The sequence below is a fragment of the Nocardia sp. NPDC003979 genome (assembly GCF_053605015.1).
Window position 1 is genome coordinate 115,344 of record NZ_JBSGIJ010000005.1, and the last position, 54,858, is coordinate 170,201.

The 54,858-nt window shown below is 68.0% G+C and carries 53 protein-coding genes and 2 tRNA genes (2 of these 55 running past the window's edge); 31 read left to right on the plus strand and 24 right to left on the minus strand.

Annotated elements, in window-relative coordinates; all coding sequences use genetic code 11:
- Positions 1-860, plus strand: the 3' portion of a protein-coding gene (locus ACWEVR_RS12945) for an AAA family ATPase (RefSeq protein WP_357395490.1). 19 nt of this gene lie to the left of the window's left edge; only the last 860 of its 879 coding nucleotides appear in the window; its start codon lies beyond the left edge, outside the window; its stop codon occupies positions 858-860.
- A complete protein-coding gene (locus tag ACWEVR_RS12950; RefSeq protein ID WP_452467104.1) occupies positions 857-2,215 on the plus strand; it encodes a vWA domain-containing protein in 1,359 nt (452 codons plus the stop codon). Before ACWEVR_RS12945 ends, ACWEVR_RS12950 begins: the two co-directional genes overlap by 4 nt.
- Positions 2,216-2,279: 64 nt before the next feature.
- On the opposite strand, the gene ACWEVR_RS12955 is transcribed toward ACWEVR_RS12950, so the two are convergent.
- Both ACWEVR_RS12955 and ACWEVR_RS12960 read right to left on the minus strand, forming a co-directional pair.
- Positions 2,280-2,720: a nitroreductase family deazaflavin-dependent oxidoreductase gene (locus ACWEVR_RS12955; protein ID WP_452467105.1), complete on the minus strand. Its 441-nt coding sequence runs from the start codon at positions 2,718-2,720 to the stop codon at positions 2,280-2,282.
- 31 nt (positions 2,721-2,751) lie between these two features.
- Positions 2,752-3,207 (minus strand): carboxymuconolactone decarboxylase family protein, encoded by a 456-nt coding sequence (locus ACWEVR_RS12960; protein ID WP_067493277.1) that lies wholly within the window; start codon positions 3,205-3,207, stop codon positions 2,752-2,754.
- 176 nt (positions 3,208-3,383) lie between these two features.
- Here ACWEVR_RS12960 and ACWEVR_RS12965 point away from each other — a divergent pair, with 176 nt between their 5' ends.
- A complete protein-coding gene (locus tag ACWEVR_RS12965) occupies positions 3,384-5,855 on the plus strand; it encodes a tetratricopeptide repeat protein (protein ID WP_452467106.1) in 2,472 nt (823 codons plus the stop codon).
- Here the strand turns inward: ACWEVR_RS12965 and ACWEVR_RS12970 are convergent.
- On the minus strand, positions 5,839-6,363 hold the full coding sequence (locus ACWEVR_RS12970) for a DinB family protein (RefSeq protein ID WP_452467107.1): 525 nt from the start codon (positions 6,361-6,363) through the stop codon (positions 5,839-5,841). The two genes, ACWEVR_RS12965 and ACWEVR_RS12970, sit on opposite strands and share 17 nt — an antisense overlap.
- An 85-nt stretch (positions 6,364-6,448) precedes the next feature.
- On the opposite strand from ACWEVR_RS12970, the gene ACWEVR_RS12975 reads away from it, so the two are divergent.
- Positions 6,449-7,411 carry a helix-turn-helix transcriptional regulator gene (locus tag ACWEVR_RS12975; RefSeq protein ID WP_452467108.1) on the plus strand — a complete coding sequence of 321 codons (963 nt, stop codon included), beginning with the start codon at positions 6,449-6,451 and terminating at the stop codon, positions 7,409-7,411.
- A 19-nt stretch (positions 7,412-7,430) separates the two neighbouring features.
- Here ACWEVR_RS12975 and ACWEVR_RS12980 read toward each other — a convergent pair whose 3' ends face one another.
- From ACWEVR_RS12980 to ACWEVR_RS12995, 4 genes are all read right to left on the minus strand, one after another.
- Positions 7,431-8,087, minus strand: coding sequence for a hypothetical protein (locus tag ACWEVR_RS12980; protein WP_452467109.1), 657 nt, complete (start codon positions 8,085-8,087; stop codon positions 7,431-7,433).
- Positions 8,088-8,159: 72 nt separating this feature from the next.
- Positions 8,160-9,431: a hypothetical protein gene (locus ACWEVR_RS12985; RefSeq protein WP_067636842.1), complete on the minus strand. Its 1,272-nt coding sequence runs from the start codon at positions 9,429-9,431 to the stop codon at positions 8,160-8,162.
- Positions 9,428-9,643, minus strand: coding sequence for a hypothetical protein (locus ACWEVR_RS12990; protein ID WP_067636840.1), 216 nt, complete (start codon positions 9,641-9,643; stop codon positions 9,428-9,430). The genes ACWEVR_RS12985 and ACWEVR_RS12990 overlap by 4 nt, the downstream gene beginning before the upstream one ends.
- A 212-nt stretch (positions 9,644-9,855) precedes the next feature.
- The gene (locus tag ACWEVR_RS12995) at positions 9,856-10,875 is read right to left on the minus strand and encodes an HNH endonuclease (RefSeq protein ID WP_452467110.1); all 1,020 of its coding nucleotides are present in this window, start codon (positions 10,873-10,875) and stop codon (positions 9,856-9,858) included.
- A 162-nt stretch (positions 10,876-11,037) separates the two neighbouring features.
- Between ACWEVR_RS12995 and ACWEVR_RS13000 the strand changes: the two genes are divergently transcribed.
- The 3 genes from ACWEVR_RS13000 (at position 11,038) to ACWEVR_RS13010 (ending at position 12,505) form a co-directional block, all read left to right on the plus strand.
- Positions 11,038-11,664 carry a hypothetical protein gene (locus ACWEVR_RS13000; RefSeq protein ID WP_452467111.1) on the plus strand — a complete coding sequence of 209 codons (627 nt, stop codon included), beginning with the start codon at positions 11,038-11,040 and terminating at the stop codon, positions 11,662-11,664.
- 25 nt (positions 11,665-11,689) lie between these two features.
- A complete protein-coding gene (locus ACWEVR_RS13005; RefSeq protein ID WP_452467112.1) occupies positions 11,690-12,235 on the plus strand; it encodes a nucleotidyltransferase domain-containing protein in 546 nt (181 codons plus the stop codon).
- Positions 12,236-12,367: 132 nt separating this feature from the next.
- Positions 12,368-12,505 (plus strand): HepT-like ribonuclease domain-containing protein, encoded by a 138-nt coding sequence (locus ACWEVR_RS13010; RefSeq protein WP_452467113.1) that lies wholly within the window; start codon positions 12,368-12,370, stop codon positions 12,503-12,505.
- 7 nt (positions 12,506-12,512) lie between these two features.
- On the opposite strand, the gene ACWEVR_RS13015 is transcribed toward ACWEVR_RS13010, so the two are convergent.
- The 3 genes from ACWEVR_RS13015 to ACWEVR_RS13025 are packed head-to-tail and all read right to left on the minus strand — an operon-like array spanning position 12,513 to position 15,174.
- Positions 12,513-13,160 carry a GNAT family N-acetyltransferase gene (locus tag ACWEVR_RS13015; RefSeq protein ID WP_452467114.1) on the minus strand — a complete coding sequence of 216 codons (648 nt, stop codon included), beginning with the start codon at positions 13,158-13,160 and terminating at the stop codon, positions 12,513-12,515.
- 42 nt (positions 13,161-13,202) lie between these two features.
- Positions 13,203-13,835 carry a hypothetical protein gene (locus ACWEVR_RS13020; protein WP_452467115.1) on the minus strand — a complete coding sequence of 211 codons (633 nt, stop codon included), beginning with the start codon at positions 13,833-13,835 and terminating at the stop codon, positions 13,203-13,205.
- A gap of 40 nt (positions 13,836-13,875) precedes the next feature.
- Entirely contained in the window at positions 13,876-15,174 is a 1,299-nt protein-coding gene (locus tag ACWEVR_RS13025; RefSeq protein WP_452467116.1) for a hypothetical protein, read from the minus strand.
- 189 nt (positions 15,175-15,363) lie between these two features.
- Between ACWEVR_RS13025 and ACWEVR_RS13030 the strand changes: the two genes are divergently transcribed.
- Positions 15,364-15,570 carry a cold-shock protein gene (locus ACWEVR_RS13030; protein WP_452467117.1) on the plus strand — a complete coding sequence of 69 codons (207 nt, stop codon included), beginning with the start codon at positions 15,364-15,366 and terminating at the stop codon, positions 15,568-15,570.
- Here the strand turns inward: ACWEVR_RS13030 and ACWEVR_RS13035 are convergent.
- Positions 15,567-16,349 (minus strand): MHYT domain-containing protein, encoded by a 783-nt coding sequence (locus ACWEVR_RS13035; protein WP_067636832.1) that lies wholly within the window; start codon positions 16,347-16,349, stop codon positions 15,567-15,569. The genes ACWEVR_RS13030 and ACWEVR_RS13035 overlap by 4 nt on opposite strands.
- Before the next feature lie 399 nt (positions 16,350-16,748).
- Here ACWEVR_RS13035 and ACWEVR_RS13040 point away from each other — a divergent pair, with 399 nt between their 5' ends.
- On the plus strand, positions 16,749-16,952 hold the full coding sequence (locus ACWEVR_RS13040) for a cold-shock protein (protein ID WP_014987157.1): 204 nt from the start codon (positions 16,749-16,751) through the stop codon (positions 16,950-16,952).
- 58 nt (positions 16,953-17,010) lie between these two features.
- Here ACWEVR_RS13040 and ACWEVR_RS13045 read toward each other — a convergent pair whose 3' ends face one another.
- On the minus strand, positions 17,011-17,814 hold the full coding sequence (locus ACWEVR_RS13045) for a nucleotidyltransferase domain-containing protein (RefSeq protein WP_452467118.1): 804 nt from the start codon (positions 17,812-17,814) through the stop codon (positions 17,011-17,013).
- Positions 17,815-17,947: 133 nt separating this feature from the next.
- Between ACWEVR_RS13045 and serA the strand changes: the two genes are divergently transcribed.
- Entirely contained in the window at positions 17,948-19,546 is a 1,599-nt protein-coding gene (serA, locus tag ACWEVR_RS13050) for a phosphoglycerate dehydrogenase (protein WP_357150460.1), read from the plus strand.
- 117 nt (positions 19,547-19,663) lie between these two features.
- Positions 19,664-20,671, plus strand: coding sequence for a 3-isopropylmalate dehydrogenase (locus ACWEVR_RS13055; RefSeq protein ID WP_181698438.1), 1,008 nt, complete (start codon positions 19,664-19,666; stop codon positions 20,669-20,671).
- A gap of 190 nt (positions 20,672-20,861) precedes the next feature.
- Here the strand turns inward: ACWEVR_RS13055 and ACWEVR_RS13060 are convergent, their stop codons facing one another.
- The gene (locus ACWEVR_RS13060) at positions 20,862-22,955 is read right to left on the minus strand and encodes a heavy metal translocating P-type ATPase (protein WP_452467119.1); all 2,094 of its coding nucleotides are present in this window, start codon (positions 22,953-22,955) and stop codon (positions 20,862-20,864) included.
- A 92-nt stretch (positions 22,956-23,047) separates the two neighbouring features.
- Here ACWEVR_RS13060 and ACWEVR_RS13065 point away from each other — a divergent pair, with 92 nt between their 5' ends.
- Positions 23,048-23,407 carry an ArsR/SmtB family transcription factor gene (locus ACWEVR_RS13065; protein WP_067493327.1) on the plus strand — a complete coding sequence of 120 codons (360 nt, stop codon included), beginning with the start codon at positions 23,048-23,050 and terminating at the stop codon, positions 23,405-23,407.
- A gap of 81 nt (positions 23,408-23,488) precedes the next feature.
- Here the strand turns inward: ACWEVR_RS13065 and ACWEVR_RS13070 are convergent, their stop codons facing one another.
- Positions 23,489-24,622 carry an MFS transporter gene (locus tag ACWEVR_RS13070; RefSeq protein WP_452467375.1) on the minus strand — a complete coding sequence of 378 codons (1,134 nt, stop codon included), beginning with the start codon at positions 24,620-24,622 and terminating at the stop codon, positions 23,489-23,491.
- Positions 24,623-24,968: 346 nt separating this feature from the next.
- Between ACWEVR_RS13070 and ACWEVR_RS13075 the strand changes: the two genes are divergently transcribed.
- The 4 genes from ACWEVR_RS13075 to ACWEVR_RS13090 all read left to right on the plus strand — a co-directional run bounded on the left by ACWEVR_RS13075 (position 24,969) and on the right by ACWEVR_RS13090 (position 27,598).
- Positions 24,969-25,742 (plus strand): fumarylacetoacetate hydrolase family protein, encoded by a 774-nt coding sequence (locus tag ACWEVR_RS13075; protein ID WP_067493329.1) that lies wholly within the window; start codon positions 24,969-24,971, stop codon positions 25,740-25,742.
- 17 nt (positions 25,743-25,759) lie between these two features.
- Positions 25,760-27,235: a glutamate--tRNA ligase gene (gltX, locus tag ACWEVR_RS13080; protein WP_452467120.1), complete on the plus strand. Its 1,476-nt coding sequence runs from the start codon at positions 25,760-25,762 to the stop codon at positions 27,233-27,235.
- A gap of 187 nt (positions 27,236-27,422) precedes the next feature.
- Positions 27,423-27,494, plus strand: a tRNA-Gln gene (locus ACWEVR_RS13085).
- Between the two features lie 28 nt (positions 27,495-27,522).
- Positions 27,523-27,598 (plus strand) — tRNA-Glu (locus ACWEVR_RS13090).
- Positions 27,599-27,640: 42 nt separating this feature from the next.
- On the opposite strand, the gene ACWEVR_RS13095 is transcribed toward ACWEVR_RS13090, so the two are convergent.
- A complete protein-coding gene (locus ACWEVR_RS13095; protein WP_067493334.1) occupies positions 27,641-28,342 on the minus strand; it encodes an IclR family transcriptional regulator in 702 nt (233 codons plus the stop codon).
- Positions 28,343-28,405: 63 nt separating this feature from the next.
- Between ACWEVR_RS13095 and leuC the strand changes: the two genes are divergently transcribed.
- From leuC to ACWEVR_RS13110, 3 genes are all read left to right on the plus strand, one after another.
- A complete protein-coding gene (gene leuC, locus ACWEVR_RS13100) occupies positions 28,406-29,830 on the plus strand; it encodes a 3-isopropylmalate dehydratase large subunit (RefSeq protein WP_452467121.1) in 1,425 nt (474 codons plus the stop codon).
- A gap of 36 nt (positions 29,831-29,866) precedes the next feature.
- Positions 29,867-30,475, plus strand: a complete 609-nt coding sequence (gene leuD / locus ACWEVR_RS13105) for a 3-isopropylmalate dehydratase small subunit (RefSeq protein ID WP_067493338.1) — start codon at positions 29,867-29,869, stop codon at positions 30,473-30,475.
- A gap of 156 nt (positions 30,476-30,631) precedes the next feature.
- Complete coding sequence (locus ACWEVR_RS13110; protein WP_357150455.1) at positions 30,632-31,288, plus strand: HU family DNA-binding protein; 657 nt, start codon at positions 30,632-30,634, stop codon at positions 31,286-31,288.
- 117 nt (positions 31,289-31,405) lie between these two features.
- Here the strand turns inward: ACWEVR_RS13110 and ACWEVR_RS13115 are convergent, their stop codons facing one another.
- From ACWEVR_RS13115 to cofC, 3 genes are read right to left on the minus strand one after another with little or no spacing between them, the layout of a single operon-like run.
- A complete protein-coding gene (locus ACWEVR_RS13115; RefSeq protein ID WP_357150604.1) occupies positions 31,406-32,326 on the minus strand; it encodes an NUDIX hydrolase in 921 nt (306 codons plus the stop codon).
- A gap of 29 nt (positions 32,327-32,355) precedes the next feature.
- The gene (locus tag ACWEVR_RS13120) at positions 32,356-34,524 is read right to left on the minus strand and encodes an RNA degradosome polyphosphate kinase (RefSeq protein ID WP_452467122.1); all 2,169 of its coding nucleotides are present in this window, start codon (positions 34,522-34,524) and stop codon (positions 32,356-32,358) included.
- A gap of 60 nt (positions 34,525-34,584) precedes the next feature.
- On the minus strand, positions 34,585-35,256 hold the full coding sequence (cofC, locus tag ACWEVR_RS13125; RefSeq protein ID WP_452467123.1) for a 2-phospho-L-lactate guanylyltransferase: 672 nt from the start codon (positions 35,254-35,256) through the stop codon (positions 34,585-34,587).
- Positions 35,257-35,287: 31 nt separating this feature from the next.
- On the opposite strand from cofC, the gene ACWEVR_RS13130 reads away from it, so the two are divergent.
- Both ACWEVR_RS13130 and ACWEVR_RS13135 read left to right on the plus strand, forming a co-directional pair.
- The gene (locus tag ACWEVR_RS13130; protein ID WP_452467124.1) at positions 35,288-36,283 is read left to right on the plus strand and encodes an NAD(P)H-dependent glycerol-3-phosphate dehydrogenase; all 996 of its coding nucleotides are present in this window, start codon (positions 35,288-35,290) and stop codon (positions 36,281-36,283) included.
- Between the two features lie 44 nt (positions 36,284-36,327).
- On the plus strand, positions 36,328-37,422 hold the full coding sequence (locus ACWEVR_RS13135; RefSeq protein ID WP_067493476.1) for a D-alanine--D-alanine ligase family protein: 1,095 nt from the start codon (positions 36,328-36,330) through the stop codon (positions 37,420-37,422).
- A 133-nt stretch (positions 37,423-37,555) separates the two neighbouring features.
- Here the strand turns inward: ACWEVR_RS13135 and ACWEVR_RS13140 are convergent, their stop codons facing one another.
- Positions 37,556-38,239 carry a DUF3515 domain-containing protein gene (locus ACWEVR_RS13140; protein WP_452467125.1) on the minus strand — a complete coding sequence of 228 codons (684 nt, stop codon included), beginning with the start codon at positions 38,237-38,239 and terminating at the stop codon, positions 37,556-37,558.
- A gap of 120 nt (positions 38,240-38,359) precedes the next feature.
- Here ACWEVR_RS13140 and ACWEVR_RS13145 point away from each other — a divergent pair, with 120 nt between their 5' ends.
- Genes ACWEVR_RS13145 through ACWEVR_RS13155 form a run of 3 tightly spaced genes read left to right on the plus strand, consistent with a single transcriptional unit; the run spans position 38,360 to position 40,360 of the window.
- The gene (locus tag ACWEVR_RS13145) at positions 38,360-39,364 is read left to right on the plus strand and encodes a thiamine-phosphate kinase (protein ID WP_452467376.1); all 1,005 of its coding nucleotides are present in this window, start codon (positions 38,360-38,362) and stop codon (positions 39,362-39,364) included.
- Between the two features lie 11 nt (positions 39,365-39,375).
- Positions 39,376-40,059, plus strand: coding sequence for a uracil-DNA glycosylase (locus ACWEVR_RS13150; RefSeq protein ID WP_067493352.1), 684 nt, complete (start codon positions 39,376-39,378; stop codon positions 40,057-40,059).
- 49 nt (positions 40,060-40,108) lie between these two features.
- On the plus strand, positions 40,109-40,360 hold the full coding sequence (locus ACWEVR_RS13155; RefSeq protein ID WP_378665866.1) for a hypothetical protein: 252 nt from the start codon (positions 40,109-40,111) through the stop codon (positions 40,358-40,360).
- Position 40,361: 1 nt separating this feature from the next.
- Here ACWEVR_RS13155 and ACWEVR_RS13160 read toward each other — a convergent pair whose 3' ends face one another.
- The 3 genes from ACWEVR_RS13160 to rpmB form a co-directional block, all read right to left on the minus strand.
- On the minus strand, positions 40,362-41,135 hold the full coding sequence (locus tag ACWEVR_RS13160; RefSeq protein WP_452467126.1) for an enoyl-CoA hydratase/isomerase family protein: 774 nt from the start codon (positions 41,133-41,135) through the stop codon (positions 40,362-40,364).
- Positions 41,128-41,619: an N-acetyltransferase family protein gene (locus ACWEVR_RS13165; RefSeq protein WP_452467127.1), complete on the minus strand. Its 492-nt coding sequence runs from the start codon at positions 41,617-41,619 to the stop codon at positions 41,128-41,130. The genes ACWEVR_RS13160 and ACWEVR_RS13165 overlap by 8 nt, the downstream gene beginning before the upstream one ends.
- An 81-nt stretch (positions 41,620-41,700) precedes the next feature.
- Positions 41,701-41,892 (minus strand): 50S ribosomal protein L28, encoded by a 192-nt coding sequence (rpmB, locus tag ACWEVR_RS13170; protein ID WP_011210730.1) that lies wholly within the window; start codon positions 41,890-41,892, stop codon positions 41,701-41,703.
- 292 nt (positions 41,893-42,184) lie between these two features.
- Here rpmB and ACWEVR_RS13175 point away from each other — a divergent pair, with 292 nt between their 5' ends.
- Positions 42,185-44,275 (plus strand): DAK2 domain-containing protein, encoded by a 2,091-nt coding sequence (locus ACWEVR_RS13175; protein ID WP_452467128.1) that lies wholly within the window; start codon positions 42,185-42,187, stop codon positions 44,273-44,275.
- Positions 44,276-44,278: 3 nt separating this feature from the next.
- Positions 44,279-46,540 (plus strand): ATP-dependent DNA helicase RecG, encoded by a 2,262-nt coding sequence (recG, locus tag ACWEVR_RS13180; protein ID WP_452467129.1) that lies wholly within the window; start codon positions 44,279-44,281, stop codon positions 46,538-46,540.
- A gap of 136 nt (positions 46,541-46,676) precedes the next feature.
- Here the strand turns inward: recG and ACWEVR_RS13185 are convergent, their stop codons facing one another.
- Positions 46,677-48,101, minus strand: a complete 1,425-nt coding sequence (locus ACWEVR_RS13185) for a short-chain fatty acyl-CoA regulator family protein (protein ID WP_084456592.1) — start codon at positions 48,099-48,101, stop codon at positions 46,677-46,679.
- A gap of 272 nt (positions 48,102-48,373) precedes the next feature.
- On the opposite strand from ACWEVR_RS13185, the gene ACWEVR_RS13190 reads away from it, so the two are divergent.
- The 3 genes from ACWEVR_RS13190 to coaD are packed head-to-tail and all read left to right on the plus strand — an operon-like array spanning position 48,374 to position 52,824.
- Positions 48,374-51,772, plus strand: coding sequence for a pyruvate carboxylase (locus tag ACWEVR_RS13190; protein ID WP_452467130.1), 3,399 nt, complete (start codon positions 48,374-48,376; stop codon positions 51,770-51,772).
- A complete protein-coding gene (rsmD, locus tag ACWEVR_RS13195) occupies positions 51,769-52,332 on the plus strand; it encodes a 16S rRNA (guanine(966)-N(2))-methyltransferase RsmD (protein WP_452467131.1) in 564 nt (187 codons plus the stop codon). Before ACWEVR_RS13190 ends, rsmD begins: the two co-directional genes overlap by 4 nt.
- Before the next feature lie 3 nt (positions 52,333-52,335).
- A complete protein-coding gene (gene coaD / locus ACWEVR_RS13200; RefSeq protein ID WP_067493370.1) occupies positions 52,336-52,824 on the plus strand; it encodes a pantetheine-phosphate adenylyltransferase in 489 nt (162 codons plus the stop codon).
- Here coaD and ACWEVR_RS13205 read toward each other — a convergent pair.
- Positions 52,821-53,336, minus strand: a complete 516-nt coding sequence (locus tag ACWEVR_RS13205; protein WP_439268188.1) for a GtrA family protein — start codon at positions 53,334-53,336, stop codon at positions 52,821-52,823. The two genes, coaD and ACWEVR_RS13205, sit on opposite strands and share 4 nt — an antisense overlap.
- Positions 53,337-53,543: 207 nt before the next feature.
- Between ACWEVR_RS13205 and ACWEVR_RS13210 the strand changes: the two genes are divergently transcribed.
- On the plus strand, positions 53,544-54,317 hold the full coding sequence (locus tag ACWEVR_RS13210; protein WP_067493372.1) for a DivIVA domain-containing protein: 774 nt from the start codon (positions 53,544-53,546) through the stop codon (positions 54,315-54,317).
- 76 nt (positions 54,318-54,393) lie between these two features.
- Positions 54,394-54,858 carry the 5' portion of a YceD family protein gene (locus tag ACWEVR_RS13215; protein WP_067636798.1) on the plus strand. The gene runs 222 nt beyond the window's last position, so 465 of the gene's 687 nt are visible here — the first part of the coding sequence; it begins with the start codon at positions 54,394-54,396; its stop codon lies beyond the right edge, outside the window.

A 54,858-nucleotide genomic window follows, 5' to 3' on the forward strand; every position in this document is an offset into this window, starting at 1 on the left:
CGGTGGATCAGGTGACCGACCGGCTGGCAGCGGCCGGTTACCTGCCGTCCCTCGACATCGCGACGGCTGTCTTCCTCGCCGATCACCTCGGCAAGCCCCTGCTGATCGAGGGTCCAGCCGGTGTCGGCAAGACCGAGCTGGCCAAGGCTGTCGCCGCGGCGGCGGGCGCGGATCTGCTGCGGCTGCAGTGCTACGAGGGCATCGACGAGGCTCGCGCGCTGTACGAGTGGAATCACGCCAAGCAGTTGTTGCGCATCACCGCCACCTCGGGTGAGGGGTGGGACAGCACTCGCGATCATGTGTTCTCCGAGGAGTTCCTGCTGGCTCGGCCGCTCCTGGCGGCCATCCGCAATCCGGACCCCACCGTCCTGCTCATCGACGAACTCGACAAGGCCGATGTGGAGCTGGAGGGGCTGCTGCTCGAGGTGCTCGGTGATTTCCAGATCTCGATCCCCGAACTGGGCACGGTCAAGGCCGTGCGCCGGCCGTTCGTCGTGCTGACGTCGAACGCCAACCGCGACCTGTCCGAGGCCCTGAAGCGGCGCTGCCTGTACCTGCACATCGATTATCCGACCGCCGAACTGGAGCGTTCGATCGTCCGCTTGAAGGTCCCGGAACTGGACGAGACGTTGGCCGAGCCCGTGGTTCGCACGGTGGCCGCATTGCGTCAACTGCCGTTGCGCAAAGCACCGTCGATCGCCGAGACAGTCGACTGGGCGAAGACCTTGGTGGCCTTGCGTACCCGCGAGATCACCTCGTCGGTGGTGCGGTCGACCCTCGGTGTGCTCCTGAAGTACCAGTCCGACCATCGGGTCGCCGTCGAACGTCTGGCACTCGACGGGGAGAGCCCCCGGCCATGACCGCGCCCACCGATCGCCTGGTGGACTTCGTCGGTCTCCTGCGTGGGCACGGCATCTTCGCCGGTCCCAGCGAAACCATCGATGCCGCGTCGGCGATCGTCGCCCTGGGCATGGACGACACCGACCGCCTGCGCTCCGGTCTAGCCGCCTGCCTGCTGCGCCGTAACGGTCAGCGTTCGGTCTTCGACCAGCTCTTCGACCTGTATTTCCTCGGCACACAACTGCCGGTGCCGAGCCCGAGTGACGACCCGGAATCCCTGCGCGACCGCCTGATCGCGACCCTCGTCCAGGGCGCCGACACGGCCGAACTGGCCAGGGAGGCGCTCGACACTTTCGGCGCCTACGGCGGGGCAGGGGAGAGCGCGGGCCGGGTCACGCAGGCATCGGGTGCGGGCTGGTCGTCGTATCTGACGATGAAATCGCTTCGCCCCGACGAGATCTCCGAACAGGTCGCCCAAACCATGGGTGGTACCGGGCAATTCGATGCCGCCGTGCACACCATCGAAGCGCGTCGACGCGTCGACCAGTTCCGGACGGCGGTGCAGAACGAGGCCCGGCTGCGCTCGGCCGAACTGCGCGGCACCGATTACATCGCCCGCCGTGGTGTCGAGAACTCCGCGGACCGAACGGATTTCCTCGGCGCCCGCGAGCAGGACCTGGCCGAGATGCGCCGGTTGGTGCATCCGCTGGCGCGCAAACTCGCGACCCGTTTGGCGGTGCGCCGTAAGAAGGCGGTGCGCGGTCAGATCGATCTGCGCCGCACCCTGCGCCGTTCGATGGCGACCGGTGGCGTGCCCGTCGACCCGGTGCTGCGCGCCCGCAGACACGGTCGTCCCGATCTGGTTGTGCTGGCGGATGTTTCGGGGTCGGTGACCGGATTCTCCGAGTTCACCCTGCAATTGGTGCAGGCGCTGCAGGACCAGTTCAGCAAGGTCCGCAGTTTCGGTTTCGTCGACACGTGCGCCGAGATAACGCACTTCTTCACACCGGGTGAACCCCCACCGCCCGGCTTCGCGCAGAGCATTGTGCGTGAGGGCGGGGTGGCGCGTTTCGGGTCGAGCAACTACGGCGAGGCCTTCCAGGGTTTCGTCGACCACTATCTGGACGCCCTCGGCCCACGCACCTGCGTGCTGATCCTCGGTGACGCCCGCACCAACCGCACCGACCCGAATCTCGCTGCGCTGGAAGTGATGTCCGAGCGTGCGAAAGCGGTGTACTGGCTCAACCCGGAACCGTCGAGCTCATGGTCGACCGGTGATTCCGCCGCCGACACCTACACCGACATCGTCACCATGCACGAGTGCCGCAACGTCCGCCAACTCACCGAGGTGATCGGCAGACTCCTGCCCGCCTGATACTGCCCGGCCCATCGCTCGGTTCGGAGCTGCTCGATGGGCCGGTGGGCTTCCCCACGCATCGTCAGGCGGTGAGACGGACGACCGCGTACTCGCGGCCTGCCTTGGCCTGGTACTTGCCGTAGCGGGGCTGGGCGGTGGTGATCACGTCCCAGGCACTCGCCCGTTCGGCGTCGGTGAGCACGTGCGGGGTGACCGGAACCGGCTGGTCGCCGGGCAATTCGATGGTGGTCTGTTCGGGGTGGGCCATCAGGTTGCGGAACCAGTCGGGGTCGCCGTTCTTGCCGCCGGAGGCCACCAGCAGCCAGCCGTCGCCACCGTCGGAGAACCAGGAGATCGGTGTCTGGCGCGGCTCACCGCTGCGGCGGCCGACGGTGTGCAGGATGAGCACGTCCATGCCCATGAAGCTGCCGTTGCCGCGGCGGATCTTGCGGTTCATCCTGGCGTTCATCTTGTGCTGCATCCAGCGGGAGAAGTCGGTGTGGGTCTGCTGCTGCGTGCTCATCGCAAAGGTCCTTTCGGGTGGTGGGAGGGGATCAGCCCCAGGCGCCGGCGATCTGGCGGGTGGTGGCGTTGAGCCGGTTGAACATGTTGGTGATGCCGATCATCAGCACGATGGCGGCGAGCTGGCGCTCGTCGAAGTAGCTGGCCGCGTGGTCCCAGACCTCGTCGGTGACGGCATCGGCCCGGTCGGCCATCCGGGTGGCGGCCTCGGCCAGTTCCAGCGCGGCACGTTCCTCGTCGCTGAAGTAGGGCGTTTCTCGCCAGGCGACGACGGTGGCCAGGCGCTCCTCGCTGACGCCGGCTTTGCGTGCGGTCTTGGTGCCCGCGTCGACGCAGGAGCTGCATCCGTTGATCTGGCTGACCCGCAGGTGCACCAGCTCCAGGATCTCGCCTTCCACGCCGCCGGTCTTGATGGCACCGAAGATCTCCTGGATGGGGCCCATCGCGCCGGTCAGGATCATCGCGGGGTTCTGCATACGGGACTGCATGATGTTCTCCTCGGTTTCGCTCGTTCTCCGCTGCTCGCGGTGTGTCCCTATAACAGCCCGACGCGTGCTCCGAAACGAGGTCTGTGGGACACTCTGGGACAGTGGAAAACGGCTCTGACCTCCGGATTGTCGGCGGGAAAATAGTCGTTTCATACCGGGACACGGAGTGCGGAACAGTGGTGGTGCAACAGCGGGCGTACCCGCAGGACGAGCTGGCGGCGCGGCTGCGCATGCTCCAGGAGCTGTCCGGGCGCGGAGTCCGGGCGCTGGCGCGCGACACGGGGCTGAGTTCGTCGTCGCTGTCGCGCTATCTCAACGGGCAGACGGTGCCGCCGTGGCCTGCCGTGCTGGAACTGTGCCGTCTGGTGAAGCGCGACCCGCGCCCGCTGCGCCCGCTGTGGGAGCGCGCCAACAACCCGCTGCCCGCTCCGCCCAAGACGAGCCGCCAGGTGGCCCCACCCAACCTGCCCGCCGAAGCCGTCCCTCCGCGCAACGACCTGCCCCGCGACGTCCCCGACTTCACCGGTCGCGAAGAGGCTCTGGCCGAGGTGCTCGCCGCCGTGCGAACGAACCGGGTGGTGGCCATCGACGGCATGGCCGGTGTCGGCAAGTCGTCGCTGGCGGTACACGCCGCACACCAGCTGACCGCCGAATACCCTGATGCCCAGCTGTATCTCGATCTGCACGGCTTCACCGACGGCCGTCAGCCCCTCGACCCCGACGCCGCCGTACGCGCCTTGCTCTCGGCGCTGCGCGTACCGTCGGAAAAGGTCCCGCAGGACGGCGGAGTCGAACTGCGCGCGGCGTGCTGGCGTTCGGAACTGGCCGGATTGCGCGCGGTGATCGTGCTCGACAATGCCGTGGACGCCGCTCAGGTGAGCCAATTGCTCCCGGGCGCAGGCGAATCGGTCGCCATCATCACCAGCCGCAACCGTCTGCTCGAACTCGACGAGGTGCCGCCGGTGACCCTCGACGTGCTCTCCGCCGAGGAGAGCGCCGAGCTGCTCGCCCGCGCCAGCGGCGATTCACGGGGTCCCGACGGCAGGCTGGCCAGGGAACCCGAGCAGGCGGCGGAGGTGTTGCGGCTGTGCGGCAATCTGCCCCTGGCCCTGCGGCTCGCGGCGGCCCGGCTGCGGCATCGGCCCGGCTGGTCGGTGGGCATCTTGGTCGAGCGAATGGCCGAAGGCGCAACGGAATTCGACACCGCGTTCGGGATGTCGGTGCGTCAGCTCAATCGCGACCAGCGTCGCCTGTTCCGGTTGCTCGGCCTGGTGCCCGGCTCCACCTTCACCGACTACGTCGCCGCTGCGGTGGCCGATGTGCCGCTGCGCGCCGCACGCGACATGCTCGAGGACCTGCTCGACGCCCACCTCGTGGAACAACCCGCCGAGGGTCGCTACCGGCTGCACGACCTGGTCCGCAGGCATGCTCGTCAGGCCAGTGCCGAACACGACACCGACGCCGACCGCGAACAGGCGTTGCGCCGCATCCTCGACTACTACGTGCACACCGCGGCCGCTGCCGATACCGCCATGCCGTTCCTGACGCCGACGCGTCCGGTCTCGGCCGGAACCGCGCCGAAGTCGTTGCCGCAGTTCCCGAATCGCGATGTCGCCTTCTTCTGGTTCGTCAGCGAGTACACCAACCTGATGGCGGTGTTCTACGCCGCCGTGGAGATCGGCGCCAACGAGCACGTCTGCGAACTGCCGCGCTTCCTGCGCACCTTCTTCGCCCGCCGCTGCGGCACCACTCACCTCAACGCGCTGTTCGAGCAATCACTCAGCGCCGCACAGCAACTCGGCGATCCACGGCAGCTCGCCGAAGCCCACAGCGACCTCGGCTTCGCCCGCTACAACGCAGGCCGCATGGCCGAGGCGGCCGCCGCCTACGCCGCCGCTGCCCCGCTGGTCGCCGCGGCCGGTGATCCGCTGCCCCGCGCCGAACTCACTATGCGCTGCGCTCAATTACGTTGGGACGAGGGCGATGTCGCCGAACCGCTCGAACTGTTCCGCCAGGCTCACGACCTGTACGCGCGCAGCGGCTGTCCGCTGAGCGCCGCCGACGCGCTCGCCGGCGAGGCCTGGGCGATGCTGCAACTCGGGAAACGCGACGAGGCGGCAGACCTGGCCAGGCGCGCCCTCGCCATCTCGACCGACGAGCCGGGCCGGCCGCCCTCGTTGCAGGCCCAGATCACCCTCGGCATCGCCATCGCCGCCGACGAACCCGATGCCGCTCTGGAACACCTGGACAGCGCGCTGGCCTCGGCCCGTGCCGACGGGCACAAGCACAACGAGGCGTGGTGCCTGAACTGCCGCGGTGTCGCACTGCGGGAGATGGGCCGCTACGACGAAGCCCTCGACAGTCATCGGGAAGCCTTCGCCTTGCTCGACGACCTCTTCGAACCGCACTGGAAGATCCACTTCCTCAACGGATACGCCGAAACATGCCACCTGGCAGGGCTCTCCGACGAAGCACTGCGGCTGTACAACGAAACACTCGACCTCGCACCGCGACTCGGCTACCGATTCGAGCAGGCCAGGGCCGATCTCGGCATCGCCGACGTCCTCGACGACACCGATCCGGCTGCCGCGCAACACCATCGCGCGGCAGCCGAGGATCTGCTGAGCGAACTCAGCCCATCGACTTAGCCCCGTCCAGGGCTTCCCGGATGATGTCGGCGTGGCCGGAGTGCTGCGCGGTCTCGGTCATGATGTGCATGAAGGTGCGTCGCGCGCTCCACCGGCCGCCGGGTTCGAACCAGGGCGCCTCGGGCAGCGGCTGGGTGGCGTTCAGGTCGGGCAGGGTGCGCACCAGTTCGTCGGTGCGGGCCGCGACCCGGTCGTATTCGGCGAGCAATCCATCGAGGGTCTCGCCGGGCAGCATGCGGAAGGCGTTGCTCCATTCCGCCATCTGCTCCTCGGTCATCGAGTCGAAGTCCGGGCCCGCCGCGGGTCCGTCGACGATGAACTTCGCCCAGTTGTCCTCCACCGCGGCCACATGCTTGATGAGCCCGCCCAGGCACAGCTCGCTGACGGTCGTGCGCAGCGCGGCCTGTTCGTCGGTGAGGTCGCGCGTGGTGTTGCGCAGGAAGTAGCGGTGCTTGGCCAGCATCTCGAGGAGGTCGGTGCGTTCGGCGTCGAGCAGGATGGCGGTCATGGGCAGGTCCTTTCGTAGGGTGTGAAACCCAAGGTAAGCCCTATTGCGGCCAGTTTCTGTCCGCAATAGCGCGATACTGGAAAACATGGCCGACACGAGTGCACGCACCCTCCGCCTGCTGTCGTTGCTGCAGACCCACCGCTACTGGCCGGGCACGGAATTGTCCGAGCGTCTCGGTGTTTCACCGCGCACCCTGCGCCGCGACATCGACCGCCTGCGCGACCTGGGCTACCCTGTCGACGCCCGCCCCGGCATCGACGGCGGCTATCAACTCGCCGCGGGCGCGGCCCTGCCCCCGCTGATGCTCGACGACGACGAGGCCGTCGCCATCACCGTCTGCCTGCAGGCCGGTTCCCAGGGTGCGGGTGACGGCCTCGCCGAACCCTCCGTGCGCGCCCTCGGCAAACTCGGCACCGTCCTACCCGCCCGCCTGCGCCGCCGCGTCGACGCCCTGCGCGCCATGACCGTCTCCGCGGGCTGGCACGCCGTCCCGCTCTCCGACGTCGACCCCTCGGTCCTCACCGACCTGGCCCTCACCTGCCGCCGCGAGGAACGCCTCACCTTCACCTACACCGCCGCCGACGGCCGAACCAGCCTCCGTGAAGTCGAACCCCACCGCCTGGTCTCCCTCGGCCGCCGCTGGTACCTCGTCGCCTACGACCTCGCCCGCCACGATTGGCGCTCGTTCCGCGTCGATCGTTTGGCCGACTCCCACGCCACCGGCGTGCGCTTCCGTCCCCGCGAACTCCCCGCCGCGGACGCCGTCACCTTCGTGCGCAACGGAATAGGCGGCGCCAGAACGGGTTACACCGTTGTCATCGAGGTGGACGCCACCCCTGAGTACGTGCACTCGCGCGTCGGCCGGTGGTGTCGCATCACCCCACTGCCCGACGACCGCACGCTGATCGAACAGTCCGTCGACTCCCTCGACTGGCCCGCTTTCCTCTTGGGCCGGGTGGAAGCCGACTTCACCATCCTCGAACCCCCGGAACTCGTCGAGACCGTGAAGGATTGGGGGTCGCGATTCGTTCGCGCGACTCACCCCTGAGCGATTGCCGGTCTGTTCGCTATCGAGGGCGGTACCCGTCCTGCGGACGCTGCATCGGCGGGTTGCCCCACTGTGCCTGTGCCGCAGGGTGTCCGGGGACGTTCGGGTGCTGGTACGGCCTGCCCTGCGCGTTCGGCGCCCAGGTCGGCCGGTGATTGCCTGCTCCGCACCACCGTCGGGTCGACGGCAGGAGCGCGAGCAGGAATGTGACCGCGGGGAATACGAGCAGCAGGATCGGCAGGAACCACGGCAGATCGACGTACGATCCGAGCAGGGATCTCACCGCCGACTGCCCGAACGTCAACTCGAGGAAGATCTTGCTGCCGGGGTCGAATCGGCCGAACTGCGCGACATTCGAAATCACGCCGACCACGTAGGCGCCGACGACTCCCGCACAGCCAAGCGCCACTATCGTCGGCCCTGGTCTGCCGCGCCGCAACAGCATGATCGCGCCGATCAGCAGCAGCACAGCGGCGATGACATCGACCACCATCAGCACCGCGGAGACAAAGGAAGCCCACGCGGGCGCGAACCCCCACGCGAACAGCGGGTAGTCCGAAGTCGCCATCCACACGACCGCGGAGATCAACTCGATGAGGCCGCCGACCAGCGCCGAGACCCCGGCGATGATCGCTGTTCCCCCGCTCGGCGGTCGTTGTGCCAGGTCGGGATGCATCAGGGGTCCTCCAAGATTCGGTTGCAACCACTGTGACCCATACCCGGCCAACTGTCGTGCCACGCCTCGGGGTCACCCCCGATGACGCTGCGTCCGCCGACGTTCGAAGAACAACTGATCCACTTCCACCGGCTCCACCATCGCCGTGATCTCGGCCAGCCTGCTGTCGTACCGATGCTCGGTGATGCACCGGTGCAGCCGCGCGCGCCGCTCCGGCCCCAGCCCGCCCCACACCTTCCCGAAACGATTCTGTGCCTCGGGTCCCGACGCGGCGACGAGATCGAGTAGTGCGGGCCAGCAACCGGTTTCGGTCGCCCGCGCGGGCAGCTCCGCGACCGCTGTGTCCGACAGTGACGCCAGCGTATCGCCGACCTCGTTCCTGGCCCGCTCATCCATGCGCGAGGCCAGGGTGAACAACCCGCGCCAGCTCTCGACATCGTCACGATGTTCCAGCGTCGACACCACCCGCGCACCGACACCCGGCTCGTCGAACACCCGGTTGCCGACCAGCGACCACAACCCCAGCGGTGTCAGATGCCCTACCAGTGTGAGGAATTCGGGTATGGCACCGACGGTCAGCGCGTTCCGCACCAGTTTGGTGACGTCGGCAGGCTGGGCATTACCGAACAGCACGTCGCCCACTCGGCGCACCACGTCGTCCTCGCAACGCGAAAACACCGACAGCGCCGCATGTTGCAACCCCGGCGGCCCGTTGAGCACCGTCTGCAGCATGCGCGGGATCCGGTGGTGCGGTCCGTCGAGCAGCTGGCGCACAACAGCACTCAGCACTTCGGCATCGAACGAATACGCCGCCGAGTAGATCAGCCCCGCATCGTCACCCACACCGGCCTCGACCGCCGCGATCAATTCCGGTGTCGCACAGGACAGGAACGGCCCCGCCGTCACATAATCGCGCCGCCGCAACAACTCGTTGACGATCCGCACCACCGGCCGCGCGGGCGCCTGATCAGCCAACTGCGCGATCGCCCGAGGATCCAGATACGGTGCGCAATCCGCCGCGTAACTCGTATCGAGCATCGCCAACGTCTCCACAGCCTTCTGCGGATGCTCGACCCCCACAGCCCCCGCCGCCCGCCCGGTCATCATCGGCGGAACCAGCTTCTGCACCAACGGAATCGAAATAGTCAGCGGAATATACGGCACCAGCGCACTGATCCGCCGAAACGTCGTCGCGTGCTGATCGAACAACACCGCCGACACCTGCGCCTGCAACTCGTGCAACCGTGCGGCCCCCAGATACCGCAGATGATGCACCCGCTGCGGATGCACATGCAACGTCCGCGCCAACAGAATCAACTGCGCCCGTGTAGTCAGATCCGTCATCGCCCACCGAACATGATCTTCTTGGCCACCCGCCGCAACGGCCGAGGCAACGCCCCCACCAACGAGTCGATCGACCTGTCCATAGTCGCCGCCTCGAACGCCCCCGCCGCCCTCACCAGCTCGAACAAATCCCTGGCCTCGCGCACCGGCAACCGCTGCAGCGCAGGCAACCCAGCCGACCCACCCTCATCATCCCCACGACGGATGGTCATACGAGCTCCCCAATACACAGTCCTAGCACTTCGAGGATGCGTCTTACCCTGCACGTTGGACAGCGTTTCCGTGAATCGCTGTGTGGGGCAATGAAAAGGGTTGCCCAAATACATGTAACCCACGCTCACGGAAGTGTCACGCCGGACGGACGGCACCCGCGATGCTTAACGGTCAGGACTATGTCGCCGCGGAATCGGACCGGATTGGACCTTTAAGTCGATCTGGCGTGTTGAGGATCCGCTGTGGCTGCCGAGCCCATGGGAAATCCGACGGTGATCGGCTTGAACCGTTGCACATCAACACTTACACGGGTAGCAGAGGTCGAGCCGGTCTCGACTTTCATGAATTGGGCAAAGCGCTCTTCGAGCCGCGCAGCTGACGGCCGTAACGACTTCTTGTCCGGCAGGGTGAGTTGAGCGGCATGCATGCCTTTCAAAGCAAACTCGAGAACCGGCCCTTCGTCTGCAGCCTCGGCCAGCGCCGGCCCGATGTAGACCTTGTAGTCAGGGGATATGCCCATGAGATTCAGGTCGTAGGCGGCGTGATGGATCTTGCAGAGGCTCAGACCGTTCGGAATATCGGCGATGCCGTGCACCTCCTTGTCGCCGATGATGTGCGCGGCCTCCAGTAGTTGCGGCCGTCCGAGTCGACAGACCGCACACCGGTTCTTGTAGGCCAACAACACTCGACTGCGAAACTGAGGCTGGTGAAGTCGCTGCTTGGTGACGCGCTGCACATACCGACGTTCTGTCTCGGTCAGATGCTGTGGGTCGTTCACATCACGTAGCGACTCGTCCAGCGCGAGCAGGATCCGCCGGTTGGCGGGATCGTCGGCGACAGCGTAGACCGGGAACACGGGCAGGTACCGGATATCACTACCCACCTTGATCCAGCGCAGCAGGATCAGCGGTAGTTCCGTGACAACAGATTTCCGCAACTTGACGTTGTCGCCGCGGTCGATCGGGCCCTCTCGGTAGGCATACGAGAACAGCGATTCGCCGACCTCGGCATCGACATACGGACTGCCCGGTTTTGACATGATCGACAGCGTTGAAGCGAAAACCTTCGGGTTGCGTATGCCCCGATTTCGGTCGATCAGCTGGATCGAATAGCCCCCGACCCGAAACGCCAACAGGTCGTCACGAGTTACCGATCCGCCCCTCTCGTCTACCAGTTTCGTCAGTGCATCGAAGATATCAAATCGAAGCGCCCGTTCATCCCCAAGTTCCACGAGTGAAGTGTGTCATGGACATCCGACAAGTTCCGATGGTCGCGGGATGCCCAGCTTCGAGAGATGCTGTCCGCCAACGAATCGTAGGGTTAGGTGTCTGTCTTGCGATCGGGATGAGGGATCAGGCGGATCACGGTCGGTAGGCTGCCGGGGTGATTCCGGTTGGGCACCGGCTTCGACATGCAGGCGGCGCACAATTGGTTCATGAATAGCATTGTGCAGCAACTGATCACCGTGGCAGGTGTCCTACTGGGGGCAGGCGTGACCTTCGCCGGTGCCGCATTCACGGAACGGGTGAAGTGGCGTCGGGCGCAGCAAAGTCGATGGGACGATCGGCGGCTGGTTGCCTACAGCGAGTTCGCGCACGCGCTCAAGAACTATTCGGTGGTGTCTATGCGGATGGCTGCAGGCAGGGGCTTTCCGAGCGCCGGGCAGTCGATCCCGGCCGAGGAAGGAGAACGTCTTTTGCTCGAGGCCGACTCCGAGAAGACGTTGAAGTGGGAGATGGTGTTGCTCCTCGGGTCCCCCGAAGCTGTTGCCGCCGCGCGGGCATGGAACAAGGCAGTGTGGGAGTTGAGCCTTGTGGCGCGTGGCGCCGAAATCAGTCATGAGGACTACATCCGTGCGTTCGAAGCAGCAGGGCACAAACGGAACGCCTTCTACGAGTGCGCACGCAACGACCTCGGGGTTCGAACCGGTGAGTTGCCGTTCGGTGACGGGCCATGGTTTCCGCAGCATGTCGGTTTCGGGGTAGTCGCCGGAGGCGCGGTGGGGTCGCCGCCGGCCTGAGTTGAACGAGCTGTGATGATAGCGAATGCGCTATCACCGAGGGGTGGCAACGGGCTATGGCACGCAGTCGACCGCGGGGAGCCTGGTTCGCGAGGCTCGACGTCGTCGCGGGTTGCCCCAGCGTGAATTGGCGAAGCGCGCAGGGGTTGCGCAGTCGACAGTGGCGAATGTGGAGGCGGGGCGGAGGCAGCCCTCGTTCGCGATGGTCGAGCAGTTGTTGGGTGCGGCGGGGTTCCGGTTGGGGACTGCACTGGTGAACGCGGTGCGCCCGAGCGTGCTGCTCGAGGAGCGCCGGAGTGAATTCGAGGCCGTCCTGACGCGCTATCCGGTGACCAATGTGTGGTTGTTCGGGTCGGTTGCCCGGGGAGAGGACCGGCCGGACTCCGATCTGGATCTGCTGGTGGAGTTGGCGCCGAACTCGTCGGTCCTCGACATCCTGGACCTGGACTCCGAGCTCCGCGAGCTGCTCGGGTGTCCTGTCGATGTGGTGACGACGGCTGATCTAGAGTCGAACGAACTGCTTCGCCGTGTTGTCGATCGCGGTCCGAAGCGGCTGGCCTTCGCCGCGTGAGTGACGAACGGGTCGAACAGCGGCTGCTCTATGTCGACGCCACATTGAAGGAATCGCCGACCTGGCCGCTCGAGGACGAGCCTCGTTCGATGCCGACATCGCGGTGGCTGGTGCCTGCGCCTGATCAAGGGGATGCGCAATCGGATTGCACACAGCTATTGGCTTGTAGATGACGACATCGTCTGGGTCGTCGTCGATGTGCATGCGGCTGATCTGCACAGGCTCTTGGCCTATGAAATCGAAGCGGCCCGAATTCGATTGGCGGAGTAGTTCGTGTTCATAGGCGTGAGGTTGGGCGGATCATGGTCTGTTGGTAGACCTTTGATCCTTGGTAGCGCAGGCCGGGGACTGCGGCAGGGGATCCGTGGGCGGTGAAGCCGTGGCGTTCGAAAAAGCGGACAGCCCGGGGGTTTTCGACGAGGGTTTGTAGGTAGCAGCCGGGGGAGCCGTTCTCGCTCAGGTGGTCCAAGAATTGGCGCATCAGTGCATCGGCGGCGCCTGTTCCGCGGGCGGCTGGGGTGAGGTTGATGTGGAGGTGGGAGGGCCAGCGGGGGTCGGTGAGTTCGGTGGCGAGGGGGTGTTGGCGGAGTTTGGCGATGGCGGTGTCGGTGAGGGCGCGGGCGAAGAAGGTGGAGGGCTTGCGGCGGAAGAGCAAGCGGTGGTGGCGGATTGCGGATTCGAGGCGGGCTTCTTCGGTGGGGAAGGTGGTGCTGTCGACGCAGCCGGTGAGGTAGCCGACCAGGCGGCCGTCGTCCACCGCGAGGAAGAGGGAGTCGGGGGCGAGGTCCATGTAGGGGGTCAGGTACACGGCTTTCTCGGATTCGGGGTGGCCCCAGAGGGTGGCCGTGGGGGAGCCCTCGCCCACGTGGGAGGCCAGGGCTGTCAGCTCGGGACGGTCGGCCTCGGTGTACCTGCGGATCTCCACGGATCCAATGTACGCACGAAAGCTGCTGCCCACTTGGGAGTTTCAGCCACCCGGGCAGATCTTGATGGCGTCGCGGGAGATGCACACGTCGTATTCACCGGGGGAGGCGATGACGGCGTTTCCGTAGGCCGAGCGGATAAAGGGCGAGGTGTACCAGCGGTTTTCGCGCATGTCTTCGAAGAAGTCGCGGTCGGAGCCGTTGAGGAAGATGTGGGATTGGGTGGTGGGCTTGCCGTCGAGGCGCTGGCCATAGAGGCGGGTGAGGGTGTAGCCGGAGTGGAAGCCGAGGGCGTTGACCCAGGGTTCCAGTTCGACGATGGCCGCTTGCATCACCCACAGGTCGCCTTCGATGCGGTGGGTGGTGCGGTCGGTGACGGCGCCGTCGGTGTCGAAGGTGGTGACGTCGAGTTCAAGGGATTGGTCCCCAACGGTTTTCGCGACCACGTGGGCCGCTTTTATCTCGCCCGTCAGGCCGAGATAGGTCTGCAGGAGGGTGGCGATCCACAGCAGCACGGTCGCGGCCAGGAGGAGGGCGAGGCCGGGGATCGCGCGGCCCAGCACGGATTTGAGGCCGCGGCGGCGGGCCAGGGCCGCCGCGACGAGCAGGGCGACGCCTACCGCGAGCAGGACGAGCAGGCCGATCTGGGGGAGCCCGAAGGACACCGGGAAACTCATGAACTGGGTATACCCCGAAAGCTGTTGCGGCAGGCCCTGACTAGAGGGACTGATCCGGCAAGGAGGGCTGACGCCGGCGCAGGATCAGGGCGACGATGGCCGCGCAGACGAGCGCGATGATCACCGCGACGGTGCCGGGCACAGGTCCACGGTCCACCTCCGCGGTGCGGTACCAGGCCGAGGAGTAGGCGAGGTGGCCGAATTCGGTGTCGCTCAGTGCGACTCCGAGAGAAGGGACGAACAGCACGCAGAAGCCGACGACCGCCGACGAGGAGTTGGCCGGAACCGCACTGCCCACGCCGTAACCGCAGATGGCGCCGAGCGCGAGGCAGCCGACGGCCGCGGTGAGTGCCGCCGGCGGCGCGGTCACGTCGGCGGCGAGGGTGAGGCCGGCCAGCGCCACGATCCAGAGGGCGGCGGCGAGGGGACGTGGGCGGTGCAGGCCGAGGCCGAGGCCGAGGGCGATGGCGACGAGGGTGCCCAGGTCCACCCAGCCGTTGCGGGGCAGGGTGATGACCAGGCTGCCCGCCACCGAGAACGATGACATCAACGCGGTGAGCACGCCGTCGCGCTCGGGCAGCACGAGGGCGGCGGCCGCGGTGGCGGCGAGCACGATGATCGAGGCGATCACCACGTGCCGCAGGCTGGTCTTGTGGTGCGACACGTTCAGCGAGGTGAAGATGATCGCCGAGTAGACGAAAACGGCGGCGAGCACCGGCGCGAGCGGGATCGCGGAATCGGTATGTGACGGGGCGGGCGCGGCGCTGGTGACCGCGAGATACGCGAGCGCGAGCACGCTGCCCCCGATGAACCACAGCGGCAGCGAGCCCGCGAGCGCCCCGTCGAAACCGCCGGTGGTGTCGTCGGTCGGCGTCTGGGTGATGTCACCGAGGACCGTGGCCCCGATCGCGGCGAACAGGAACGCGATGCGCAGCCGCTGCTCGTTCCACACCGCCACCGCGGTCGCGCCGAGCGCCATCCCGGCCAGCAGTGCGTCGACGAAGTTCAGGGTCGCCAGGGACACACCGCTGTCGAGACGGCCGTCGCTGCTGTCGCCCGCGGCGAGCAGGTGGCTCAGCAGAATCCCGGCGAGCGCGAGCAGGGCGGTCCAGCGGGCGGTGCGCACGCTGCCCACCGCCACGGTGACAGCGGCGGTGATGACCGCGATGAACGCGCCGCCGGTCATCGCGCGCGGGATGTTGAACACCAGCAGATCGTCGTGCGCGGACTCGCCCAGATCGGCGAAGCTGATGGGCATCATGATCGCGAGCACCGCCACGGAGGTGGCGACGACGATCGTGAGTGCCTCGGCGGCGGGCCTCGCCGCGACGCGGATCATGACCAGCCGTGCCGGAGCGGGGGTCGCGCAGGATGGTGAGACACCGGATCTCCGTTCTCGCGGACGAACCTGGCTGGAGTTTATCCAGCTCGGGTGCGTCGACCGGTCCGTGCGCTTTCGTGTCGCGCCCCACGGCATGCGAACATGAACGAATCGGCATGTCAGGCAAATGATTAGGAAGGTCGGTGGATGACCGGCGGCGTGGTGAGCTGGTTCGACGGCGGCAAGGGGTTCGGTTTCATCACCCCGGACGCGGGCGGGCCGCAGGTGTTCGTGGAGTACACCGAGCTCGTCGGCGAGGGGTTCCGCACGCTGCGGGCCGGTCAGCGCGTGGAATTCGCGGTGCACGAGACGCGCCGCGGTCCCGAGGCGCAGCGGGTGCGCGTCGTCGACTAGTTCTGACCGCTCGGCCAGAAACGGCTGGCGCGTTGCCCGTGGATCGGGCGGGTCAGATTCGGATCCTCGGCCTCGGTGATACCGACCTGCATGAGCAGGATCATGGTGACCATGCTGATGGCCACGATCAGTGGTGTGAGCAGCTGTGACGCGGTAGCGCCCGTGGCATGGGCGACGTGCGCGCTGGTGTGGGCGCTCATGGAGAACATGCCGGTGTAGTGCATGCCGGTGACGGCCACGCCCATCAGCAGAGCGGCGCCGATGGTGGCGAGGAAACCGTGGATGTGCAGGGCGAACCAGAGAGCCGCGGTGGCGGCGACCACGGCGATCACCAGCGAGGCGACCACGACGGTCGGCTCGTAGACGATCTCGATGTCGGTTTTCATCGCGTACATCCCGGCGTAGTGCATGGCTGCCACGCCGAGACCGGTGATCGCACCGCCCACCGGGAGCGCGGCGGTGTCCCAGCTGCGGCGCACGACGATCGACAAGCCGAGCCACACCACGGCCATGGCGACGGCGGCGCTGAACAGCGTGATCGGCACGTTGTAGCGGATGGTCGCGCCCTGCACGGAGAAACCGAGCATGGCGATGAAGTGCATAACCCAGATGCCGGTTCCGCCGAGTGCGATCGCGGCGGCGGTGAGCCATCCGCCGTGGATGCCGGAGGCGCGCGAGCGAACCATGCAACGCAGTGCCAGCATCGATCCGAGGACCGACATGAGATAGGCGAGCAGTGGGGTCAGCCAGCCGTAAGTGAAATGGTTGATGTTCAGCACGCTCAGCTCCTTGCGCGTTTTCTCGTCCGGGGGTGTGTGCGCCCTCACGAAACGGAAAGTACGCTGGTAGAGAATTTGCCGTACTGGTTTTATCGAAAATGTCTAGGGTCGCTGACGGTGGGCGGTCACCGCGCAATAGGGTTATCGATGGTGATGCGTGCCAGTCGGTTCGGTTCGTGTTCCGGACAATTCACCGCATCCCTGCGGCAACCGCATCGGCATCCGCGCAGCATCCACTTCGGTGACTATGTGACAGCACCAACTGGCAGCTAACAGGGTTGGCTTGCTCACAGCGCTCCGGTGGAGGTGTGGAGGAATTTCCGAAACCGTGGCATTGTTGAACAGTGAGACCGGGACCGGACTATTAGGACCTGGCTCGTCTACAGGAAAGTTTTTGAAATGGCTCAGGGCATTGTGAAGTGGTTCAACAGCGAGAAGGGCTTCGGCTTCATCGCGCAAGACGGCGGAGGCCCCGACGTCTTCGTGCATTACTCGGCTGTCAGTGGCTCGGGCTTCCGCTCCCTCGATGAGGGTCAGCGTGTGGAGTTCGAGATCGGCCAGGGTCAGAAGGGCCCCCAGGCTCAGGACGTCCGCGTCCTCTGATTCTGCGCGAACCAGCGTACGAACGTGAAGCTCCGCACCGGATGGTGCGGAGTTTCTGCTATTTCAGGGCCTCCGCGCGGAAGAACTCGTCGGTCACCGCCCGTGCCGTGCTGAGGTCGCGCGGCGCACGTGCGGTGAACTCTGTTGCCGCCCTGGCGAACTCGTCGTCGATGAAGGCGGGGATCAGGGCAGGCGGTGCGCCTGCACCCATCTCGCGGGTGCGCGACTTCAGGTCCGTGAGTTCGGAGATCGCCGCGACCAGATCGGCGGGCAGCTCGCACTGCGCCATCAATGTCGGCAGGTGCATGGGCGCCACCGCCGCGCCGGGATGCTCGCGCAACCAGCGCAGCGCCATCGCCGGGCGCAGCGAGTAGAACACCTTCTTCAACCCGCCGTTGCGCGCGTAGAGCCCCCACTGGCGGGCACCCAGGTGCAGATAGTGACGGGCGATGCGGTCGCGGTCGGCCACCTGAGCTGCGACTTCACGCAACCGGGCGCGGAAATCCTCGTCGCCGCGATAGACGATGGGTGACATCAGCCACTCCACCAGCACCGCGTTGCCCTGCACCAGCAGGCGCAGCGCCTTGGCCAGATCCCAGCCGTTCACATCGAGCAGGCCGGCCAGTGGCGTCTCGATCACATCGCGGGTACGCCACGGCGACAGATACGTCTCCAGGCCCGCGACATAGACGAAACGGCAGTCGTAATCGGAATCGGGGGACGGGAAACCCCAAGCGCGGCTGCCACTTTCGATGGCCAGACGGATGCGCACACCGTGCTCGGCGGCGACCCGGTCGAGCTCGGCGTCGACGGCGGCCACCACAGCCGGATCCATCGACTCGGGGACGGCGCGCAGCGACATGCGGTGATGTTAAGGGGCGCGGCTCCCAGGGTTCACCCGGTTTTCGGGCAGGGGGGTAAGGGGACCCGAACCCCGGCGACTATTCTGGGCCGCGGTAACTGCCGACCCCTTTCTTCCCCAGGAGTACCCCACAGTGAGCCAAGCAGGCCGTCCTGTAGTTCTGATCGCCGACAAGCTCGCCCAGTCGACCGTCGACGCGCTCGGTGACGGTGTCGAGGTTCGCTGGGTCGACGGCCCCGACCGCCCGGCGCTGCTCGCCGCGGTCCCCGAGGCCGACGCGCTGCTCGTGCGTTCCGCCACCACCGTCGACGCCGAGGTGCTCGACGCGGGCAAGAAGCTCCAGATCGTCGCCCGTGCCGGCGTGGGCCTCGACAACGTCGACGTGCCCGCCGCCACCGAGCGTGGCGTGATGGTCGTGAACGCGCCCACCTCCAACATCCACACCGCCGCCGAGCACGCGGTCACCCTGCTGCTCGCCGCCGCCCGCCAGATCCCGGCCGCCGACGCCACCCTGCGTGAGAAGACCTGGCAGCGCAGCAAGTTCAACGGTGTCGAGATCTTCGGCAAGACCGTCGGCGTGATCGGCCTCGGCCGCATCGGTCAGCTGTTCGCGGCCCGCCTGGCCGCGTTCGAGACCAAGATCGTCGCCTACGACCCCTACGTGTCGCCTGCCAAGGCCGCCCAGCTCGGCATCGAGCTGCTCTCGCTCGACGAGGTGCTCCAGCGTGCCGACTTCATCTCGGTGCACCTGCCCAAGACCCCCGAGACCAAGGGCCTGCTCAACGCCGAGCGTCTCGCGCTGACCAAGCCGGGCGTCGTCATCGTCAACGCCGCGCGCGGTGGGCTGATCGACGAGCAGGCACTCGCCGACGCGATCACCAAGGGCCACGTGCGTGCCGCGGGCCTCGACGTGTTCGAGACCGAGCCGTGCACCGACTCGCCGCTGTTCGACCTGCCGCAGGTCGTCGTGACCCCGCACCTCGGTGCGTCCACCTCGGAGGCCCAGGACCGCGCGGGCACCGATGTCGCCAAGTCGGTGCTGCTCGCGCTGGCCGGTGAGTTCGTGCCCGGCGCCGTGAACGTCACCGGTGGTGCCGTGAACGACGAGGTCGCCCCCTGGCTCGACGTCGTCCGCAAGCAGGGCGCGCTGCTCGGCGCCATCGCCAACGAGCTGCCCGTCAGCATCGAGGTGCAGGTGCGCGGCGAGCTGGCCGCCCAGGACGTGGCCGTGCTCGAGCTGTCGGCGCTGCGCGGTGTGTTCTCGGCGCTGGTCGAGGACCAGGTCACCTTCGTCAACGCGCCGTCGCTGGCCAAGGAGCGTGGCATCACCGCCACCGTCACCACCGCCACCGAGAGCCCCAACCACCGCAGCATGGTCGACCTGCGCGCCGTGTTCGGCGACGGCTCCACCCTGAACGTGGCCGGTTCGCTCACCGAGCCCGCCCAGGTGGAGAAGATCGTGAACATCAACGGCCGCAACTACGACATGCGCGCCGAGGGCCTGAACCTGGCCGTGCTGAACTACGGCGACAAGCCGGGCGCGCTCGGCAAGATCGGCACCCTGCTCGGTGAGGCCGAGATCGACATCCTGGCCGCTCAGCTGAGCCAGGACGTGGATGCCGAGGGTGCGACCGTGGTGCTGCGCGTCAACCGCGAGGTGCCCGCCGAGGTGCAGACCGCGATCGGCGAAGCCGTCGGTGCGTCCAAGGTCGTCCTGGTCGACCTGGCCTGAGATTGACGTCCCGGTTTGTCGCCGGGACATCGGCAGCTGCGCGCCGTCACCCCACGGTGGCGGCGCGCACTCGTATCCCGGTGGCGAACCGCCCCGGCTTCGAAACGGAGCTTGTTCATGAAACTCGCAGTCATCGCCGGTGACGGCATCGGTCCTGAGGTCATCGCCGAGGCGCTCAAGGTGCTCGACGTGGTGTCGCCCGGTGTCGAGAAGACCGAGTACGACCTCGGCGCCGCCCGCTACCACCGCACCGGGGAGATCCTGCCGGAGTCGGTGCTGCCGGAGCTCAAGCAGCACGACGCGATCCTGCTCGGCGCGATCGGGGACCCGTCGGTGCCGAGCGGTGTGCTCGAGCGTGGGCTGCTGCTGAAGACCCGGTTCGCGCTGGATCATCACGTGAACCTGCGGCCCTCGAAGCTGTACCCGGGTGTCACCAGCCCGCTCAGCGGCAACCCGGACATCGACTTCGTCGTCGTGCGTGAGGGCACCGAGGGGCCGTACACCGGTACCGGTGGCGCGATCCGCGTCGGCACGCCGCACGAGGTGGCGACCGAGGTGTCCAACAACACCCGCTTCGGCATCGAGCGCGTGGTGCGCTACGCCTTCGCCGCCGCGCAGGCCCGTCGCAAGCACCTCACCCTGGTGCACAAGAACAACGTGCTCACCTTCGCCGGGTCGCTGTGGCAGCGCACCGTCGACGAGGTCGGCGCCGAATTCCCCGATGTGGCAACGGCTTACCAGCACATCGACGCCGCGACCATCCACATGGTGAACGATCCGGGCCGCTTCGACGTGATCGTCACCGACAACCTGTTCGGCGACATCATCACCGACCTCGCCGCCGCCGTGAGCGGTGGCATCGGCCTGGCCGCCTCGGGCAACATCGATGCCTCGGGTGTGAACCCGTCGATGTTCGAGCCGGTCCACGGCAGTGCTCCTGACATCGCCGGCCAGTCCAAGGCCGACCCGACCGCCGCCATCCTCTCGGTGGCCCTGCTGCTCAACCACCTGGGCAACACCGAAGGCGCCGCCCGCATCGAATCCGCCGTCGCCAAGGACCTGGCCGCACGCACGGGCACCGCCTCCACCGTGGAGATCGGCGACCGCATCGCCGCCACCGTCTGAGAAAACCGACAAAGAAGGGCCCGCGCCGGCAACTCGCCGGTGCGGGCCCTTTCGTATGTGCGCATCGGCCCGGAAGACCCAGTGAACAGCTACCGCGGCGAAGGATCTGTAAGTCGTGTGCCGCCGTTGAGCTCCTTTAGAGTTCGCGGATCATCAGGCGCTGCTGGATGTGTCCCTTGGTCACGGACGGCTAGCGGCCCGACTCGGCGCGGCGCCAGGCGGAGGAGCTGAGGAGGCGCAGGCCGTTGAGGGCGACGATCACTGTCGATCCTTCGTGGCCTGCCACGCCGAGCGGGAGGGGCAGGTGGCCGACCAGGTCCCAGGTGACCAGGATCGCGATGAAGGTGGCGGCGATGGCGAGGTTGGCGATGACCAGGCGGCGGGCTCGGCGGGACAGGGCGATGACGGTGGGGATCGTAGTGAGGTCGTCGCGAACCACCACGGCATCGGCGGTTTGCAGTGTGAGGTCGGAGGCGGTGGGGCCCATGGCGATTCCGAGGTGGGCGGTGGCCAGGGCGGGGGCGTCGTTGATGCCGTCGCCGACCATGGTGATGCGGTCGCCGCCGGACTGCAGCGTCCGGATGGCGGTGACCTTGTCCTCGGGAAGCAGGTCTGTCCGCAGGTCGGTGATTCCGACGCGGGTGGCGAGATGGCTTGCGGTGGTGTGACTGTCGCCGGTGAGCAGGACCGGTGAGGTGCCCGTCGATTCGGTGAGTCTGGCGACGGTGGCGGCTGATTCAGGACGGTCGCGATCGGTGATGCCGAGGACCGCTACCGGGGAGCCGTCGCAGACGACGACCACAGCGGTACGGCCATGCGACTGCTGACTCGCAACCGCGACGGCAACATCGCGATCATCGAGTGAACTACCTTGCCCTGCTTCAATATTAGCGGGAGCCATGTCGTTCGGTACCCGGTCGGGCGAGCCCCCGTCATGGGCTGACGGTCGATCGGTGTGATCCGCGTGGCCTCGAAGAGATGCCTGCTCCCGGGACGCGGCGAGTAGCGCTGTGGGCGAACCGATTCGGATCGCATGACCGTCGACGGTGGCGGAAACACCGCGCCCCGGTTCGGACGTGAAGTTCACGGCATCGGGCAAGCCGAGGCCGCGCTGACGAGCCGCACGCACGATGGCTTCGGCCAACGGATGTTCGCTGCCGTGTTCGGCTGCCGCAGCCAGCCGCAGGACGGCGTCCTCGGTGAGCGCGGTACCGGGCAGCACATGGGTCTCGGCGACTTCGGGCGTGCCACGGGTGAGCGTGCCGGTCTTGTCGAACGCGACTCGCGTGGTGGTGCCGAGCTGTTCCATCACGGCGGCGGACTTCACCAGCACACCGTGGCGGCCTGCCGTGGCGATGGCGGCCAGCAACGGCGGCATGGTCGCGAGAACCACGGCACAGGGCGACGCGACGATCATGAAAGTCATGGCGCGCAAAAGGGATTCGCGGACCGGCTCGCCCCACAACAGTGGCACGACGAACACGGCGATCGTCGCCGCCACCATGCCGATCGAATAGCGCTGCTCGATCTTCTCGATGAACAGCTGGGTGCCCGCCTTGGTGCGCACGGCCTCGTCGACCAGGCCGGCGATCCGCGCGACCACCCAGTCGCCCGCCCGACGGTCCACCCGGATCCGCAACGTGCCGGTGCCGTTGAGGGTGCCCGCGAAAACCTCGTCGCCGACGGTCCGGTCGACGGGCAGCGGTTCGCCGGTGATGGTGGCCTGGTCGACCTCGCTCGACCCACCGACCACGGTCCCGTCCGCCGCGATACGGTCGCCCGGGCGGACCAGCACCACGTCACCGATGACGAGATCCGTCGCGTCCACCGTCTGTTCGTCGCCGTCGCGCAGGACGACGGCGACGTCGGGGGTGAGGTCGAGCAGTCCGCGCACGGAGTCCTCGGTCCTTGCGGTGGCCAGCGCCTCCATCGCGCCGGAGGTCGCGAAGATGACGATCAGCAGCGCACCGTCGGTCACCTGCCCGATCGACATGGCGCCGATCGCCGCGACAACCATCAGCAGATCGACATCGAGCGTCGTCTCCCGCAACGCCTGTAATCCGCCCAGCGCCGGCTCCCATCCGCCGGTGACGGCACAGGCCAGATACAGCGCCCACCACGACCATGACGGCGCACCGGACAGCTGCGCGGCCAGACCTACGAGGAACAGCACGAGCGAGGCAGCCGCCCAGCGGATTTCGGCGATCTCGAACAGCCGGGTCCGTCGCGATCGCGCGGGAGCGGCGGCGCCGGGGCGTGCCGCGACGGCGGTGGGCATGGCCACGGGAAACCTCCGTGAGACGGGAACAGAACAACCCGAGAATAACAGAACATATGAAGAGGTCTTCATTTCAACGCGTCGGTTAGACTCCTGCCATGGGACACGGTGTGGAGGGCCGCGACCGGCCGACCACCCGGCTGGACGCCGATACGGCCGCGCACGTCGCGACCACTCTGCAGGCCCTCGCCACCCCGAGCAGGCTGCTGATCCTGTCCGAATTACGCCAGGGCCCGCGCCCGGTGACCGAACTGGCCGAGGCGGTGGGAATGGAACAGTCGGCCGTCTCCCACCAACTGCGCCTGCTGCGCAACCTCGGTCTCGTCATCGGTACCCGCGCGGGCCGCAGCATCGTCTACAGCCTGCACGACAACCACGTCGCCCAACTGCTCGACGAAGCCGTCTACCACAGCGAGCACCTGCGCCTCGGCCTGTCCGACCGCTCCGGTACCGCCTGATCCGGAGACCGAGCGCCGAGCCTCCAGTCCGGCGCGGGCCGCGTCGCGGGCGCCGACCCGCGCCGGAGCTGTTGCGGGTGACTACCTTCCGGTGCCCCTCGGTACCAGTGGCACCGCCGCCATCGCCATGACGGCCGCGAACGCGAACGCCGCCGGGTACCCGCTCACCGTGATCAGCGCGCCGAACGCCGGTGGGATCGCGGCCAATACAAGGTTCTGGCCCGTGTTCTGAATGCCGAGACCACGTCCGCTCCAGAACGGTCCGGCGATCTCGGCGACCGCGGTGAACGCCAATCCGTTGTCCGACACCGAGATCACCGACGCCGCCACCATCAGTGGCACAGCGATCCACCCCCAACCGGTCCCCGCGGCGAGCGCCAGCGCGGCCATCGCCAACACCGCGGCGACAGCGACCTGACGCAGCGGCCCGAGCCGGTTGCCGACCCGATCCGACCACGCGCCCGCACCGATTCGTCCAGCGGCGCCCAGCAATTGGGTGACCGTCATCAGCGCGCCCGCCGCCGCCAGCGACCACCCCAGATCGCGGTGCAACCACATCAGCCCGAACGTCCACAGGGTGGCCTGCGGGAAGACCAGCAGGATGGACACCGCGTGAATGCGCCACAGCGTGGAGTCGCCGCGGTACGGGTTGGTGCGGTCGGCGGCCTTGGCGGGCGGACGCGGCGGGTCGACGATGCCTGTCAGACAACCGATCGCGCCCGCGCCTGCCAACAGCGCGGGCACCAGCAGGGCGGCCGCGATGCCATACCCATCGGCGACCCACGGGATGGTCAGCGCCGCCAGGCCGACGCCGAGCGGCTGGGCGGTCTGGCGGATACCCATGGCCAGCCCGCGCCGATCCGGCGGGAACCAGCCGACGATCACCCGCCCGCTCGCACCGTTGGAACTGGCCGCGCCGACACCGCCGAGGAACAGCAGCACGCCGAAGGCGATCGGGTCCTCGACCAGGGCGGCGCCGACACCGGCGGCGAACATCAGCGTCGTGCCCGCGACCAGCACGATCCGCTCACCGATGCGGTCGACGACATAACCCCACGCGATCAGCGTGCACACCAGACCGACGGTCGGCAGGGCGACCAGCGCGCCCGCGGCAGCCAGCGAATCACCGCGATCGGTGAGGGCGGGCAGCAGGAAAGGGGTGCCGTGCACGAAGGTGGCGCTCGACGTCTGCGCGAGCACGCCGAGGGCGAGCATCAGCCAGCGTCTGCGGTTGCTGATCTGGGACACCCCGGCCGTCGGCCGCGCGTTCGTCACGATACTCACCTCGCCGAATTGCACGATTGCATCTCACTATTTGAGATCGATGTCTCATGTTATGAACATCGAAGATCACGCTACACCGGTGACCCCGGTTTCCGGCGCTCGGCGTCGGTGTCTGACGGATCACATCCGGTGGCGACCGCGCGTAATGCGAATCACGAACGGCGGCAGGAGGTTCGAAATCACACGGATGTGACTTCGCTCGCGCTCGGAGTTCGGCCGCGCGAGGCGATCACGGGCGCGTTCGGGCAGGTGGGCGCGCCTCGATAGACTCCCCGGCATGCGCTTAGGTCGAGTTGCCAGTCCCGATGGAGTCGCGTTCGTCAGCATCGAAGGCGACGGAAGCGACGCCGTCGCCAAGGAGATCGCCGAACACCCGTTCGGCACGCCGACGTTCACCGGGCGGAGCTGGCCGCTGGCCGACATCCGCCTGCTGGCGCCGATCCTGGCCAGCAAGGTGATCTGCATCGGCAAGAACTACGCCGCCCACGCGGCCGAAATGGGTGGTGAGGCGCCGAAGGATCCGGTGATCTTCATCAAGCCGAACACCTCGATCGTCGGGCCGAACGCCCCGATCATCCTGCCGCCCAGCTCCTCTCAGGTCGACTTCGAGGGCGAACTGGCCGTGGTGATCGGCCGCCCCTGCAAGGACGTGCCGGCCGCCAAGGCCGCCGATGTGATCCTCGGTTACACCGTCGCCAACGACGTCACGGCGCGCGACCAGCAGCGCCACGACGGGCAGTGGACGAGGGCCAAGGGCTATGACACGTTCTGCCCGCTCGGCCCGTGGATCGAAACCGCCATCGACCCAAGCGATCTGGAGATCACCACCGAGCTGGACGGCGAAGTCCGCCAGCGCAGCCGCACGTCGCTGTTCCTGCACGACATCCCGAAGATCATCGAGTGGATCAGCTCGGTGATGACGCTGCTGCCCGGCGACGTGATCCTCACCGGCACACCGGAAGGCGTCGGCCCGCTGGCGGCCGGACAGAACGTGTCGGTCACCGTCGAGGGCATCGGCACCCTCACCAATCCTGTTGCCACCAAGCGCTGATAGCGGAGAAGAGAGTCATGACACAAGTACGGGTCCGTTTCTGCCCGTCGCCGACCGGCACGCCGCACGTCGGCCTGATCCGCACGGCGCTGTTCAACTGGGCGTTCGCCCGCCACCACGGCGGCAGCTTCGTGTTCCGCATCGAAGACACCGATGCCGCACGCGATTCCGAGGATTCCTACCGCGCGCTGCTCGACGCGCTGCGCTGGCTCGGCCTCACCTGGGACGAGGGTCCGGAGGTCGGCGGCCCGTACGAGCCGTACCGGCAGTCGCTGCGCCGCGACCAGCACCTCGACGTCGTGCGCAAGCTGCTCGAGGCGGGCGAGGCCTACGAGGCGTTCTCCACGCCCGAGGAGGTCGAGGCCCGCCATCGCGCCGCCGGTCGCGACCCGAAACTCGGTTACGACAATTTCGATCGAGATCTGACGCCCGAGCAGATCGCCGCCTACAAAGCCGAGGGCAGGCCCGCGGTGGTGCGTTTGCGCATGCCCGATTCCGACCTCGGCTGGAATGATCTTGTTCGTGGGGAAACCACCTTCAAAGCGGGCACGGTTCCCGATTTCGCGCTCACCCGTGGAAATGGTGATCCGCTGTACACACTGGTGAATCCGGTCGACGACGCGCTCATGAAGATCACCCATGTATTGCGCGGCGAGGACCTGCTCTCGTCGACACCGCGTCAGCTCGCGCTGTATGCCGCGCTGCAGCGTATCGGTGTTGCCGACTTCACTCCGGAGTTCGGTCACCTGCCGTTCGTGATGGGTCAGGGCAACAAGAAGCTGTCCAAGCGCGACCCGGAATCGAATCTGTTCCTGCATCGCGATCGGGGATTCGTTCCCGAGGGTTTGCTGAATTACCTCGCACTGCTCGGCTGGAGTATCGCCGAGGACCGCGACGTGTTCTCCATGCAGGAAATGGTGGCGGCTTTCGATATTTCCACCGTGAATTCGAATCCGGCTCGTTTCGACCAGAAGAAGGCCGACGCGATCAATGCCGAACAGATTCGTCTGCTCGAGCCCGGTGATTTCGGCCACCGTTTGCGCGAGTTCCTGACCGCGCAGGGGCATATCGGTGCCGAAATCGACGAGAAGACGTTCCTGGCCGCCGCCGAACTCGTGCAGACCCGGATCGTCGTGCTCGGCGACGCCTGGGACCTGCTGAAGTTCCTTTTCGTGGCGCCGGAGGAGTTCGCGATCGACCAGGCCGCTGGCACGAAGAACCTCGGTACCGAAGCCGACCAGGTGCTCGACGCCGCCATCGCCGCGGTGGAGCCGCTGGCCGAATGGACCACACCGGCCCTGGAAGAGGCCCTGAAGAAGGCGCTGATCGACGATCTCGGCCTCAAACCACGCAAGGCCTTCGCGCCGGTGCGAGTGGCGGTGACGGGCTCGCACATCAGCCCGCCGCTCTACGAATCGATGGAATTGCTCGGCCGCGAGGTCTCGCTCGACCGCTTGCGTGCCGCACGTGGTTGGCAGCCGACCGCGCAGTAGTCGTACGGCAGGCGGGTACGGCATGCGCCGTACCCGCCCGGCGGCCGCAAATCGCTCGAAAACCGGCCGCTGACCAGGCGATTTGTAGTTTACCCCCTGCTGTTTGGTAATCTTCTCATCGCCGCGGAACACGGCCTCGCAACACCGACAACCACTCGGTGAGCGCAGGGCCGAGCGTTTCCATCCTTGGGGTATGGTGTAATTGGCAACACAGCTGATTCTGGTTCAGCCATTCTAGGTTCGAGTCCTGGTACCCCAGCAAGGTTTCACTTCGGTGAAATCGTCCTGGCCCCGTCGTCTAGCGGCCTAGGACGCCGCCCTCTCAAGGCGGTAGCGCGGGTTCGAATCCCGTCGGGGCTACCAAGAAAGGCCCCCGGTCGAATCCGACCGGGGGCCTTCTTCGTTTCACAGTCGTTTGTGCAGCGCCTCCGCCGCCGCCACCAGATCGGCCGCCCAGCGCGCGCCCGGCCTGCGGCCCATCCGGTCGATCGGGCCCGACACCGATACCGCCGCCACCAGCACGCCCGAGGCGTCACGCACCGGGGCCGAGACGCTCGCCACGCCCTGCGCGCGTTCTGCCGCGCTCTGCGCCCAGCCCCGCCTGCGGACCTCGGCCAGCGCCCGCTCGCCGAACACGGCGTCGGCCAGGACGGTGCGCTGTAGCTCCGGGTCGGCCCATGCCAGCAACACCTTGGCCGCCGAGCCCGCGGTGAGCGGTAGTCGCGAGCCGACAGGCACCGTGTCGCGCAGGCCCACGGGCGGCTCCAGCGCGGCCACACACACGCGCGCGTTGCCGTCGCGGCAGTACAGCTGGACGCTCTCGCCGGTGATCTCGCGCAGCCGGGGCAGAATGGCTCCCGCCGCCTCGACCAGTGGATCTGCGGCCCCCGCCGACAACTCGCTGAGCGCGGGACCCGGCCGCCACAGTCCGTTGGCGTCGCGTGCCAGCAGCCGGTGCGTCTCCAGCCCGACCGCCAGCCGGTGCGCGGTGGCGCGTGGCAGCCCGGTTCGGGTGCACAGGTCGTTGAGACCGCAAGGTTCGTCGGCGACGGCGTAGAGCACCGCCACGGCTTTGTCGAGAACACCGATACCGCTATGCTGTCTCATAGAACGATACTAACTTCTCATATGTTGAGATACCAAGTATGCCCGTCGAAAGGTGATCAAGCAATGGCCGAGCGCGCCCGCACACTGGCCGAGAAGGTGTGGGAACAGCACGTCGTCGTCCCCGGCGACGGTGACGGTACTTCCCGCGAACCCGACCTGATCTACATCGATCTGCACCTCGTGCACGAGGTGACCAGCCCGCAGGCCTTCGACGGGCTCCGCGCGGCCGGACGGCCGGTCCGCCGGCCCGACCTCACCATCGCCACCGAGGACCACAACGTCCCCACGGCCGACATCGACAAGCCGATCGCCGATCCGATCTCGCGCATCCAAGTGGAGACGCTGCGCCGCAACTGCGCCGAATTCGGCGTGCGCCTGCACCCGATGGGCGACGCCGAACAGGGCATCGTGCACGTGGTCGGTCCGCAGCTCGGTCTGACCCAGCCCGGCATGACCGTGGTGTGCGGCGACAGCCACACCTCCACCCACGGCGCGTTCGGCGCGCTGGCCATGGGCATCGGCACCAGCGAGGTGGAGCACGTGCTGGCCACCCAGACGCTGTCGCTTCGCCCGTTCAAGACGATGGCCATCACCGTCGACGGCGAATTGGCGCCCGGCGTCACGAGTAAGGACCTGATCCTGGCCGTGATCGCCGAAATCGGCACCGGCGGCGGCCAGGGGTATGTGCTCGAATATCGCGGCGAGGCCATTCGCAAGCTGTCGATGGAAGCGCGGATGACGATCTGCAACATGTCGATCGAGGCGGGCGCCCGCGCGGGCATGATCGCCCCCGACGAGGTGACCTACGAATTCCTGAAGGGCCGTCCGCACGCACCGCAGGGCGCCGACTGGGATGCCGCCGTGGCCGCCTGGGAGGCGCTGAAGACCGACGAGGACGCGGTTTTCGACGCCGAGGTGCGCATCGACGCCAGCACGCTGACCCCGTTCGTCACGTGGGGCACCAACCCCGGTCAGGGCCTGCCGCTGGGCGCGAACGTGCCCGACCCGGCCCAGATCGCCGACGAGTCCGAACGCGAGTCCGCCGAGAAGGCCTTGCGCTACATGGACCTGACGCCCGGAATGCCGCTGCGTGAGGTGAGCGTGGATACCGTTTTCGTCGGTTCCTGCACCAATGGCCGGATCGAGGATCTGCGTGCCGTCGCCGATGTTTTGAAGGGCCGCCGCGTCGCCGACGGTGTGCGAATGCTGGTCGTACCCGGCTCGATGCGGGTGCGCGCCCAGGCGGAAAAAGAAGGACTCGGCGAGATTTTCACCGCGGCCGGTGCGGAATGGCGCCAGGCGGGCTGTTCGATGTGCCTCGGGATGAATCCGGATCAGCTGGAACCGGGTCAGCGCTGCGCCTCCACCTCCAACCGCAATTTCGAAGGCCGACAGGGCAAGGGCGGGCGTACCCACCTGGTCTCGCCGCTGGTCGCCGCCGCCACGGCGGTGCGCGGCACCCTGTCCTCGCCCGCCGATCTGGCCTGAGCGGCCCCGAACCACCACGATCGAAGGAGAATCGTTATGGAAGCCTTCACTGTTCACAAAGGCATCGGGGTACCGCTGCGCCGGTCCAATGTCGACACCGATCAGATCATCCCCGCCGTTTACCTGAAGCGCGTGACTCGTACCGGTTTCGAGGACGGTCTGTTCGCCGGTTGGCGTACCGATCCGGACTTCATTCTCAACACGGAGCCGTACCGCAGCGGCAGCGTTCTGGTGGCCGGGCCGGATTTCGGCACCGGTTCCTCGCGTGAGCACGCGGTGTGGGCGCTGTCGGACTACGGCTTTCGAGTGGTGATCTCCTCGCGTTTCGCCGACATCTTCCGTGGGAATGCGGGCAAGGGTGGTCTGCTGGCCGCACAGATGTCACAGAACGATGTCGAAATGCTCTGGAAGCTCATCGAGGAACAACCCGGCCTCGAATTGGTTGTCGACCTGTCGGCGCGCACCGTCACGGCGGGAACCATCGTGTTGCCGTTCGATATTGACGACTACACCCGCTGGCGTCTGCTGGAGGGTTTGGACGACATCGGCCTCACGCTGCGGCAAGGCGACGCGATCACCGAGTTCGAAAAGGGAAGGCCGTCATGGAAACCCGTGACGCTGCCGGAGCCTATTTCACCGGCGTAATCGGCTGGGGCGCTTAGGGGCGCTTCCCTGGGAGCGGTAGCTGGACGTGTGCTAAACCACATGAATTTTGGCGTGGCACATAGACTCTTGCTCAAACTGGGTTTACCGTGGTACCTAGTCGGTCCGACGACGGGCCATTAGTCTGCGGAGGATTCAATGAACAAGGCGGAACTGATCGACGTTCTGACCGAAAAGTTGGGTACGGACAGGCGCACGGCTACTGCGGCTGTCGAGAACGTGGTCGACACCATCGTCCGTGCCGTGCACAAAGGTCAAAGCGTCACCATCACCGGATTCGGTGTGTTCGAACAGCGCAAGCGTGCTCCCAGGGTTGCCCGTAACCCGCGTACCGGTGAAACCGTGAAGGTGAAGGCGACTTCGGTGCCTGCCTTCCGTCCGGGCGCTCAGTTCAAAGCGGTGATCGCGGGTAAGCAGAAGCTGGCCGCGTCCGGCCCGGCCGTGAAGCGTGGCGTGAATGCGCCCGTGGCGGCGAAGAAGGCGGCAGCCAAGAAGACCGCGGCGAAGAAGACCGCGGCCAAGAAGGCCACGCCGTCGAAGGGTCCGGCCAAGACCACGGCCCGCAAGGCCGCGACCAAGGCTCCCGCCGCCAAGAAGACGACGGCGGCCAAGGCCACCGCCGCCAAGAAGACCACGGCGGCAAAGAAGGCTCCGGCCAAGAAGACTGCCACCAAGGCCACCGCCGCCAAGAGCACCGCCACCAAGGCCACGGCGGCCAAGAAGACCACCGCTGCTAAGAAGGCTCCTGCTAAGAAGACTGCTGCGAAGAAGACAGCCACCCGTCGTGCTCGTTGATCCTGCCGCAGCGGGATCAGGTCGGGGAATGTGCACGTAAAGCCGCATCACCCACCACTGGACCGAGAACGGCCCCGGAATTCCGGGGCCGTTTCGGCTGTGCGGGGTAACTTTTGTTCAGCCGGTGACGATTCCCGTAGACAACGCACGATCCATATGGTTCGCCGCGACTAATCGGTCCCCGATGAACGACAAAGCCCAGACGCTGCCCTTGCGATTACGCGCGGGCGGCAGGGTGAGTCCGTCGCGCTGAGCCAGCCACTGCGTCAGATCGGGAATCACCCCGCCCTGACTGCAGACCACCGGTACACCCCGATCTGTTACCAACGACAGAAATCGTTGCCGCGCCGCATCTTTCGCTGAATCGTAACCTTGCTCGGAAAACATTGGCTCGCAATTGATTTCGGCGTTCAGATGCTCCGCCAACGGGGTAACGGTTTGGATACAGCGCAGGGGGTCGGCCGAATAGATCCGGGATGCTCCGAACGCCAGCAGATTCGGGACGAGAGCCTTGGCCTGCCTTCGCCCGGCGGCCTCGAGCGGACGCTGGTCGTCCGGACCGTCGAACTCGGCGCGCTTGCCCGCCTTGGCGTGGCGGACGAGCAGCACGGTGGCCGTTTTCGGTGGGTGACGGGCGAAGACGCGCACGATCTGGCGGTCCATCGGATATGACAGTTCGTCCATCACGTCGTCGAGCGGAATCCAGCGAAGCTGGTCGACTTCGGAGTTCTCGGTGAACTCGCCCTCAGCCGCCTCCGCGGCCCAGTAGTCCACCCGCTTGAGCTGTCGATGCCCCGGGATCGGATAGGTGACCCGGCCCAGATAACGCCCGAGCGTGCACGGCAGGCCGGTCTCCTCGCCGACCTCGCGCACGGCCGCGACCACCGGTGTCTCGCCGGGATCGAGCTTGCCCTTGGGGAGTGACCAGTCGCCGTACTTGGGCCGGTGGATCACCGCGATCTCCGGTCCGGTGGCGCCCGCACGCCACAGAACCGCCCCAGCGGCATGAATATTGGGCCGGACCCGCGGGTCGCGCATCGGTTCGGGCTTCTCCTGTGCGTGCTTGCTCACGGCTGTTCGGGACGACGCAACCGCATGAGGAATTCCTGGTGATCGCGCACCTGGTTGGCGTCGGCGTCGGTGGGGCTCGCCTGCCAGGAACCGTCGGGCAGCAGCACCCAGCAGCGCGTCATGGGGTCGAGCGCGGAATCGAAGACCACACCGAGCTGCTCGGTCAGGCGCGGATCCTTCACCTGCACCATCACCTCGACCCGGCGGTCGAGGTTGCGGTGCATCATGTCGGCGCTGCCGATCCAGGTCTGTTCCTGTGCCTGGAACTGCAGTACCCGCGAGTGCTCGAGGAATCGGCCGAGGATCGAGCGCACCTCGATGTTCTCGCTGAGGCCCGGCACGCCCGCACGCAGGCCGCAGATGCCGCGCACGACGATCTGCACCGGCACGCCGGCCTGGGAGGCGCGGTAGAGGGCGTCGATGATCTGCTCGTCGACGATCGCGTTGGCCTTGAGCCGGATGCGAGCGTCGAAACCCTCACGTGCCAGCTCGATCTCGCGATCGATCCGCTCGATGATGCCCGCCCGGACACCGAGCGGGGCGACCATCAGGTTCCGGTAGTCCTCCTTGCGGGAGTACCCGGTGAGCGAGTTGAACAGGTCGGTCAGGTCGGCGCCGATCTCCGGTGCCGCGGTGAACAATCCGACGTCCTCGTACAGGCGCGCGGTCTTGGGGTTGTAGTTGCCGGTGCCGATGTGGCAGTAGCGGCGGATGGTCGAACCCTCGCGGCGCACCACCAGGCACGTCTTGCAGTGGGTCTTGAGGCCGACGAGGCCGTAGACCACGTGCACGCCCGCCTGTTCCAGCGCCCGCGCCCATTTGATGTTGGCCTGCTCGTCGAAACGGGCCTTGATCTCCACCAGGGCCACCACCTGCTTGCCCGCCTCGGCGGCCTCGATCAGGGCGTTGATGATGGGGGAGTCACCGGAGGTGCGGTACAGGGTCTGCTTGATCGCCAGCACCTGCGGGTCGGCGGCGGCCTGTTCGATGAACCGCTGCACGCTGGTGGAGAACGAGTCGTAGGGATGGTGCACCAGCACGTCGCCCTCGCGCAGCGCGCTGAAGACATTGCGCGGGGTCTCGCGCTCACCGAACGCGGCGGGGGTGGCCGGTACGTAGGGCGCGTCCTTGAGTTCGGGCCGGTCGACGCCGTAGACCTGCCACAGGCACGACAGGTCGAGCAGGCCGGGCACCTGGATCACATCGGCGGGGTCGACCTCTAACTCACGTAGTAGCAACTCCAGCATGTGCTCGGTCATGTCGTCGGAGACCTCGAGTCGCACCGGCTTGCCGAAACGGCGACGCGCCAGTTCGCGTTCCATCGCCTGCAGCAGGTCCTCGTCGCGGTCCTCGTCGACCTCGAAATCGGCGTTGCGGGTGATCCGGAACGAATGGGTCTCCACCACGGTCAGGCCGGGGAACAGCAGATCGAGGTGGGCGGCGATGAGTTCTTCCATCGGCAGGAATGCCGCGATGGCCGACGGCGCGCCGGTGCGGCGCACGCGGACGAATCGGTCGACGTTGTCGGGCACCTTCACGCGGGCGAAGTGCTCGCCGCCGGTGCCCGCGTCCTTCACCGTCACGGCGAGATTGAGGCTCAGGCCGGAGATGTAGGGGAAGGGGTGGGCCGGGTCGACGGCCAGCGGTGTGAGGACCGGGAAGACCTGATCGGTGAAATAGTTCGAAAGGCGTTGCCGTTCGGCTTCGTCGAGGCCCGACCAGCCGATGATGTCGATGCCCGCGCCTGCCAGCGCCGGGTTCACCGAATCGATGAAGACCTTCGCGTGCCGCTCGGCGAGTTCCTGTGCGCGGGCGGTGATCATCTCGAGCTGTTCGGACGGTGAGCGGCCGTCGGCGGAACGCACCGACAGCCCGGTCTCGGCGCGGCGTTTGAGCCCGGCGACCCGGACCATGTAGAACTCGTCGAGGTTGGAGGCGAAGATCGCGAGGAACTTCGCGCGCTCCAGCAACGGCAGGGAGGCATCCTCGGCGAGGGCGAGCACCCGGGCATTGAAGTCCAGCCAGCTCAATTCCCGGTTGAGGTAGCGATCGCGTGGCAATCGCTGCGAACTGCCGTCGGCGCCCGAGGCGATGGCGGCCGCAGGTGGCGGGGAAATCGGGGGCAGGGACTTGATGGTTTCCGTGTCGCTCACGCTGTCAATCATCCCCTACGGACCGCGTGGTCCGCAGCATGACATCGGGTGAACTCCTGGTGCGGCGACCGGCTAGCACACCGTGTGGACGCCGATCGCTTCGGTGGTGGTGATTCCGAACTCCCGCAGCGCGTCGGCGGTGTGGACGCCGACGCCGAGCGCGCGCACGGCGTCCAGATCCTCGGGTGTGTCGACGTCACAGCGCAGGCCCGGCCAGTGGCCGGGCACGACGACGGCGCCGTACTCGCGGTGGGCGCGGGCCGAATCGGGGCCGAAACGTGGTGCCAGCGCATCCGGTGCGGTACCGGCCAGCAATGCCGAAGTGCCGGTCCCCGTGTGATCGATCACCACCGCGCGGGTGGCGGGCGCGACAGCGAGGAAGTCGGTGAGTTCGGCGGTGCGCAGGGCGGGCAGGTCTGCCTGCAGGGCGAGCAGGCGGACCGGGCCACTGCGGTGGCGCACGTCCTCGGCCGCGGCGGTGAGGGCGGTGTTGAGGGGGTCGCGGTCGACGGGCGGCTCGGCCAGGACGTGCGCGCCGAGTTCGCGTGCGCGGGCGGCGACGACGGCGTCGGGAGTGACGACGGTCAGCGAACCGATCGCGGGCACGGCGGCGGCCGCCTCGACGGTGTCGGCGAACATGGCGAGCACCAGCCGGGCGCGCTGGTCGGCGCTGAGCACGGCCGACAACCGGCTCTTGGCCCGGTCTCGGTGCTTGACCGCCATCACGGCGTGCACGGTGTGCATGGTCTCGATCCTTGCATGGCATATTGGGCTGATGACGAGGGCTGCGGTTATGGGTGCTGGGTCGTGGGGTACGGCATTCGCGAAGGTGTTGGCCGAGGCGGGTACCGAGGTGACGATCTGGGCCAGGCGCGAAGAGGTGGCTCGCGCGCTCGACACCGAGCATCAGAATCCGTTCTACCTGCCGGGCGTGCAGTTGCCGCCCGTGCGCGCCACCCACGATCACCGGATCGCGCTCGACGGCGCGGATCTGGTCGTGCTCGCGGTGCCGTCGCAGTCCCTGCGGGCCAATCTGGGCCACTGGAAGGACGATATCGGCGCCGATGCCACGCTGATGAGCCTGGCCAAGGGCATCGAGACCGGGACGCTGCTGCGGATGAGCCAGGTGATCGCGGAGGTGACCGGCGCCGAACAGGGCCGCATCGCGGTGCTGTCGGGGCCCAATCTCGCCCACGAGATCGTCGAACGCCAGCCCGCGGCCACCGTGATCGCCTGCACCGACACCGAACGCGCACAGCAGGCCCAACATGCCTGTGCCACCGGCTATTTCCGGCCCTACACCAATACCGATGTGGTCGGCTGCGAGATCGGCGGCGCGTGCAAGAACGTCATCGCCCTGGCCTGCGGCATCGCCTCGGGCATGGGACTCGGCGACAACTCCGTGGCCAGTCTCATCACCCGCGGGCTGGCCGAGGTGATGCGGCTGGGGGTGGCGCTCGGTGCGCAACCGGTGACGCTGGCCGGGCTCGCCGGCGTGGGTGACCTCGTCGCCACCTGTACTTCGCCGCTGTCGCGCAACCGGTCCTTCGGGTATGTGCTCGGACAGGGCGGGTCGATGCAGGCCGCGCAGGAGGCGACCAACGGTCAGGTCGCCGAGGGTGTGAAGTCGTGCACATCGGTGCGGTCGCTCGCGGCCGAACACCAGGTGGAGATGCCGTTGACCGACGCGGTGCACAAGGTGTGCCACGAGGGACTTTCGGTGAACGAGGCCGTCGGCAGCCTGCTCGGCAGGCGCATGAAACCCGAATAAGGCCGATGCCGCCGCGGCGGCGCGAACCTACTACGGTGACGTTCATGACGGAACGGATCAGGGTAGCTGTGGTGTTCGGCGGGCGCAGCAGCGAGCACGCCGTCTCGTGTGTGTCGGCGAGCAGCGTCCTGCGCAACCTCGATCCGCGGCGCTACGAGGTGGTGCCCATCGGGATCACCACCACCGGCAGCTGGGTGCTTGCCGAGGGGATCGGCGAACTCACGCTCAGCCACGGCGAACTGCCCGCCGTCGATGCCGCGGGAACCGCGCTCACCCTGGCCGCCGATCCCGGCCGTTCCGGCGCGCTCGTCGCTTTGGACGATCCGACCGCCACGCTCGGCACCGTCGATGTGGTCTTCCCCATCCTGCACGGCCCGTTCGGCGAGGACGGCACCCTGCAGGGCATGCTCGAGCTGGCCGGGGTGCCCTATGTAGGTGCCGGGGTGCTGGCCAGCGCTGCCGGGATGGACAAGGAATTCACCAAGAAACTGCTGGCCGCCGAATCGCTTCCGGTCGGTGTGCAAGTGGTGTTACGTCCCGGCACGCAGACCATGACCGCCGAGGAACGCGACCGCATCGGCCTGCCCGCCTTCGTGAAACCCGCGCGCGGCGGTTCGTCCATCGGCATCACCAAGATCACCGACTGGTCGGCCCTCGACGACGCCGTCGCCACCGCCCGCGCCCACGACCCCAAGGTGATCGTCGAGGCGGGCATCGTCGGGCGTGAAGTCGAATGCGGCGTCCTCGAATTCGCCGACGGCGACGTGCGCGGCAGCGTCGTCTCCGAGATCCGCATGCCCGACGCCGACGCCGCCGCCCCCGAGTTCTACGACTTCGCCACCAAATACCTCGACGACGTGTGCGAATTCGACGTGCCCGCCAAGCTCGACGACGCCGTCGCCGACGAGATCCGCGCCCTGTCGGTGCGTGCCTTCCGCGCCCTGGACTGCCAGGGCCTGGCACGAGTCGACTTCTTCCTCACCGCCGACGGCCCGGTGATCAACGAGATCAACACCATGCCCGGCTTCACCCCCATCTCCCAATACCCCCGCATGTGGGAAGCAACCGGCATCGACTACCCGACCTTGGTCTCCACCCTCATCGAAACCGCCGTAGCCCGAGGCACCGGCCTGCGCTGACCCCGCAGCAGAACAACCAAGGATTTTCGGCCGCCTCGAATCCGAGGGGCGAGACGTAACGGCGAAGCCGAAGTATCGCCCCTCGGATTCGAGGCCTTCCGGGCCGAAAATCCCGCGGCGCCAGCCGCCAATGTCACAACTCCCCAGGGTTGATCGGTTGGGCGGGGAGGGTCGCGGTGATCGTGTCGGAGACCGTTTGCACCGCGGCTGTGCCCGACCCGTCGGGGACCGTCAGGGCGATGTAGGTTTCGCGATCGACGGCGAACCACGTGCCCGTCTTGGCCGTCTCGTCGCGAACCTGGAACCACTTCACCCCGTCGACCTCCTGCAGCGGTGAGGCACGGTTGAATTCGAGTGGCCGGTCCAGGCCGCAGCGCAGCACGATCGGCTCCCCGCCTTCGGGCAGTTGCCAGGCGCGGGTGGCGGGCGGGGCCGGTTCGGCGAGGGTGGATTTGGTGTAGTCGCCCAGGTCGGCGGGCAGGGCGGGCAGCAGGGCCGCGCAGGCGGGGCCGTCGGCGGCGGGGGCGGGGACCGGTCCCAGCGCGAGCGGTTCGCGTTCGACGGGGGCGCGCAGGATCAGGAAGGCGGCCACGAGCACGCCCACGATCAGCACGATGGGCAGGGCGACAGCGGTGGCGATCAGCGCGGGGGAGTACTGGCTGTCGGCGGCCGGTGTGTCGTCGGCGCTCTCGTCGTCAGGGTGATCGGGCGGCTCCGCTCCTGGAGTGGCTTTGCGGAGGGCTGACGGTTCGGCAGTGTCCTCGGGCCCGGTCGCCTCGTCGCGATCGTCCGCTGTCGGGTCCGACGATTCCGCCATAGCCGCGTGGTCCTTTCCTCGTCGCCTGCGCCGCGCACCGTCGGTGGTGCCCGATCGCCTCCGAAAGGGTACCGTCGTGGCGATTTCGTCGGTCGGGAGCACAGCGGGAAGGAGTGGGTCATCAGCGAGGACAGCCGTTCGCAGACGGTGCGTGAGCTGGGTGAATTCGCCTTGATCGACCGGATCAACGCCGGTCGCGAGCAGGCCGCGCACGTGCTGCTCGGCCCGGGCGACGACGCCGCGCTGCTCGCCGCGCCCGACGGCCGGTTCGTGGTGAGTACCGACATGCTCGTGGAGGGCAGGCACTTCCGGCTCGACTGGTCGACGCCCGCCGATATCGGGCGCAAGGCGATCGCGCAGAACGCCGCCGACGTGGTGGCGATGGGCGCGCGTCCCACCGGCTTCGTGGTCGCGCTCGGTTGTCCCGGCGACACTCCGGTACGGGTCGTCGAGGGCATCGCCGACGGCATGTGGACCGAGGCCGTGCGGGCCGGCGGTTCCATCGCGGGCGGCGACCTCGTGCACAGCGAGCAGTTGGTGATCTCGGTGACCGCGTTCGGTGATCTCGGTGGGCAGGGTGCGCTCACCCGCTCCGGTGCGGTCGAGGGCGATATCGTCGCTGTCGCAGGCGAACTCGGCTGGTCGGCCGCGGGTCTGGCCGTATTGTCCGGCGGGGCAGATGTTTCCGATCCGGCCTTCGCGCACGCGCTGGCGGCACACCGGGTTCCGCAGCCGCCCTACTCCGAGGTGATCGATGTGTTCGGCGTCCACATCCCCAACGCCCTCACCGATGTCTCCGACGGGCTGCTCGCCGACCTCGGCCACCTCGCCGCCGCCTCCGGCGTCGCGATCGACGTGCACGCCGCCGGCCTCACCGACCCTGAACTCGACGCCCTCGCCGCCCGGCTCGAAGCCGATGCGGGGCAATGGATTCTGGCCGGGGGAGAGGACCACGCGTTCGTCGGCACGTGGTCGCCCGCGACCGCGCTGCCGCCGGGCTGGCGGCCGATCGGGGTCGTTACCGCAGGCAGCGGCGTCACCGTCGACGGTGCGCGGCCCGCCGGTGCCACCGGGTGGGAATCGTTCCGTGGGGCAGGCGCCACGGCCGAGCCCGGCAAACGATAGGTTGTGCGGTCATGGGTGCCAAACCACTGTCGGAGATCATCGACCCGGGCTGGGCCCGGGCCCTGGAACCGGTTGCCGACCGCATCAGCGAGATGGGTGAGTTCCTGCGCGCGGAGAACGCCGCCGGACGCGGATATCTACCCGCCGGGGAGAACGTGCTGCGCGCGTTCCGGCGCCCGTTCGACGCGGTGCGCGTGCTGATCGTCGGCCAGGACCCCTACCCGACTCCCGGCCACGCGATGGGACTGAGTTTCTCTGTCGCGCCGGATGTTTCGCCGATCCCGCGCAGCCTGTCCAACATCTTCGCCGAGTACACCAAGGACCTCGGCTTCGATACGCCCAAGTGCGGCGACCTGAGCCCGTGGTCGGATCAGGGTGTGCTGCTGCTGAACCGAGTGCTCACCGTCACCCCCGGCACTCCGGCCTCACATCGTGGCAAGGGCTGGGAAGCGGTGACCGAGCAGGCGATTCGCGCGCTCGTCGACCGCGACGAACCGCTCGTCGCCGTGCTGTGGGGCCGGGACGCGGGCTCACTGAAGCCGACCCTGGTCGCCGCCGAGGTCCCCTACATCGAATCGGCACACCCCTCGCCGCTGTCCGCCTCGCGCGGGTTCTTCGGGTCGCGACCCTTCTCCCGGGTCAACGAACTGCTCGACGAACTCGGCGCAGATCCTGTCGACTGGCGGTTGCCCTGACCCGGGGTGCCGCCCGCACGAGAAGAAAATGATGAAGGAGCACAACCGGATGCACACCACAACCGTTCGCGCCGCACTGGCGACCGCCGCCGTCGCCGCCGCCATCACCGCGGGCGCGGGCTCGGCCTCGGCTGCGGGCCTGCAGCTCGAGCCCTACAACGAGCAGGCGACCCCGGTCGCGACCAGCCCCGTCGGCGAGGAATGGACCTCCACCGGCACCTCGACCATCTCCTCCGGCGTCAACGCCAAGATCACCTGCCTCCTGCAGAACACCTTCAGCGCCCTCGGCGCTGCGTGCTGAGTCAATTGACTCCGCGATAGTCCGGCTTGCGCTTGGCGACGAAGGCGTCGACGCCTTCGCGCCCGGTGCTGCTGTTCGCGGCGGCGGCGATGCTGTCGCGTTCCGCGTCGAGCTGCTGGTCCAATGTTGCCGTCGGCGACTGGGCCAGCAGCTTTTTCATGGCCGTGTAGGCGGCGCGGGGGCCGGTGGTGAAGCCGGTGGCCACGCGCAGGGCCTCGGTGCGGATCTCGTCGTCGGGGACGATCCGGCTGAGCAGCCCGAGTCGTTCGGCCTGCTCGGCGCCGATCACGGCGTCGGTCAACAGGATCTCGCGGGCCCGGCCGGCACCGACGATGCGCGGCAGCGACCACGACATCCCGCCGTCGGGGGTGAAGCCGATGCCGGGGTAGGCGGGCCGCATCTGGGTCGACGGCCCGCCGATGGCGATGTCGGCCGCGCAGACCAGGCTCATGCCGGCACCGGCCGCCCAGCCGTGCACCGCCGCGACGACCGGGATGGGTGCGGCGGTCAGGGCGCGCACGAAATCGTGCAGCTGGGTGGCCAGCTCGTGCAGGAAAGCGCCTCGGTCGTCGGCACCGGCGAAGTGGCGGACATTGCCGCCTGCACAGAAGTTGGCACCCGCACCGGTGATCAGGATCGCGCCCACCTCGTCGCCGAGCGAACGCAGGGCGGCGGTGCCCGCGTTGATCAGGTCGAAATCGAGGGAGGTGCCCGCGGCCGCGGTCGCGATGGTCAGGTGCAGTACGCCGTCGACGACGACCGGTTCGCTACTCATGCCCGTCACAGTAGCGAGGGGCGCGCCGCCACTGTTGTTCGGGCAGCAGCGTGAAGGGGTCGGTGCGGCGCAGGCCCGTATCGGTGAAGCCGTGCCTGCGGTAGAAGGCGTGCGCGCGCGGATAGTCGCCGAGCACCCACAGCGTGCAGGGCGCATCGGGAACGGTGGCCGCGAGCAGGTCGTCGGCGACGCCGGTGCCGTGCCAGGCGGCGCGCACGTACAGCGCTTCCAGCTCGCTGCCGGTCGGCTGTCGGGACGCGGCGGCGAAGCCGATCAGGTCGTCGCCGTGGCAGGCGACGAGCAGCCGATAGCGGTCGTCGGTGCGGCGGCGTTCCCAGGTGATCGCCGAACTGTCGAGATCGAATGCGGCCAGCAGGTGGGCGGGGACCAGCGAGTCGTAGGCCTCCCGCCAACTGGCGATGTGGCAGGCCGCGAGCGCGGTGATGTGCGCGGCGCCCGCCGGGACGATCCGCCACTCAACCACGAATCACCCGTTCGACGACAAAACCCCGGACAACCCATGAAGGGTGCCGGGGCACTGTCGGCAGAATGTACGGGCCGGAAATCAGCCGCGAACGACCTTGCCCGCCTTCAGGCAGGAGGTGCACACGTTCATCCGGCGGGTGTTGCCAGGGGCAACCTGCGCACGCACGGTCTGGATGTTCGGGTTCCAGCGACGGTTGGTGCGCCGGTGCGAGTGCGAGACCGACTTCCCGAAACCGGGGCCCTTGGCGCAGACGTCGCAAACGGCAGCCATGTCGCGAGCTCCTTCATGTCATAAGCGGTCAGCGCGCACGTGTGCCGCTGAACCGGAAACTGATGTCGTCAAATGCCTTGCCGACTTGCATCGGCCAGCGCAGACCTGTCGAGGCCGCACGAGGCAACCCTGCAAGCGTAGCGGGCCCGGCCGGGAACTTCCAAACCGGGTGTCCTGCTCGACGGCGCGGACACGGGGTGCGTCCGTGGTCAGGGTACTGCTGTCGGTCGCTGGCGCTAACCTGGCTGCGATGCTCGGCGGGCGAGCACGGCCGACGGGGAACGAGGTGACGGTGACGCAGGTGCCCGAGGCGCTCGACGGCGCCGCGCTGCTGTCGTGGGCCAGGTCCTGCTGCGCGGGCCTCGAGTCCCGCCGATCCGAGATCGACGCCCTCAACGTCTTCCCCATCGCCGATTCCGACACCGGAACCAACCTCCTGGCCACGATGCGGGCCGCCCTCGCTGCCGCCGAGACCGACGGCGATGCGCAGGAGCGGTCGCGCGTGCGGCCCGGGCTCGGGCAGACGCGTTATGCGACCGACTCGTGCGGCGGCGCGCTGGGCGATGGCCGGGCAGGGGAGGTGGCGAAGGCGCTGGCCCGTGGCGCCACGGCCGGGGCGCGGGGCAATTCCGGGATCATTCTTTCGCAGGTATTGCGGGGAATCGCCGAGGCGGTGGTGGCCGGTCCGCTGACCGGGGAGCGGTTGCGGGTGGCGTTGCGGCGGGCGGCGGTGCTGGTTCGGCAGGGGCTGAGTGCGCCGGTGGAGGGCACGATTCTGACGGTGCTCGATCGGGCTGCCGTCGCTGCCGCCGAGTCCGGAGCCTCCTCGCTGGAGAGTGTGGCGAAGGCGGCGGCCGACGGCGCGGCTCGCGCGCTGAACGAGACGCCCGCCCAACTGGGTGTGCTGCGGGCTGCGGGCGTGGTCGACGCCGGTGCGCGCGGTCTGCTGGTTCTGCTGGACTGCCTCGTCGCCGAGGTGTGCGGTGTGGCTCCCGAACGTCATACCTACGCCCGTGAGCGAGGTAGCGGCGCGTCACCGGCAGTGGGTGCGGAGCGTCGGCACGGGCAGTCGATCAGCGCTTCCGAGCGCGGTCGTGGTGGGGGGCAGCTGCCCAGGTCGGTCGGCACGCATGCGGGTGGGGCCGATGCCCGGCGCGATCGCGGTGCGTCGCTCGGTGGTCGTGGGTTCGGCGCACACGCCGGGACGTGCGGTGACCACGACGAGGCGCCGGGGCGCTGGAATGACGAGGCGGCGGGGCGCCGGGATGACGAGGCGGCGGGACGCCGGGATGACGAGGCGCGCGGGGTTGAGGGCGGGCCGGGCGGCGAACTGGACGAGTCGTTTTGTGGTCGTGACGGAGTGCGCGGAGAACGCGACGGTCTACGAGGGGACGAGGACCGGGGCCGCGGCGCCGACCCGCATTTCGAGGTCATGTATGTGATCTCCGGCACGGATGACTTAGGCGCGGGGGTATTGCGGGAGCGATTGGCGGTGCTCGGTGATTCCGTCGTCGTGGTCGGTGACGGGGATACCACCTGGTCGGCGCATGTGCACTGCCGTGACGCGGGCGCGGCCATCGAGGCGGGGCTCGCGGTCGGGACGTTGAGCGCCATCCGGATCGAAAGCTTCGCCGTCACCGCGCACAACGGCGTCGGCGACCACCCGGAGTCGGCTCCGGTCGACGCGAGCTCGGTGGGGCGAACCACCCTTTCCATCGATGGGCTCGCTGACCGAGGGGTCGTCGCCGTTGTGGCCGGTGCTGATGCGGTGGAGCTTTTCGAGGACGCGGGCGCGGTGGTGTTGCGCGAGGACGAGGCCTTCGACGCCGACATCCTCCTGCGGACGATCCGGGCGATGCCGCACCGCGAGGTGCTGGTGCTGCCCAACGGTGCGCTGTCGGCACAGGAATTGGTCGCCGTCGGTGTGGCCGCGCGTGACGGTTCGCGCGACGTGCTGTTGTTGCCGAGCGCATCGATGGTGCAGGGGCTCGCCGCGCTCGCGGTGCACGATCGGGGGCGGATCGCCGTCGACGACGCCTTCGCCATGTCCGAGGCGGCGGCGACCACCCGCTGGGGTGCGCTGCGTGCAGCCCGGGTGCGCGCGCTGACGATGGTCGGAACCTGTTCTCCCGGTGACGGTTTGGGCCTTGTCGGCGAGGATGTGGTGGTGATCGACCCGGACGTGGTCGGCGCGGGACGCATCTTGCTCGACCGGATGCTCGGTCTCGGCGGGGAATTGGTGACCTTGCTGATGGGCGCGGGCGCCGGGCACGAACTGGGGCAGATTCTCGCCGATCATGTGCGCGCCGGATTCCCCGGCGTGGATGTGGTGGTGTATTCCGGTGGGCAGCAAGCGGATCTGGTGCAGATTGGGGTCGAGTAGACGATGACGACACTGAGCGACCGGCTCGACCACGTACTCGGCGTAAAGGCCGCCGACCGCCTGGCCGAAGCCTTCGACATGACCACCGTCGAAGACCTGCTGCGGCACTACCCGGCGCGCTACGCCACCCAGGGCCAGCCGCTGACGGAGGAGGAACCGGAAGAGGGCGCCCACATCACCGTCATCGGCCGGATCACGAAAACCGAACTGCGCCCGATGAAGAACCGCCGCGGCTCGCTGCTGAAGGTGCAGCTCGACACCGGCGCCGCCCGGCCGATCGAGGCCACCTTCTTCAACGGTGACAAGGTCCGTTATCTGGTGAAAGATGGTGTGCGGGCGATGATGTCGGGCACCGTGCACTGGTGGCGACCCGACCGCTGGAACCTCTCGCACCCCGACTACCTGATCTTGCCCGACAAGGCCGAGGCGGGCGTGGAGCAGCTCACGTCGGTGCGCGGCAGCGGTGCGTTGCGCGGGTTGGCCCAGAGCGCCAAAGGTGCCGGGGGAGTGGACGCTTCGTTCTTCGAGCGCGAGTTCGTCCCGGTGTATCCGGCGACGGCGAAGGTGCAGAGCTGGGATCTGCTGGCCTGTATCCGGCAGGTCCTCGACCAGCTCGACCCGATCGACGACCCGCTCCCGGCCGACCTGCGCGAGGAGCGCAACCTGCTCGAGGTGTCGGACGCGCTTCGCCTGATCCACCTGCCCGAACACAAGCTCGATATCGAGCGGGCAAGGGACCGTCTATGTTTCGACGAGGCCCTCGCCCTACAGTTGGTGCTGGCCGAACGCCGGCACGAGGTGGAGGGCCGCACCGCGCCCGCCTGCCCGCCACGCACCGACGGCATCGCCGCCGACTTCGACCAGCGACTGCCCTTCGAACTCACCGAAGGCCAGCGTCAGGTGATCGACGAGATCTCCGACGACATGTCACGCACCCGCCCCATGCATCGCCTGCTCCAGGGCGAGGTGGGTTCGGGCAAGACGATCGTCGCCCTGCACGCCATGCTCCAAGCGGTGGACGCCGGTCGCCAGTGCGCCCTGCTCGCCCCGACGGAAGTCCTTGCCGCACAGCACTACCGGTCGCTGCGGGCGATGCTCGGCGATCTCGGCACCGCGGGCGAACTCGGCGCCGCCGAGAACTCGACCAAGGTGGTGTTACTCACCGGCTCCATGTCGGCGGCGGCGAAGAAGTCCGCGCTGCTCGACGCGGTGACCGGTGAAGCGGGCATCGTCATCGGCACCCATGCCCTCATCCAGGACGCGGTCGAGTTCTTCGACCTCGGTCTCGTGGTGGTCGACGAACAGCACCGTTTCGGCGTGGAGCAGCGAGACGCACTGCGCGCCAAGGCCAAAGGCGGCGTGAGTCCGCATCTGCTCGTCATGACCGCAACCCCCATCCCGCGCACGATCGCGATGACGACCCTCGGTGATCTGGAAACATCCACGCTCACCCAGTTGCCCAGGGGGCGTTCGCCGATCACGTCGAAAGTCGTTGCGCGCAAACTGCATCCCGCCTGGGTCGAGCGGGCATGGGAGCGCATCGTGGAAGAGGTCGGCCAGGGCAGGCAGGCCTATGTGGTGTGCTCGCGCATCGGCGAGGATCCGGACGCGCCACCGGCCAAGGGGAAGAAGGCCGAAGAGAAGGAGGGCCCGACGACTCAGGCCGCGGTCGACATGTACGAGACGCTGAGTACCGGGCCGCTCGCGGGTGTGCGCGTGGGACTACTGCACGGACGGCTGCCGTCCGACGAGAAAGACCACGTGATGCGCCAGTTCAACGACGGCGCGATCGACGTGCTGGTGTGCACCACCGTCGTCGAGGTCGGTGTCGATGTGCCGAACGCCACCGTGATGGTGATCGTCGACGCCGACCGGTTCGGCGTGAGCCAGCTGCACCAGTTGCGCGGGCGCATCGGCCGCGGCAAACACCCCGGCCTGTGCCTGCTGGTCACCGATGCCGCACCCGGCGGCACCGCGATGGCCCGGTTGGAAGCGGTCGCCGCCACCACCGACGGCTTCGAACTGTCGGTACTGGACCTGCGCCAGCGCCGGGAGGGCGACGTGCTCGGCTCGGCCCAGTCCGGCACCGCGCGCTCGCTGCGCCTGCTCTCCCTGCTCGACGACCTCGAAGTCATCACCGCCGCCCAGGATCTGGCCCGCCGGATCGTCGCCGAGGACCCGGGCTTGGAGAAACACCCAGGCCTGGCGGGAATGATGAACGCCGCTGTCGACGGCGAACGACTCGAGTACCTCGCCAAGTCCTAGGAGTTCCGAGAGGACCACGCGGTTTGCCCGGCGCCCCGCACTGACGTTCGGCGCGGGCGATGTCGCGAAACCGCCCGCACGGCCTACCAGCCGCCGAGGCTCGGCGCAGGGGTCGACCGGCGCGCCCGCCCAGGGTTCACCGCGGCAGACGTGGGTACGGCAGGTCGGTCGCCGTGTGCTCGGCGACCGCCAGCGGCCGGCCGATCTGAGGGAACGCCCGCTGCGGGCAGGCCGGCCGCTCGCACACCTTGCACCCGGCCCCGATCGGCACGGCGATATTCGGGTCGTCCACCTGCATCCCCTGCGAGTACACCAGCCGATCGGCGTACTCGATATCGCACCCGAGCGCGACGACGAAGTTCTTCGCCGCGGTGCCGTATCCCTGTGCCGTGGCGGGTGTGGTGCGCGCGATCCACAGATAGCGGCGCCCGTCGGGCATCTCCGCGACCTGTGTGAGGATGCGTCCCGGGTGGGCGAAGGCCTCGTGGGTGACCCACAGCGGGCAGTTGCCGCCGACGCGGGAGAAATGAAAAGCCGTGGCCGACTGACGTTTCGAGATGTTGCCCGCACGGTCGGTGCGTACCAGGAAGAACGGCACCCCGCGCTGACCCTGTCGTTGCAGCGTCGCCAGCCGATGGCACACCGTTTCGAACCCCACCTCGAATCGCAACCCGAGCAGGTCGACGTCGTAGCGCAGTTCCTCGGCCGACCGCAGGAACCGCCCGTAGGGCAGGATCAGCGCCCCGGCGAAGTAGTTGGCCAGCCCCACCCGCGCCAGCGTGCGCGACTCCCCGACCAGGGCCCGGGATTCGGCGAGCACATTGTCGATCTCGCGGCCGTAGAGCAGCAGGCCGAGAGTGGACGCGATCTGGAACGCGCGCTGCCCGGGCCGCAGCCGCCGGGCCAGGGTGAGCGTTCGGGTATCCGGGTCGTAGTGGCGTTTGGGGATTGACGGGTCGGCGCCGTCGCCTCGCACGAGCACAGTGACGCCCGCCCGTTCCTCGGCGATCCGCGCCAGCTGCCGGTCAAGCGAACCGATGCTCAGCCCCGATTCCTCGAACAGCTGCTCGGCGGCGTGATCGAGGGTGGCGATGTGGTTGCGGTGGTCGTAGAAGAAGTCCCGGACGTCCTCGTAGGGCAGCGGTGTGCCCGGCGCGCCGGTCGGGGTGTCGACGCGGGAGGAGAGCAGATCGAGTTGATCGGTGGCCGCGCGCAGCCGCCGGTGCATGGCGATGACGATCCGCGCCACCTCCGGCAGCCGGGTGGCCAGCTCCTCCACCTCGGTGATCGGTGCGGTGTCGCCGCCGCCCGCCGCCTCGACGAGCACCTCGTGCAGGTCCGAGACCAGCCGCGCGTCGGAATCGGCGGCGAAGAACTGCACGTCCAGGTCGAAGGTCGAATTCAGTTTCAGCAGAACGGGAATGGTGAGCGGACGCTGATCGCGCTCGAGCTGGTTGAGGTAACTCGGCGAGAGATCGAGCGATTTGGCCAGCGCGGCCTGGGTCATCCGTCGTTCTTCGCGTAGCCGTCGAAGTCTGGCCCCCGCGTACATCTTCCGCACGCCAGGATCCTAGCGCCGCCGGTTCGCAATGTTCGCTGAAAGTGTGGAATGCCCTAGGAGAAGTGCAGTCCCGCAAGGGATTCTGCCCTGGATTACTCGTGCGTAACATGCGAAGCGGTCGTCGGCGCCGATCGCACCGGAGGCGGCACGCGGCGGTGAGATGTGACGGCCGCGTAACCGCCGGTTCGCAGGTGGGCGGGGGCGGCGGTGAAGAATGCTGCGAACCCACCTTGCGTGCCGGACGGGTCGATGCGGCCGGGTACCGTGGTCCAATGTTCTCGAAAGTCTTGGTCGCCAATCGCGGCGAGATCGCTATCCGTGCCTTCCGCGCGGCCTACGAACTCGGCATCGGAACGGTCGCGGTCTTCCCGCACGAGGACCGCAACTCCGTCCACCGGCTGAAGGCGGCCGAGTCGTATCAGATCGGCGAGGAGGGGCACCCGGTCCGGGCATACCTCTCGATCGAGGCGATCATCGACGCGGCCAAGAGCGCGGGCGCCGACGCCATCTACCCCGGCTACGGATTCCTGTCGGAGAACCCCGACCTCGCCGCGGCCTGCGCACGCGAGGGCATCACGTTCATCGGCCCGTCGGCCCAGGTGCTGGAGATGGCGGGCAACAAGGCGACCGCGATCGAGGCCGCCCGGGCCGCCGGTCTGCCGGTGCTGAAGTCGAGTGAACCGAGTGCCGACATCGACGAGTTGCTCGCCGCGTCCGAGCAGCTCGAGTACCCGATCTTCGTCAAGGCCGTGGCCGGTGGTGGCGGGCGCGGTATGCGCCGGGTCGCCGCGCCCGAGCAGCTGCGCGAGTCGATCGAAGCGGCCTCGCGTGAGGCCGAGTCGGCGTTCGGCGACCCCACGGTGTTCCTCGAGCAGGCGGTGGTGAACCCACGCCACATCGAGGTGCAGATCCTGGCCGACCAGCACGGCAATGTGATGCACCTGTTCGAGCGCGACTGCTCGCTGCAGCGCCGCCATCAGAAGGTCATCGAGCTCGCGCCCGCCCCGAACCTCGACCCGGCGCTGCGCGAGCGGATCTGCGCCGACGCCGTCGCCTTCGCCCGCCAGATCGGGTACAGCAACGCGGGCACCGTCGAGTTCCTGCTCGACGAGCGCGGCAACCACGTGTTCATCGAGATGAACCCGCGCATCCAGGTGGAGCACACGGTGACCGAGGAGATCACCGATGTCGACCTGGTCCAGTCGCAGTTGCGCATCGCCGCCGGGGAAACCCTCGCCGACCTGGGCCTGAGCCAGGACGAGGTGGCGATCCGCGGCGCCGCGCTGCAGTGCCGCATCACCACCGAGGACCCGGCCAACGGTTTCCGTCCCGACACCGGGCGCATCACCGCCTACCGCACGCCCGGCGGCGCGGGCATCCGGCTCGACGGCGGCGCGAACCTGGGCGCGGAGATCGGCGCCTACTTCGACTCCATGCTCGTCAAGCTCACCTGCCGCGGCCGCGACCTGCCCGCCGCCGCCGCTCGTGCCCGCCGCGCGCTGGCCGAGTTCCGCATCCGTGGCGTGACGACCAATATCCCGTTCCTGCTGTCGGTGCTCGACGACCCCGATTTCCAGGCGGGCCGGGTGACCACCTCGTTCATCGACGAGCGCCCCGAACTGCTCACCTCGCGCGGGTCGGCCGACCGTGGCACCAAGATCCTGACCTACCTGGCCGATGTCACCGTCAACAAGCCCAACGGTGACCGCCCGACCACGGTGTACCCCTACGACAAGTTGCCCGCCGTCGACCTGACGGTGCCGCCGCCGGACGGTTCGCGGCAGCGGCTGCTCGCTCTCGGACCGGAAGGTTTCGCGAAGGCCCTGCGCGAGCAGAAGGCCGTCGGCGTCACCGACACCACCTTCCGCGACGCGCATCAGTCGCTGCTCGCCACCCGGGTGCGCACCAACGGCCTGCTCGGTGTGGCGGGCCACGTCGCCCGGCTCACCCCCGAGCTGCTGTCGATCGAAGCGTGGGGCGGCGCGACTTACGATGTGGCGCTTCGCTTCCTGCACGAGGATCCGTGGGAGCGCCTCGCCGCACTGCGCGAGGCGGTGCCGAACATCTGCCTGCAGATGCTGCTGCGCGGCCGCAACACCGTCGGCTACACGCCGTACCCGGAGCAGGTGACGCGGGCGTTCGTGTCCGAGGCCGCCACCACCGGCATCGACATCTTCCGCATCTTCGACGCGCTCAACAATGTCGACCAGATGCGCCCGGCCATCGACGCGGTCCGCGAGACCGGCACCTCGATCGCCGAGGTCGCCATGTCCTACACCGGCGACCTGCTCAACCCCGACGAACAGCTCTACACGCTCGACTACTACCTGAAGCTGGCCGAACAGATCGTCGACGCGGGCGCCCACGTGCTGGCCATCAAGGACATGGCCGGTCTGCTGCGCGCACCGGCGGCCGCGAAGCTGGTCACCGCGCTGCGCAGCAACTTCGATCTACCCGTGCACGTGCACACCCACGACACACCCGGCGGCCAGCTCGCCACCTACCTCGCCGCCTGGCAGGCCGGTGCCGACGCGGTCGACGGCGCGAGCGCCGCGATGGCGGGTACCACGTCGCAGCCCGCGCTGTCGGCGATCGTCGCCGCGGCCGCGCACACCGAGCGCGATACCGGCCTGAACCTGCAGAACGTGTGCGATCTCGAGCCGTACTGGGAGGCGCTGCGCAAGGTGTACGCGCCGTTCGAGTCGGGGCTGCCCGCACCGACCGGGCGCGTGTACACCCACGAGATCCCCGGCGGCCAGCTGTCGAACCTGCGTCAGCAGGCGATCGCGCTCGGCCTCGGTGACCGGTTCGAGGAGGTCGAGGCCAAGTACGCGGCGGCCGACCGGTTGCTCGGCCGCCTCATCAAGGTGACGCCGTCGTCGAAGGTCGTCGGCGACCTGGCCCTCGCCCTGGTCGGTTCCGGTGTCGACATCGAGGACTTCGCCGCCGACCCCGGCCGCTACGACATCCCGGACTCGGTGATCGGGTTCCTGCGCGGCGAACTCGGCGAACCAGCCGGTGGCTGGCCCGAACCGTTCCGCAGCAAGGCCCTGGCCGGCCGCAACGAACCCAAGCCGGAAACCCCGCTCACCCCGGCGGATCAGGCCGGGCTCGACGGCACCTCCGAAGAACGGCGCGCCACCCTCAACCGGCTGCTGTTCCCCGGCCCGACCGCCGAATTCCTGGCCCACCGCGACAAGTACGGCGACACCACCGGCCTGTCGGAGAACCAGTTCTTCTACGGTCTGCGCCGCGGCGAGGAGCACCGCGTGCAGCTGGAGAAGGGCGTCACCCTGCTCATCGGCCTGGAAGCCATCTCCGAGCCGGACGAGAAGGGCATGCGCACGGTCATGTGCATCATGAACGGGCAGCTGCGCCCGATCGCGGTGCGTGACCGGTCGGTCGCCTCCGAGGTGCCCGCCGCCGAGAAGGCCGACAAGAACAACCCCGGTCACATCGCGGCACCGTTCGCCGGTGTGGTGACCCTCGCGGTCACCGAGGGCGACACCATCAACGCCGGGGACACCGTCGGCACCATCGAGGCCATGAAGATGGAGGCGGCCATCACCGCGCCGCGCGCCGGTGTGGTCCGGCGCATCGCCACCGCCAAGGTGCAGCAGGTCGAAGGTGGGGATCTGCTGGTGGAACTGGCCGCGCGCGAGTCGGAATGACCCGCATCATCGCCGGTGTGGCAGGCGGGCGGCGCCTCGCGGTGCCGCCCGCCGGTACCCGGCCCACCTCCGACCGGGTGCGTGAGGCGTTGTTCAGCGCGATCGACGCCCGGCTCGATCTCGACGGCGCACGGGTACTCGACCTGTACGCCGGATCGGGCGCGCTCGGGCTCGAAGCCCTCTCGCGCGGCGCGTCCCAGGCGCTGCTGATCGAGGCCGATCGCAAGGCTGGTGCGGTAGTGCGCGCCAATATCGCCGAGCTGAACCTGCCCGGCGCCGAACTGCGGCTCGGCAGCGTCGCCTCGGTACTGGCGCGTCCGGCTCCCGTGGCCTACGACGTGGTGTTCTCCGACCCGCCCTACGACGTGAGCACCGACGACGTCACCGCCGACCTGCGTGCCCTCGCCGAACACGGCTGGCTCGCCCCCGAGGCGCTCGTGGTGGTGGAACGTTCCATCCGATCGCCCGAAATCACCTGGCCCGCAGGGTATTCGGTGCTGAAGGCACGCAAATACGGGGAGACCAGGATCGAGCTCGCCGAGTTCGGTGCTAGCGTCTGAGCTATGGCTGCTGCAGCACTGTGCCCCGGTTCCTTCGACCCGGTCACCAACGGTCACCTCGACGTGTTCACCCGCGCCGCCGCGCAATTCGACGAGGTCATCGTCACCGTGATGGTGAACCCCAAGAAGCAGGGCATGTTCACCGTCGAGGAGCGCATGGAACTGCTGCGCGAATCGGTGGCTCACCTGCCCAACGTCCGCGTCGCGTCGTGGCAGGGACTCACCGTCGACTTCGCAAAGCAGGAGGGCGTCACGGCGATCGTCAAGGGCCTGCGCGACGCGGGAGACTTCGGCTACGAACTGCAGATGGCCCAGATGAACCACAAACTGGCGGGCGTGGACACCTTCTTCATCGCCACCAACCCGTCACTGAGCTTCCTGTCCAGCTCTCTGGTGAAGGAAGTAGCGGCCTACGGCGGCGACGTCACCGACATGCTCCCCCCGGCCGTCCACAAGCGCCTCCTCGACCGCCTGGCCGAGCGGCGCGGCTAGAAGACGAAGCCGCGCAGCGCCAGGAAGCGCAGACCGCCGACCGCGGCGGTAATGGTGAGTACGGCCAGCGCTTGGGCGACATCGCCGAGACCGGGGGCCCAGACGCCGAGCGCGCCGAGGCTCGCCGTCGTGATGACCAGCCCGAGCAGGGCGAGCCCACCACCTTCCCACTGCGCGGTGAACCAGCCGACGCGATCGGCGGCGTGGAAGGTGAGCTGACGGTGCAATTCGTTGGCGATCACGGTGCTCACGATCGAGCCGACCACATTGGCCACCAGCGGGCCCGTGCCGATCATCGTGAAGAACAGCAGCACGTAGGCGATATTGCTGGCACCGCCGACCAGGGCGAAGCGGATGAGCTGGGGGAAGGCGCGGTCGCCGCGCAGGTACTCGAGGGCGCGGTCGAGCCGAGGGTGGGCCGCGGGTGCGGCGGGCATCGTCGTCGGGTACGGGGCGAACCAGGGTGTGAAAACGCTCGTCACCGGATACTTCGGTGTTTCCAGGACGGTCATGATCGCTCCGATCGCGGTACAGGCGTCGACGCCGTTGTCGTGCCCTTCGATCGTAGCGAAGTGGAGGGTTGCACTCCACTTGATATTCGTGCGATCTCGGACACTGTCGCGACACACCGCGCCGACATTCGGCACACCGGCCGATCACGGGCAGACTGGGCACGGCGGTAGCCGTTTTCGCCGTGAGTCCGCAGGAGGGTAGTGAGCATGTATCGCGTATTCGAAGCACTCGACGAGCTCGTCGCCATCGTCGAGGAGGCGCGCGGCATCCCGCCGACCCGCAGCTGCATCGTGCCTCGAGGCGACGTCCTCGAACTCCTCGACGACGTCCGTGACGCCCTGCCCGGTGAACTCGACGACGCCCAGGACGTGCTCGACCACCGCGACAAGATCGTCGGCGACGCCCGCGCGGGCGCCGAGACCACCATCACCTCCGCCAACGAACAGGCTCGCACCACCGTCGAGGACGCCCGCGCCGAGGCCGACCGGATCCTGGCCGACGCCAAAGCCCACGCCGACCGCATGGTCGCCGAGGCCACCGCGCACGCCGACCGGCTCGTCGCCGCCGCGCAGGCCGAGGCCGATCAGGTGGTCGCCGACGGCAACGCCGAGTACGACGAACTCACCGGCCGCGCCCAGATCGATGCCGACCGCGCCATCGAGGCGGGCAAGGCCTCCTACGAACGCTCGGTCGCCGACGGCGAGGCCGAGCAGGCCCGGCTGGTCTCGCAGACCGAGGTGGTGCGGGCCGCGCACGCCGAGTCCGCGCGCCTGATCGACGAGGCACAGGCCGAGTCCGACCGGGTCCGCGCCGAATGCGACGAATACGTCGATCAGCGGATGGCCGAATTCGACGGCAAACTCGCCGCACTCGAGGAGACGCTCACCACCACCCGGCGCACGATCACCCGGGGCCGCAGGCACATGCGCGGCGCTCCGGCGCCCGACTATCCCGAATACGCCGCCGAGCACCGCCGGTGACGTTTTGAATTCGGGCGGGGTCCTGCATTACTGTTGAGTGGTTGCCCACGATCCCCTCAGCAGAAGTGAGTCTGTGATGTCCGCCCGTTCCGGTTCGCCTTCGCGTCCGCACAAGACCAGCAACGGTCCTGTGTCCGACGCGGGTTTCGTGCTGGATGTCCGCAATCTCGGCCGTCGGCCGGGAACCATGCGGGAGGTGCGGCGCACCGTCACCGAGCACGAGCGGATGGGTCTCGACCTGATCGCCATCCCGGCCGACGCCGAGGTGGACCTGGACCTGCAGTTGCAGGCCGTCTCGGAGGGCGTGCTGGTCACCGGCACGGTGTCCGGGCCGACGGTCGGGGAGTGCTCGCGCTGCCTCGAGCCGTTCGAGGACCGGGTCGAGGTTCGTCTGACGGAACTGTTCGCGTATCCGGACAGCAAGACCGAGCAGACGACCGAGGACGCCGAGGTCTACCGCATGGAAGACGACCTCATCGACCTCGAGCCGGTGATTCTCGACGCCATCGGGCTGGAGCTTCCGCTGCAGCCGCTGTGCACG

What these genes read in the sequence shown, in the direction of transcription:
- gltX (WP_452467120.1), top strand. Translation starts at nt 25,760, where the DNA reads ATGACACAAGTACGGGTCCGTTTCTGCCCGTCGCCGACCGGCACGCCG.
- ACWEVR_RS13045 (WP_452467118.1), bottom strand. Translation starts at nt 17,814, where the DNA reads ATGTCGCTGCGCGCCGTCCCCGAGTCGATGGATCCGGCTGTGGTGGCC.
- ACWEVR_RS13135 (WP_067493476.1), top strand. Translation starts at nt 36,328, where the DNA reads ATGACGGAACGGATCAGGGTAGCTGTGGTGTTCGGCGGGCGCAGCAGC.
- ACWEVR_RS13040 (WP_014987157.1), top strand. Translation starts at nt 16,749, where the DNA reads ATGGCTCAGGGCATTGTGAAGTGGTTCAACAGCGAGAAGGGCTTCGGC.
- ACWEVR_RS12985 (WP_067636842.1), bottom strand. Translation starts at nt 9,431, where the DNA reads ATGACGGATCTGACTACACGGGCGCAGTTGATTCTGTTGGCGCGGACG.
- ACWEVR_RS13155 (WP_378665866.1), top strand. Translation starts at nt 40,109, where the DNA reads ATGCACACCACAACCGTTCGCGCCGCACTGGCGACCGCCGCCGTCGCC.
- ACWEVR_RS13025 (WP_452467116.1), bottom strand. Translation starts at nt 15,174, where the DNA reads ATGATCCGCGTCGCGGCGAGGCCCGCCGCCGAGGCACTCACGATCGTC.
- ACWEVR_RS13190 (WP_452467130.1), top strand. Translation starts at nt 48,374, where the DNA reads ATGTTCTCGAAAGTCTTGGTCGCCAATCGCGGCGAGATCGCTATCCGT.
- ACWEVR_RS13115 (WP_357150604.1), bottom strand. Translation starts at nt 32,326, where the DNA reads ATGCGCGACCCGCGGGTCCGGCCCAATATTCATGCCGCTGGGGCGGTT.
- ACWEVR_RS13120 (WP_452467122.1), bottom strand. Translation starts at nt 34,524, where the DNA reads ATGATTGACAGCGTGAGCGACACGGAAACCATCAAGTCCCTGCCCCCG.
- ACWEVR_RS12980 (WP_452467109.1), bottom strand. Translation starts at nt 8,087, where the DNA reads ATGCATCCCGACCTGGCACAACGACCGCCGAGCGGGGGAACAGCGATC.
- ACWEVR_RS12975 (WP_452467108.1), top strand. Translation starts at nt 6,449, where the DNA reads ATGGCCGACACGAGTGCACGCACCCTCCGCCTGCTGTCGTTGCTGCAG.
- ACWEVR_RS13070 (WP_452467375.1), bottom strand. Translation starts at nt 24,622, where the DNA reads ATGCTCGCCCTCGGCGTGCTCGCGCAGACGTCGAGCGCCACCTTCGTG.
- ACWEVR_RS13030 (WP_452467117.1), top strand. Translation starts at nt 15,364, where the DNA reads ATGACCGGCGGCGTGGTGAGCTGGTTCGACGGCGGCAAGGGGTTCGGT.
- ACWEVR_RS13110 (WP_357150455.1), top strand. Translation starts at nt 30,632, where the DNA reads ATGAACAAGGCGGAACTGATCGACGTTCTGACCGAAAAGTTGGGTACG.
- ACWEVR_RS13095 (WP_067493334.1), bottom strand. Translation starts at nt 28,342, where the DNA reads ATGAGACAGCATAGCGGTATCGGTGTTCTCGACAAAGCCGTGGCGGTG.
- ACWEVR_RS13205 (WP_439268188.1), bottom strand. Translation starts at nt 53,336, where the DNA reads ATGACCGTCCTGGAAACACCGAAGTATCCGGTGACGAGCGTTTTCACA.
- ACWEVR_RS12960 (WP_067493277.1), bottom strand. Translation starts at nt 3,207, where the DNA reads ATGCAGTCCCGTATGCAGAACCCCGCGATGATCCTGACCGGCGCGATG.
- ACWEVR_RS13210 (WP_067493372.1), top strand. Translation starts at nt 53,544, where the DNA reads ATGTATCGCGTATTCGAAGCACTCGACGAGCTCGTCGCCATCGTCGAG.
- cofC (WP_452467123.1), bottom strand. Translation starts at nt 35,256, where the DNA reads ATGCACACCGTGCACGCCGTGATGGCGGTCAAGCACCGAGACCGGGCC.
- coaD (WP_067493370.1), top strand. Translation starts at nt 52,336, where the DNA reads ATGGCTGCTGCAGCACTGTGCCCCGGTTCCTTCGACCCGGTCACCAAC.
- recG (WP_452467129.1), top strand. Translation starts at nt 44,279, where the DNA reads ATGACGACACTGAGCGACCGGCTCGACCACGTACTCGGCGTAAAGGCC.
- ACWEVR_RS13160 (WP_452467126.1), bottom strand. Translation starts at nt 41,135, where the DNA reads ATGAGTAGCGAACCGGTCGTCGTCGACGGCGTACTGCACCTGACCATC.
- ACWEVR_RS13130 (WP_452467124.1), top strand. Translation starts at nt 35,288, where the DNA reads ATGACGAGGGCTGCGGTTATGGGTGCTGGGTCGTGGGGTACGGCATTC.
- ACWEVR_RS13020 (WP_452467115.1), bottom strand. Translation starts at nt 13,835, where the DNA reads ATGAGTTTCCCGGTGTCCTTCGGGCTCCCCCAGATCGGCCTGCTCGTC.
- ACWEVR_RS12970 (WP_452467107.1), bottom strand. Translation starts at nt 6,363, where the DNA reads ATGACCGCCATCCTGCTCGACGCCGAACGCACCGACCTCCTCGAGATG.
- ACWEVR_RS12990 (WP_067636840.1), bottom strand. Translation starts at nt 9,643, where the DNA reads ATGACCATCCGTCGTGGGGATGATGAGGGTGGGTCGGCTGGGTTGCCT.
- ACWEVR_RS13150 (WP_067493352.1), top strand. Translation starts at nt 39,376, where the DNA reads ATGGGTGCCAAACCACTGTCGGAGATCATCGACCCGGGCTGGGCCCGG.
- ACWEVR_RS13065 (WP_067493327.1), top strand. Translation starts at nt 23,048, where the DNA reads ATGGGACACGGTGTGGAGGGCCGCGACCGGCCGACCACCCGGCTGGAC.
- ACWEVR_RS13140 (WP_452467125.1), bottom strand. Translation starts at nt 38,239, where the DNA reads ATGGCGGAATCGTCGGACCCGACAGCGGACGATCGCGACGAGGCGACC.
- ACWEVR_RS13005 (WP_452467112.1), top strand. Translation starts at nt 11,690, where the DNA reads ATGCGCTATCACCGAGGGGTGGCAACGGGCTATGGCACGCAGTCGACC.
- ACWEVR_RS12955 (WP_452467105.1), bottom strand. Translation starts at nt 2,720, where the DNA reads ATGAGCACGCAGCAGCAGACCCACACCGACTTCTCCCGCTGGATGCAG.
- leuD (WP_067493338.1), top strand. Translation starts at nt 29,867, where the DNA reads ATGGAAGCCTTCACTGTTCACAAAGGCATCGGGGTACCGCTGCGCCGG.
- ACWEVR_RS12950 (WP_452467104.1), top strand. Translation starts at nt 857, where the DNA reads ATGACCGCGCCCACCGATCGCCTGGTGGACTTCGTCGGTCTCCTGCGT.
- ACWEVR_RS13075 (WP_067493329.1), top strand. Translation starts at nt 24,969, where the DNA reads ATGCGCTTAGGTCGAGTTGCCAGTCCCGATGGAGTCGCGTTCGTCAGC.
- rsmD (WP_452467131.1), top strand. Translation starts at nt 51,769, where the DNA reads ATGACCCGCATCATCGCCGGTGTGGCAGGCGGGCGGCGCCTCGCGGTG.
- leuC (WP_452467121.1), top strand. Translation starts at nt 28,406, where the DNA reads ATGGCCGAGCGCGCCCGCACACTGGCCGAGAAGGTGTGGGAACAGCAC.
- ACWEVR_RS13010 (WP_452467113.1), top strand. Translation starts at nt 12,368, where the DNA reads ATGCGCAATCGGATTGCACACAGCTATTGGCTTGTAGATGACGACATC.
- ACWEVR_RS13055 (WP_181698438.1), top strand. Translation starts at nt 19,664, where the DNA reads ATGAAACTCGCAGTCATCGCCGGTGACGGCATCGGTCCTGAGGTCATC.
- rpmB (WP_011210730.1), bottom strand. Translation starts at nt 41,892, where the DNA reads ATGGCTGCCGTTTGCGACGTCTGCGCCAAGGGCCCCGGTTTCGGGAAG.